The 56,571-nt window shown below is 65.2% G+C and carries 53 protein-coding genes and 1 tRNA gene (1 of these 54 running past the window's edge); 36 read left to right on the forward strand and 18 right to left on the reverse strand.

From position 1 onward, the window contains the following. Positions 1-1,282, reverse strand: partial view of a bifunctional 2',3'-cyclic-nucleotide 2'-phosphodiesterase/3'-nucleotidase gene (locus KM031_RS12730; protein ID WP_215506018.1) — the 5' portion only. Its footprint begins 605 nt before the window's first position; the window shows 1,282 of its 1,887 coding nt (coding positions 1-1,282); the start codon lies at positions 1,280-1,282; its stop codon lies beyond the left edge, outside the window. A 270-nt stretch (positions 1,283-1,552) separates the two neighbouring features. Between KM031_RS12730 and nudC the strand changes: the two genes are divergently transcribed. After that, a complete protein-coding gene (nudC, locus tag KM031_RS12735) occupies positions 1,553-2,506 on the forward strand; it encodes an NAD(+) diphosphatase (RefSeq protein ID WP_215506019.1) in 954 nt (317 codons plus the stop codon). A gap of 69 nt (positions 2,507-2,575) precedes the next feature. Then, positions 2,576-3,049 carry an SRPBCC family protein gene (locus KM031_RS12740; protein WP_215506020.1) on the forward strand — a complete coding sequence of 158 codons (474 nt, stop codon included), beginning with the start codon at positions 2,576-2,578 and terminating at the stop codon, positions 3,047-3,049. A gap of 42 nt (positions 3,050-3,091) precedes the next feature. Here the strand turns inward: KM031_RS12740 and KM031_RS12745 are convergent, their stop codons facing one another. Next, positions 3,092-3,925: a prephenate dehydratase gene (locus tag KM031_RS12745; protein WP_215506021.1), complete on the reverse strand. Its 834-nt coding sequence runs from the start codon at positions 3,923-3,925 to the stop codon at positions 3,092-3,094. Positions 3,926-4,046: 121 nt separating this feature from the next. On the opposite strand from KM031_RS12745, the gene KM031_RS12750 reads away from it, so the two are divergent. The 6 genes from KM031_RS12750 (at position 4,047) to KM031_RS12775 (ending at position 11,745) form a co-directional block, all read left to right on the forward strand. Then, complete coding sequence (locus KM031_RS12750) at positions 4,047-4,562, forward strand: c-type cytochrome (RefSeq protein ID WP_215506022.1); 516 nt, start codon at positions 4,047-4,049, stop codon at positions 4,560-4,562. A gap of 196 nt (positions 4,563-4,758) precedes the next feature. Next, on the forward strand, positions 4,759-6,657 hold the full coding sequence (locus tag KM031_RS12755) for an extracellular solute-binding protein (protein ID WP_215506023.1): 1,899 nt from the start codon (positions 4,759-4,761) through the stop codon (positions 6,655-6,657). After that, positions 6,658-7,815: a microcin C ABC transporter permease YejB gene (locus KM031_RS12760; protein WP_215506024.1), complete on the forward strand. Its 1,158-nt coding sequence runs from the start codon at positions 6,658-6,660 to the stop codon at positions 7,813-7,815. It begins immediately after the preceding gene. A 2-nt stretch (positions 7,816-7,817) separates the two neighbouring features. Next, positions 7,818-8,924: an ABC transporter permease gene (locus tag KM031_RS12765; protein ID WP_215506025.1), complete on the forward strand. Its 1,107-nt coding sequence runs from the start codon at positions 7,818-7,820 to the stop codon at positions 8,922-8,924. Further along, positions 8,921-10,519: an ABC transporter ATP-binding protein gene (locus tag KM031_RS12770; protein WP_215506026.1), complete on the forward strand. Its 1,599-nt coding sequence runs from the start codon at positions 8,921-8,923 to the stop codon at positions 10,517-10,519. The genes KM031_RS12765 and KM031_RS12770 overlap by 4 nt, the downstream gene beginning before the upstream one ends. Next, on the forward strand, positions 10,516-11,745 hold the full coding sequence (locus tag KM031_RS12775) for a glycosyltransferase family 4 protein (RefSeq protein ID WP_215506027.1): 1,230 nt from the start codon (positions 10,516-10,518) through the stop codon (positions 11,743-11,745). Before KM031_RS12770 ends, KM031_RS12775 begins: the two co-directional genes overlap by 4 nt. A 14-nt stretch (positions 11,746-11,759) precedes the next feature. Here KM031_RS12775 and hemN read toward each other — a convergent pair whose 3' ends face one another. Continuing rightward, positions 11,760-13,115, reverse strand: coding sequence for an oxygen-independent coproporphyrinogen III oxidase (gene hemN / locus KM031_RS12780; RefSeq protein ID WP_215506028.1), 1,356 nt, complete (start codon positions 13,113-13,115; stop codon positions 11,760-11,762). Between the two features lie 72 nt (positions 13,116-13,187). On the opposite strand from hemN, the gene fnrL reads away from it, so the two are divergent. After that, a complete protein-coding gene (gene fnrL / locus KM031_RS12785) occupies positions 13,188-13,928 on the forward strand; it encodes a transcriptional regulator FnrL (RefSeq protein ID WP_246567147.1) in 741 nt (246 codons plus the stop codon). 131 nt (positions 13,929-14,059) lie between these two features. On the opposite strand, the gene KM031_RS12790 is transcribed toward fnrL, so the two are convergent. Continuing rightward, positions 14,060-14,908, reverse strand: coding sequence for a universal stress protein (locus KM031_RS12790; protein WP_215506029.1), 849 nt, complete (start codon positions 14,906-14,908; stop codon positions 14,060-14,062). A 207-nt stretch (positions 14,909-15,115) separates the two neighbouring features. Here KM031_RS12790 and ccoN point away from each other — a divergent pair, with 207 nt between their 5' ends. The 4 genes from ccoN to ccoP are packed head-to-tail and all read left to right on the forward strand — an operon-like array spanning position 15,116 to position 18,567. After that, positions 15,116-16,714 (forward strand): cytochrome-c oxidase, cbb3-type subunit I, encoded by a 1,599-nt coding sequence (gene ccoN / locus KM031_RS12795; RefSeq protein ID WP_215506030.1) that lies wholly within the window; start codon positions 15,116-15,118, stop codon positions 16,712-16,714. Between the two features lie 14 nt (positions 16,715-16,728). Continuing rightward, a complete protein-coding gene (ccoO, locus tag KM031_RS12800) occupies positions 16,729-17,454 on the forward strand; it encodes a cytochrome-c oxidase, cbb3-type subunit II (protein WP_215506031.1) in 726 nt (241 codons plus the stop codon). Positions 17,455-17,466: 12 nt separating this feature from the next. Then, positions 17,467-17,676, forward strand: a complete 210-nt coding sequence (locus KM031_RS12805; protein ID WP_215506032.1) for a cbb3-type cytochrome c oxidase subunit 3 — start codon at positions 17,467-17,469, stop codon at positions 17,674-17,676. 3 nt (positions 17,677-17,679) lie between these two features. Continuing rightward, a complete protein-coding gene (gene ccoP / locus KM031_RS12810) occupies positions 17,680-18,567 on the forward strand; it encodes a cytochrome-c oxidase, cbb3-type subunit III (protein WP_215506033.1) in 888 nt (295 codons plus the stop codon). 67 nt (positions 18,568-18,634) lie between these two features. On the opposite strand, the gene KM031_RS12815 is transcribed toward ccoP, so the two are convergent. Beyond that, entirely contained in the window at positions 18,635-18,784 is a 150-nt protein-coding gene (locus tag KM031_RS12815; protein WP_215506034.1) for a hypothetical protein, read from the reverse strand. Positions 18,785-18,883: 99 nt separating this feature from the next. On the opposite strand from KM031_RS12815, the gene KM031_RS12820 reads away from it, so the two are divergent. The 5 genes from KM031_RS12820 to ccoS all read left to right on the forward strand — a co-directional run bounded on the left by KM031_RS12820 (position 18,884) and on the right by ccoS (position 24,417). Beyond that, complete coding sequence (locus KM031_RS12820) at positions 18,884-19,771, forward strand: LysR family transcriptional regulator (RefSeq protein WP_215506035.1); 888 nt, start codon at positions 18,884-18,886, stop codon at positions 19,769-19,771. Positions 19,772-20,128: 357 nt separating this feature from the next. Beyond that, positions 20,129-21,559: a cytochrome c oxidase accessory protein CcoG gene (gene ccoG, locus KM031_RS12825; RefSeq protein ID WP_215506036.1), complete on the forward strand. Its 1,431-nt coding sequence runs from the start codon at positions 20,129-20,131 to the stop codon at positions 21,557-21,559. 1 nt (position 21,560) lies between these two features. After that, positions 21,561-22,016: a FixH family protein gene (locus tag KM031_RS12830; RefSeq protein WP_215506037.1), complete on the forward strand. Its 456-nt coding sequence runs from the start codon at positions 21,561-21,563 to the stop codon at positions 22,014-22,016. 4 nt (positions 22,017-22,020) lie between these two features. Beyond that, positions 22,021-24,237, forward strand: coding sequence for a heavy metal translocating P-type ATPase (locus KM031_RS12835; RefSeq protein WP_215506038.1), 2,217 nt, complete (start codon positions 22,021-22,023; stop codon positions 24,235-24,237). A gap of 21 nt (positions 24,238-24,258) precedes the next feature. After that, positions 24,259-24,417, forward strand: coding sequence for a cbb3-type cytochrome oxidase assembly protein CcoS (gene ccoS, locus KM031_RS12840; protein WP_215506039.1), 159 nt, complete (start codon positions 24,259-24,261; stop codon positions 24,415-24,417). Between the two features lie 86 nt (positions 24,418-24,503). Here ccoS and hemC read toward each other — a convergent pair whose 3' ends face one another. Continuing rightward, complete coding sequence (hemC, locus tag KM031_RS12845) at positions 24,504-25,448, reverse strand: hydroxymethylbilane synthase (protein WP_215506040.1); 945 nt, start codon at positions 25,446-25,448, stop codon at positions 24,504-24,506. Between the two features lie 146 nt (positions 25,449-25,594). Here hemC and hemE point away from each other — a divergent pair, with 146 nt between their 5' ends. Continuing rightward, positions 25,595-26,626 (forward strand): uroporphyrinogen decarboxylase, encoded by a 1,032-nt coding sequence (gene hemE / locus KM031_RS12850; RefSeq protein WP_215506202.1) that lies wholly within the window; start codon positions 25,595-25,597, stop codon positions 26,624-26,626. A gap of 42 nt (positions 26,627-26,668) precedes the next feature. Here hemE and KM031_RS12855 read toward each other — a convergent pair whose 3' ends face one another. Together KM031_RS12855 and hemF are read right to left on the reverse strand one after the other, a co-directional pair. Continuing rightward, entirely contained in the window at positions 26,669-27,016 is a 348-nt protein-coding gene (locus KM031_RS12855) for a hypothetical protein (protein WP_215506041.1), read from the reverse strand. A gap of 3 nt (positions 27,017-27,019) precedes the next feature. Further along, positions 27,020-27,883, reverse strand: a complete 864-nt coding sequence (gene hemF, locus KM031_RS12860; protein WP_215506042.1) for an oxygen-dependent coproporphyrinogen oxidase — start codon at positions 27,881-27,883, stop codon at positions 27,020-27,022. A gap of 117 nt (positions 27,884-28,000) precedes the next feature. Here hemF and KM031_RS12865 point away from each other — a divergent pair, with 117 nt between their 5' ends. Beyond that, complete coding sequence (locus KM031_RS12865) at positions 28,001-28,390, forward strand: hypothetical protein (RefSeq protein WP_215506043.1); 390 nt, start codon at positions 28,001-28,003, stop codon at positions 28,388-28,390. A 4-nt stretch (positions 28,391-28,394) separates the two neighbouring features. Here KM031_RS12865 and KM031_RS12870 read toward each other — a convergent pair whose 3' ends face one another. From KM031_RS12870 to clpS, 3 genes are read right to left on the reverse strand one after another with little or no spacing between them, the layout of a single operon-like run. Further along, on the reverse strand, positions 28,395-29,201 hold the full coding sequence (locus KM031_RS12870) for an SDR family NAD(P)-dependent oxidoreductase (RefSeq protein ID WP_215506044.1): 807 nt from the start codon (positions 29,199-29,201) through the stop codon (positions 28,395-28,397). Positions 29,202-29,219: 18 nt separating this feature from the next. Then, positions 29,220-30,206: a class I SAM-dependent methyltransferase gene (locus tag KM031_RS12875; protein WP_215506045.1), complete on the reverse strand. Its 987-nt coding sequence runs from the start codon at positions 30,204-30,206 to the stop codon at positions 29,220-29,222. 41 nt (positions 30,207-30,247) lie between these two features. Next, positions 30,248-30,568 (reverse strand): ATP-dependent Clp protease adapter ClpS, encoded by a 321-nt coding sequence (gene clpS, locus KM031_RS12880; protein WP_215506203.1) that lies wholly within the window; start codon positions 30,566-30,568, stop codon positions 30,248-30,250. Positions 30,569-30,733: 165 nt separating this feature from the next. On the opposite strand from clpS, the gene KM031_RS12885 reads away from it, so the two are divergent. From KM031_RS12885 to KM031_RS12895, 3 genes are all read left to right on the forward strand, one after another. Further along, on the forward strand, positions 30,734-31,435 hold the full coding sequence (locus tag KM031_RS12885) for an HAD family hydrolase (protein WP_215506046.1): 702 nt from the start codon (positions 30,734-30,736) through the stop codon (positions 31,433-31,435). Between the two features lie 178 nt (positions 31,436-31,613). Then, positions 31,614-33,218 (forward strand): serine hydrolase, encoded by a 1,605-nt coding sequence (locus KM031_RS12890; protein ID WP_260691953.1) that lies wholly within the window; start codon positions 31,614-31,616, stop codon positions 33,216-33,218. Positions 33,219-33,292: 74 nt separating this feature from the next. Beyond that, the gene (locus KM031_RS12895; protein ID WP_215506048.1) at positions 33,293-33,973 is read left to right on the forward strand and encodes a fumarylacetoacetate hydrolase family protein; all 681 of its coding nucleotides are present in this window, start codon (positions 33,293-33,295) and stop codon (positions 33,971-33,973) included. 136 nt (positions 33,974-34,109) lie between these two features. Here KM031_RS12895 and KM031_RS12900 read toward each other — a convergent pair whose 3' ends face one another. Then, entirely contained in the window at positions 34,110-35,522 is a 1,413-nt protein-coding gene (locus KM031_RS12900; RefSeq protein WP_215506049.1) for an FAD-binding oxidoreductase, read from the reverse strand. Positions 35,523-35,588: 66 nt separating this feature from the next. Next, a complete protein-coding gene (locus tag KM031_RS12905; protein ID WP_215506050.1) occupies positions 35,589-36,275 on the reverse strand; it encodes an arylesterase in 687 nt (228 codons plus the stop codon). Between KM031_RS12905 and KM031_RS12910 the strand changes: the two genes are divergently transcribed. Continuing rightward, positions 36,274-36,945 (forward strand): ABC transporter ATP-binding protein, encoded by a 672-nt coding sequence (locus KM031_RS12910; RefSeq protein WP_215506051.1) that lies wholly within the window; start codon positions 36,274-36,276, stop codon positions 36,943-36,945. The genes KM031_RS12905 and KM031_RS12910 overlap by 2 nt on opposite strands. Beyond that, positions 36,942-39,452, forward strand: coding sequence for an ABC transporter permease (locus tag KM031_RS12915; RefSeq protein ID WP_215506052.1), 2,511 nt, complete (start codon positions 36,942-36,944; stop codon positions 39,450-39,452). The genes KM031_RS12910 and KM031_RS12915 overlap by 4 nt, the downstream gene beginning before the upstream one ends. Positions 39,453-39,528: 76 nt before the next feature. On the opposite strand, the gene KM031_RS12920 is transcribed toward KM031_RS12915, so the two are convergent. The 3 genes from KM031_RS12920 to KM031_RS12930 are packed head-to-tail and all read right to left on the reverse strand — an operon-like array spanning position 39,529 to position 41,777. Next, positions 39,529-40,329: a 3-methyl-2-oxobutanoate hydroxymethyltransferase gene (locus KM031_RS12920; protein ID WP_215506053.1), complete on the reverse strand. Its 801-nt coding sequence runs from the start codon at positions 40,327-40,329 to the stop codon at positions 39,529-39,531. A 12-nt stretch (positions 40,330-40,341) separates the two neighbouring features. Beyond that, positions 40,342-40,656, reverse strand: coding sequence for a MocE family 2Fe-2S type ferredoxin (locus KM031_RS12925; protein WP_215506054.1), 315 nt, complete (start codon positions 40,654-40,656; stop codon positions 40,342-40,344). Positions 40,657-40,685: 29 nt separating this feature from the next. After that, positions 40,686-41,777 carry a fatty acid desaturase family protein gene (locus tag KM031_RS12930; RefSeq protein WP_215506055.1) on the reverse strand — a complete coding sequence of 364 codons (1,092 nt, stop codon included), beginning with the start codon at positions 41,775-41,777 and terminating at the stop codon, positions 40,686-40,688. 155 nt (positions 41,778-41,932) lie between these two features. Between KM031_RS12930 and KM031_RS12935 the strand changes: the two genes are divergently transcribed. The 7 genes from KM031_RS12935 (at position 41,933) to iolG (ending at position 48,719) form a co-directional block, all read left to right on the forward strand. Next, positions 41,933-42,958 (forward strand): LacI family DNA-binding transcriptional regulator, encoded by a 1,026-nt coding sequence (locus tag KM031_RS12935; RefSeq protein ID WP_215506056.1) that lies wholly within the window; start codon positions 41,933-41,935, stop codon positions 42,956-42,958. A gap of 132 nt (positions 42,959-43,090) precedes the next feature. After that, complete coding sequence (locus KM031_RS12940) at positions 43,091-43,900, forward strand: TIM barrel protein (RefSeq protein WP_215506057.1); 810 nt, start codon at positions 43,091-43,093, stop codon at positions 43,898-43,900. 87 nt (positions 43,901-43,987) lie between these two features. Further along, on the forward strand, positions 43,988-44,929 hold the full coding sequence (locus KM031_RS12945) for a substrate-binding domain-containing protein (protein WP_215506058.1): 942 nt from the start codon (positions 43,988-43,990) through the stop codon (positions 44,927-44,929). A 111-nt stretch (positions 44,930-45,040) separates the two neighbouring features. Beyond that, positions 45,041-46,117 (forward strand): ABC transporter permease, encoded by a 1,077-nt coding sequence (locus KM031_RS12950; protein ID WP_215506059.1) that lies wholly within the window; start codon positions 45,041-45,043, stop codon positions 46,115-46,117. 3 nt (positions 46,118-46,120) lie between these two features. Beyond that, on the forward strand, positions 46,121-46,891 hold the full coding sequence (locus KM031_RS12955; protein ID WP_215506060.1) for an ATP-binding cassette domain-containing protein: 771 nt from the start codon (positions 46,121-46,123) through the stop codon (positions 46,889-46,891). Then, complete coding sequence (locus tag KM031_RS12960; RefSeq protein WP_215506061.1) at positions 46,884-47,666, forward strand: SDR family oxidoreductase; 783 nt, start codon at positions 46,884-46,886, stop codon at positions 47,664-47,666. The genes KM031_RS12955 and KM031_RS12960 overlap by 8 nt, the downstream gene beginning before the upstream one ends. Before the next feature lie 51 nt (positions 47,667-47,717). Next, positions 47,718-48,719 carry an inositol 2-dehydrogenase gene (iolG, locus tag KM031_RS12965; protein ID WP_215506062.1) on the forward strand — a complete coding sequence of 334 codons (1,002 nt, stop codon included), beginning with the start codon at positions 47,718-47,720 and terminating at the stop codon, positions 48,717-48,719. 39 nt (positions 48,720-48,758) lie between these two features. On the opposite strand, the gene KM031_RS12970 is transcribed toward iolG, so the two are convergent. Further along, a complete protein-coding gene (locus tag KM031_RS12970) occupies positions 48,759-49,388 on the reverse strand; it encodes a hypothetical protein (protein ID WP_215506063.1) in 630 nt (209 codons plus the stop codon). A 135-nt stretch (positions 49,389-49,523) separates the two neighbouring features. On the opposite strand from KM031_RS12970, the gene argE reads away from it, so the two are divergent. Both argE and mnmH read left to right on the forward strand, forming a co-directional pair. After that, the gene (argE, locus tag KM031_RS12975; protein ID WP_215506064.1) at positions 49,524-50,687 is read left to right on the forward strand and encodes an acetylornithine deacetylase; all 1,164 of its coding nucleotides are present in this window, start codon (positions 49,524-49,526) and stop codon (positions 50,685-50,687) included. A 53-nt stretch (positions 50,688-50,740) separates the two neighbouring features. Beyond that, positions 50,741-51,790: a tRNA 2-selenouridine(34) synthase MnmH gene (gene mnmH, locus KM031_RS12980; protein WP_215506065.1), complete on the forward strand. Its 1,050-nt coding sequence runs from the start codon at positions 50,741-50,743 to the stop codon at positions 51,788-51,790. A gap of 102 nt (positions 51,791-51,892) precedes the next feature. Here the strand turns inward: mnmH and selD are convergent, their stop codons facing one another. Next, complete coding sequence (gene selD / locus KM031_RS12985) at positions 51,893-54,094, reverse strand: selenide, water dikinase SelD (RefSeq protein ID WP_215506066.1); 2,202 nt, start codon at positions 54,092-54,094, stop codon at positions 51,893-51,895. 159 nt (positions 54,095-54,253) lie between these two features. Between selD and KM031_RS12990 the strand changes: the two genes are divergently transcribed. Together KM031_RS12990 and KM031_RS12995 are read left to right on the forward strand one after the other, a co-directional pair. Further along, complete coding sequence (locus tag KM031_RS12990; RefSeq protein ID WP_215506067.1) at positions 54,254-56,269, forward strand: hydantoinase/oxoprolinase family protein; 2,016 nt, start codon at positions 54,254-54,256, stop codon at positions 56,267-56,269. 58 nt (positions 56,270-56,327) lie between these two features. Further along, positions 56,328-56,404 (forward strand) — tRNA-Met (locus KM031_RS12995). Positions 56,405-56,571: the final 167 nt, after the last annotated feature.

The following is a 56,571-nucleotide window of genomic DNA, read 5'->3' on the forward strand; positions in this document are numbered from 1 at the left end:
CGGCATGGCGCAGCGCCATCTTGCCCGCCGGAATTTCGGTATAATTCTGCGGCCCGCCGCGCCCACCCGCCTTGAACGGCGAGACGGCGGATAGGATCGGCAAGGCCGCCTCGGGCCGCCCGGCCACCTGTTGCGCCACATGCTGTGCCTGCGCCTGCGCCACCAGCGCCAGCGCGGGGCTGGGGGCGATGGTGGCAAAAAAGCTGTGCAGGGCCATGGTGGTGTTGCCGATGGCGCGGCGGGTATAGGCGACGGTGGCCGCGTGATCCTCGCGCATGTCGGCCAGAATTTCGGGCACGGCATCCGGGTTCGCGGCGAGAACCGAACGCGCTTCGACCTGAAACCCCTCAACCTGCCACCCTTGTGCCGAATGGCGCAGATTTAGGTCGATCACCCCCAGATGCGAGCCGTTGAACCCCGGCATCACCACCGGCGTGCCGCAGATCATGCCGCGCGTGGCGTCGATCAGTTGCATCCCTGCAAAGGCAGCGGACGGAAAAATCAGATGGCTGTGCCCGGCGATGATCGCATCAATGCCGGGCACCTGCGCCAGGGCCGTGGTGGCGTTTTCGGCGCAGGGGCCGGCCTCGGCCACACCGATCCCCGAATGGGACAGGGCCACCACGATGTCGGCCCCGGCCTGCCGCAGCCGGGGCACAAGGGCGGTCGCCACCTCCACGATGCCGCGCGTCTGCAGCCGCCCGTCCAGCCACTGCCTGTCCCATTGCACGATCTGCGGCGGCGCAAAGCCGATGACGCCGATGCATAGCGGGAGGCTTTGGCCGCGGTCATCGGTGATCTGGCGGCGGATCAGGCAATAGGGCGGCAGCAGCGTGTCATCTGCCTCCGGGCTGGCGCCCAGCCGCCGTGCGATATTGGCCGAGACCACGGGAAACTGCGCCCCCGCGAGGGCCTGCATCAGCGCCTCAAGCCCGTAGTTGAATTCGTGATTGCCCAGAGTCGCCGCGTCATAGCCGATGCGGTTCATCACGCGAATCGCCGGGTGCAGATGCCCTTGCCCCAGAACGCCGGGCTGCATGACATAATCGCCCATCGGATTGCCCTGCAGGAAATCGCCATTGTCGAGCAGAACACAGCAGTCCACCTCGCGCCGGGCGGCAGCCACCAGCGCCGCCGTATGCGCAAGCCCGGTGCCGGGGCAGGGTCTGTCGGCATAGTAATCATAGCCCAGCAGATGCACATGCAGATCCGAAGTGCCCAATATGCGCAACCGGGCATGGCTGCTGTGTCCGGTCGCATCGGGAAGGGCGGTGGCGGTCAAGGGAAATCCAGTCGTTCAATCTCAGGCCGCAAAAGGCGGATCAAAAAGCTTGAGGCAACAAAAAAATCGTAACGCGCACAAGGGACTGGACTTTGAAATCGATTGCGCTGTCAACGCGCATTTTGTGCCAGTGGAACATCTTGCGGTTGCGCGTTGCGGCAATGTCACCGTGGTCGTGGGGCCACCTTGGCATCGGGATGGCGCTGTGGATTTACAGCGCGGGCTGGCCTGTGCCACATCACGCAGGGCAACGGCAGAAGGAATGGGCGGATGCGTCTGGCAGAAACGGTGACATTCGGCGGCTCTGGCCTCGACCGGGCAGCGCATCTGCGCGGCGATAAGACCGAGATGGCCCGCCGCCTTGCGACCGGGCGTGTCCTGCCGCTGTGGCGCGGCAAGCCGCTACTGGCAGATGCGGGCACGCTGGGCTGGCTTGAGGCCGGTCATCCGGCGCTGGCGCATGGGCGCGCGCCGGTGTTTCTGGGCTGCGACGCCGGGCAGGATTGTTTCGCGCAGGATATTTCCGACTGGACGCCCGAAGCCGGGGCCGAGGCGGTGGAGCACGGGTTCTTCGATGCGTCAGAGCAGCGCCACCCGGCCCTGCCCGCCACATGGGTCTTTGCCGAATTGCGCGGTGTGATGGCCGCGCTGACGCCCCGCGCGGCAGAACTGGCGGCCACGGCGCGGGCGATCCTGCACTGGCACCGCAGTCACGGCTTCTGTGCCACCTGTGGGGCCGCGTCCGACATGGCGATGGCGGGCTGGCAGCGCAGTTGCCCGGCCTGCGGCGCGCAGCATTTTCCGCGCACCGATCCGGTGGTCATCATGCTGGTGACGCATGGCAACCGCGTGTTGCTCGGGCGCTCCGGTGGGTGGCCCGAGGGCATGTATTCCTGCCTTGCCGGCTTTGTGGAGCCGGGCGAGACGATCGAGGCCGCCGTGCGGCGCGAAGTGCTGGAAGAGGCGGGCGTCCGCATCGGGCCTGTGCGCTATCTGGCCAGCCAGCCCTGGCCCTTCCCCGCCTCGCTGATGATCGGCTGTGCCGCCGAGGCGCTGAGCACCGACATCACGCTGGATCCAGCGGAACTGGAGGATGCGCTCTGGCTTGGACGCGAAGAGGTGTTGCAGTCCTTCAACGGCGAGCATCCGCAGATCCGCCCGGCAAGAAAGGGGTCGATTGCCCATTTCCTGCTGTGGAACTGGCTTGCAGATCGGCTCGATTGAGTCGAAAAAAGACAAGGTCAGCATCTGGGCCGAACCTGCGGGTTCAAGGTCGGAACAGCAGGAAGCAGTATGAAACTCAGCACCCGTGAAGATATCGAAGCGCCGCTTGACTATGTGTTTGGCGCCTTTGCCGATACCGAAGGGTGGGAACGCGCGGCGATGCGGCGCGGGGCCGAGGTGACGCGAGCCGACCGTCTGCGCACGCCCGGCCCGGGCATGGCGTGGAATGTGGGCTTCGATTACCGGGGCAAACCCCGGCGTCTGAACATCAAGCTGGCCAGCATCGACGCGCCGAATGCGCTGGGGTTCCAGCTGAGCGCCAGTTCGGTCGATGGCAATGTGTCGATTGAATTCGTTGAACTTTCTGCGCGGCGTACAAGGGTCAGCTTTGGCACCGAATTCAAGGCGCGCAGTCTGGCGGCGCGGGTGTTCCTGCAATCGCTGAAACTGGCCAAGGGCAAGATCGAACGCAAGTTCGAAACCCGCGTCGCGCAACTGTGCAACGAAATCGAAGACCGCTATCGCACCAGCCAGAAGCGCTGACGCCGGACGCGCAGGCCGGGCCATCGGCCCGGCGCACGGCCCTCAGGCGCGGCTGGGATCGGCCGGATAGACGCCCAGAATATCGCAGGCGCTGGTGAAATACCGCAGTTCGTCCAGCGCGCGCGCCACATTCGCATCGTCGGGATGGCCCTCGATGTCGGCGTAGAACTCGGTCGCGGTGAAGCTGCCGCCCACCATGTAGCTTTCCAGCTTGGTCATGTTGACGCCATTGGTGGCAAAGCCGCCCATAGCCTTGTAAAGCGCCGCCGGAATGTTGCGCACCCGGAAGGTGAAGGTGGTCATCATCGGCCCGGGCCCGCGCCGCGCGCTGTCCAGCGCCCGCGACATCACCAGAAAGCGGGTGGTGTTGTTCGACTGATCCTCGATCTGCCGCGCCACCACATCCAGCCCGTAGATTTCGCCCGCCAGTTCCGACGCCAGCGCGCCGATGGCCGGATCACCCTTTTCTGCCACGATCTTGGCCGAACCTGCGGTATCGGCCCCGGTCAGGGCGCGCAGGTTGTGCTGTTTCAGGAACGACCGGCACTGGCCCAGCAGCACGGTATGGCTCATCGCGGCGGTGATCTTGTCCAGCGGTGTGCCCGGCAGCGCCAGCAGGTTGATGTGGACGCGCACAAAGGCCTCGTCGATGATCCGCAGCCCCGAGCCGGGCAGCAGCGAGTGGATGTCGGCCACGCGGCCATAGGTGGAATTCTCCACCGGCAGCATCGCCAGATCCACGTCGCCGGTGCGGCACAGCTCGATTGCGTCCTCGAAGGTGCGGCAGGGCACCGCCTCCATGCCGGGGCGGGCCTGACGGCACGCCTCGTGGGAATAGGCCCCGAGTTCGCCCTGAAACGAGATCCGCCCTGCCATAGTGTCACACTCCGTGGTCAATTCGCCGCATTTGCGCATTTGGTCGCGCTACTACACCTTGAAACCAGAGGGGGGAAGCGGATAGAAGCCCCATCAGCGATAAGCCAAGGTAGGACGCGACATGTTCGACACGATGACTTCAACCAAGGTGCTGGGCGCGGTCTGCGGGTCGCTTCTGGTCTTTCTTCTGGGCAACTGGGCGGCGGATTCGCTCTATTCCATGGAGGGTGGCCATGGCGGCGAGGAAACTCAAAGCTATGTGATCGCCGTCGAGGACAGCGGTGCCGCTGCTGCCGTCGAAGAAGGCCCGGCCTTTGCCGATCTTTATGCCGCAGCCGATGTGGCCGCGGGCGAGAAAGCCTTTGCCAAATGCAAGGCCTGCCACAAGGTCGACGGGACCGATGGCACCGGCCCGCATCTGAACGGGGTTGTGGGGCGCGCCAAGGCCGCTGCCGCAGGGTTTGGTTATTCCGACGTGCTGAAGGGCATGGCCGCCGACAGCTGGACCCCGGAAAATCTGGATGCCTTCCTCGAAAACCCCAAAGGCTATGCGCCGGGCACCAAGATGTCCTTCGCCGGTCTGCCCAAGGTGCAGGACCGTGCCAACCTGATCGCATGGCTGGCAACGCAGCCCTGATCGTTGCTCTAGACCGATGTCGTCTCTGGGCCACCCCTTGCGGGTGGCCTTTTGCTTTTTGGGGCGGGCAGGCGGGTTTGGGTGGGCAGGCGGGCACAATCGCGGCGAATTCACGCAATCGCGCCTTGAGGGGGCGGGATTTTCCGTTACTCTCTGGCGTCAAAGCCGCGGAGCCGGCCGAACCGAGGAGAGCCGCATGACCAGACCCCGCAGTGTCGCCATTTCCCGCCAGCCGCAGCCTGCGCTGTGGCACTGGCTTGGCGGCGGACTGGCCGTGGTTTCTGTCGGGCTGTTCGCCACTCTGGCGCGGGCCGAGGCGCCGACCATCGTGGCGCATGGCATCTCCACCTTCGGGGATCTGAAATATCCGGCGGATTTCAAACATTTCGATCTGGTCAATCCCGATGCGCCCAAGGGCGGGCGGATGACCTTCCGGGGCACCGGGGCCAGTTCCACCTTTGACAGCCTCAACCCGTTCATCCTGAAGGGCGAGGCGGCGCAGGGGCTGGGTATGCTGTACGACAGCCTGCTGAGCGGATCGCCCGACGAGCCGGATGCGGGTTATGGCCTGATTGCCGAAAGTCTGGAATATCCCGAGGACCGCAGCTGGGTCACCTTCACCATGCGGCCCGAGGCGCGCTTTTCCGATGGCGCACCGATCACCGCCGATGATGTGGTCTTCACCTATGAGGTGCTGCGCGACAAGGGCGAGCCGTCTTACAAGGTGATCCTGAAAGACATCGAAAAGGTCGAGGCGCTGGGGCCGCACAAGGTGAAGTTCACCTTCAGGCCGGGCGTCGCCACCCGCGATCTGCCCGCGCTGGCCGGGGGGCTGAGCATCCTGCCGCGCCATTATTACGAGACGGTGGATTTCGCGGAATCGACGCTGACCCCACCAGTCGGCTCCGGTCAGTTTCTGGTAAAGAACGTGCAGCCGGGCCGGTCGATCGAATATTGCCGCAATCCCGATTACTGGGGCAAAGCGCTGCCGGTGAATATCGGATCGGCCAATTTCGATTGTTATGTCTATGAATATTACTCGGATACCACCGCCGCGTTCGAGGCGTTCAAATCCGGCGGCTATCTGTTCCAGCAAGAGTTTTCGTCGCTGATCTGGGCCACCGCCTATGACTTTCCGGCGCTGACCAAAGGCTGGGTCAAGCGCGAGGAACTGGCCGACAACAACCCGTCGGGCACGCAAGGCTACTGGTTCAACCTGCGGCGCGAGAAGTTTCAGGACGAGCGCGTGCGTCAGGCCCTGGGCATGATGTTCAACTTCGAATGGTCGAACGAGACGCTGTTCTTTGGCCTCTACAAACGTACCGACAGCTTCTTTGAAAACTCGCCGCTTCAGGCCGAAGGGCTGCCCGAGGGCGAGGAACTGGCCCTGCTGGAGGAATTCCGCGACCAGTTGCCACCCGAGATCTTCACCGAACCCGCCTTCTCGCCCGAGATCAGCAGCACACGGCAGCTGGATCGCGGCGCGCTGCGCAAGGCCTCGGCGCTGATGGATGCGGCAGGCTGGGCCGTGGGCAGCGACGGGATGCGCCGCAATGCCAAGGGCGAGAAGTTCACGCTGGAATTCATCGAAGACCAGCCCTCGATGGACCGGGTGCTGAACCCCTATATCGCCAACCTGCGGGCGCTGGGCATTGATGCCCGGCTGACCCGGGTGGATTCGGCGCAGATCCAGCAGCGGCAGGAAGATTTCAACTATGACATCATGGCGGGCCGCTTCGTGATGTCGCTGACCCCGTCGATGGAGCTGCGCCAGATTTTCGCCTCGGAATCGGCCAATGCTAAAGGCTCGGCCAATCTGTCGGGGCTGGCGGATCCGGTGGTGGATGCGCTGATCGAAAAGCTGGTTCAGGCCAAAAGCCGCGACGAGGTGCAGGTGCGCGCGCGGGCGCTGGACCGGGTGATGCGGGCCAAGCATATCTGGGTGCCCAACTGGTACAGCGGCAAATATCTGGTCGCCTATTGGGATATTTTCGGCAAACCCGACCAGCAGCCGCCCTATTCGCGCGGTGACGGGCTGTGGTGGTCGGATGCCGACAAGCTGGGCAAGCTGAAAGCCGAAGGGGCGCTCCGCTAAATGGGCGCCTATATCCTTCGACGGTTTCTGCTGATCATCCCGACGCTGTTCGGGATCATGCTGATCAACTTCGCGCTGACGCAATTTGTGCCGGGGGGGCCGGTGGAGCAGGTTCTGGCCCGACTCGACGGGGCAGGGGATGCGTTCCAGAGCATTTCCGGCAGCGGCGATGCGGGTATCGAAGCTTCGGGCGGCGGCTCGGGCGACAATGGTTATATCGGCGCGCGGGGCCTGCCGCCCGAATTCATTGACGAGCTGGAAACCCAGTTCGGCTTTGCGCGCATCCTGTGCGAGGAAGGTTATACCGGCAAACCCAGCACCGCCGCGCCGGAATGTCGCAAGGAAATGATTCCGCTGCTGGAACGCTTTGGCATCATGATGGGCAATTACCTGCGCTTCGATTTCGGCGAAAGTTACTTCCGCTCCATCGGGGTGGTTGACCTGGTGCTGGAAAAGATGCCGGTCTCGATCAGCCTTGGCCTGTGGTCGACGCTGATCGCCTATCTGATCTCGATTCCGCTGGGCATCCGCAAGGCGATGCGTGACGGATCCAGCTTTGATACCTGGACATCGGGGGTGATCATCGTCGGCTATGCCATCCCCGGTTTTCTGTTCGCCATCCTGCTCTTGGTGCTGTTCGCCGGGGGTTCTTACTGGCAATGGTTCCCGCTGCGCGGCCTCACCTCGGACAATTGGGAGGGGCTGAGCCTCTGGGGCAAGATCGTCGATTACGCCTGGCATATGGTGCTGCCGGTCACCGCCTCGACGATTTCCAGCTTTGCCACGCTGACGTTGCTGACCAAGAACAGCTTTCTCGATGAAATCCGCAAGCAATATGTGATGACGGCGCGCGCCAAGGGCCTGTCAGAGGCGCGGGTGCTCTATGGTCATGTGTTCCGCAATGCCATGCTGATCGTGATTGCCAGCTTTCCGTCAATCTTCATCAGCGTGTTCTTTGGCGGCTCGCTCATCATCGAAACCATCTTTTCGCTGGATGGGCTGGGGCGGCTGGGCTTCGAGGCGGCGGTGAACCGGGATTATCCGGTGCTGTTCGGTACGCTGTTCATCTTTGGCCTGATGGGGCTGGTGGTCGGCATCCTGTCGGATCTGATGTATGTCTGGGTCGATCCCCGCATTGATTTCGAGCGGAGGGGCTGATCATGGTGTTATCCCCGCTCAATCAGCGCCGCTGGCGCAATTTCAAGGCCAATCGCCGCGCCTTCTGGTCGCTGTGGATCTTTGCTGTGCTGTTCGGGCTGACGCTCTGCGCCGAACTGCTGGCGAATGACCGGCCTTTGCTGGTCAGCCACAAGGGCGAATATTACACGCCCTTCCTGAAGTTTTACCCCGAAACCGCTTTTGGTGGTGATTTTCAGACCGAGGCAACCTACCGCGATGTCGAGGTGCAATGCCTGATCGTGTCGCAGGGGGCCGAGGCCTGCTGGGATGACCCCGAGGGGATTCTGGCCGAGGCCAAAGGCGGCACGGTGGAAGGGGCGGCGATCACGCCGGGCTGGATGCTCTGGGCGCCGATCCCCTACAGCTACAACACCATCAACGACATCGGCGGCGCAGCGCCATCGTCCCCTGACAGCCGTCACTGGCTGGGCACCGATGACACCGCCCGCGATGTGCTGGCGCGGGTGATCTACGGCTTCCGCCTGTCGGTGGCCTTCGCGCTGATCGTCACGGCGCTGACCTCGCTGATCGGTGTCGCCGCAGGCGCGGTGCAGGGGTATTTCGGCGGCTGGGTCGATCTGGTGTTCCAGCGCGTGATCGAGATATGGGGGGCCACGCCGACGCTTTACGTCATCATCATCGTCGCTGCGATCTGGCAGATGAACTTCTGGCTGCTGGTCGGGCTGATGGTGCTGTTCGGCTGGACCTCGCTGATCGGCGTGGTGCGGGCCGAATTCCTCAGGGCGCGCAATTTTGAATATGTGCGCGCCGCGCGGGCGCTGGGGGTGAAGGACCGGGTGATCATGTTCCGCCATGTGCTGCCCAATGCCATGGTCGCCACGCTGACCATGCTGCCCTTTCTGGTCACCGGCACCATCGGCAGTCTGGCCGCGCTGGACTTTCTGGGCTTCGGCCTGCCCGCCTCGGCCCCGAGTCTGGGCGAGATGACACAGCAGGCCAAGCAGAACCTGCAAGCGCCCTGGCTGGCCTTTACCGCCTTTTTCACCTTCGCGCTGATGCTGTCGTTGCTGGTCTTTATCTTCGAAGGCGTGCGCGATGCCTTTGACCCAAGGAAAACCTTCAGATGAGCGTCCTTGACGTCAAAAACCTCAACATCCGCTTCCGGCAGGATGGTCGGGTGATCCATGCGGTGCGCGGGGTCAGCTTTACCGTCGGCAAGGGCGAAACCGTGGCGCTGGTGGGCGAAAGCGGCTCCGGCAAATCGGTGACAGCACTGTCCACCGTGGCGCTGCTGCCCGATTCCGCGCAGCTGGATGGCTCTATCACCTATAATGGCACGCAGATGCTGGGCGCGGCAGAACCCGATCTGCGCCGCATCCGCGGCAATGACATCAGCTTTATCTTTCAGGAGCCGATGACCAGCCTGAACCCGCTGCACACGATCGAGCGGCAGTTGGGCGAAAGCCTTGCCCTGCATCAGGGGCTGACCGGAGCCGCCGCCCGCGCGCGTATTCTTGAGTTGCTGAACAAGGTCGGTATCCGCGACGCGGAAAGCCGGTTGTCCGCCTATCCGCATCAGCTTTCGGGCGGGCAGCGGCAGCGGGTGATGATCGCGATGGCGTTGGCCAATGGGCCGGAGCTGCTGATTGCCGATGAACCGACCACCGCCCTTGATGTGACGATCCAGGCGCAGATCCTGGATCTGCTGGCCGATCTGAAAGCGCGCGAAGGGCTGAGCCTGCTGTTCATCACCCATGACCTTGGCATCGTGCGCCGCATCGCCGACCGGGTCTGCGTGATGAAGGATGGTGAAATCGTCGAACAGGGCCTGGCTGCCGAGCTCTTCGCCAATCCGCAGCACCCCTATACGCAAAAGCTTCTGGCTGCCGAACCGCAGGGCCGCCCGGATCCGGTGCCCGCCACCGCCGCCGAAATCGTCAGCACCGAACATCTGAAAGTGTGGTTCCCGATCCATTCGGGCTTTCTGCGCAAGGTCACCGGCCATGTGAAGGCGGTGAATGACGCCTCGCTGTCGGTGCGGGCGGGGGAAACGCTGGGCATCGTGGGCGAAAGCGGGTCGGGCAAGACCACGCTGGCGCTGGCCATCATGCGGCTGATCGCGTCGGAAGGGCGGATCCGCTTTCTGGGGCAGGACATTCACAGCTGGCGCCCCGGCCAGATGCGCGCCCTGCGCCGCGACATGCAGATCGTGTTTCAGGATCCTTACGGCAGTCTCAGCCCGCGCATGACGGTGGAACAGATCATTGCCGAAGGGCTTGGCGTGCATGGGCTGGAACCCGGGCGCAACCGGCGCGATATGGTGGCCGAAATCATGGCCGAGGTCGGTCTGGATCCCGCCGCCATGCAGCGCTATCCGCACGAATTTTCGGGTGGACAGCGGCAACGCATCGCCATTGCGCGCGCCATGATCCTGCGCCCCAGGCTGGTGGTGCTGGACGAGCCGACCTCGGCCCTTGATATGACGGTGCAGGTGCAGATCGTGGATCTGCTGCGCGATCTGCAACGCAAATGGGGGCTGGCCTATCTGTTCATCAGCCACGATCTGCGGGTGGTGCGGGCGCTGTCGCACAAGGTCATCGTCATGCGCAACGGCGATGTGGTCGAGGCGGGGGCGGGCGATGCCGTGTTTGAGACGCCGCAAAGTGATTACACCAGAACCCTGATGGCAGCGGCCTTTGGCGCTGCACGAGGCTTGTCATGAAGATCCTGTTTGTTCACCAGAATTTCCCCGGCCAGTTCCTGCATCTGGCCCCGGCGCTTCAGGCGCGCGGCCATGAGTGCCTGGCGTTGACCGATTCCGGCAATACCCGCGCCTCCTCCATCCCGGTGATGAAATACCGCCATGCCGGCCCCACCCCCGATCCGCAGGCCTGTCGGCTGGGCCGTAACTACACTCAGATGAGCGACCGTGGCGTGACGGTCGCCCGCGCCGCCCTGCAATTGCGCGAAAAGGGCTATGTGCCCGATGTGATCTTCGGCCATTCCGGCTGGGGCGAAACGCTGTTTCTGAAAGAGGTCTGGCCCGAAGCCAAGCTGCTGGTCTATGCCGAGTTCTATTACAAGGGGCGGGGGGCCGATGTCGGCTTTGATCCCGAATTCGATACGCCCAGCTTTGATCAGGTGATGATCGCGCAGGGGCGCACCGCGCATCTGGGGCAGGCGCTGCTGCATGCCGATGCCGGATTGTCGCCGACGCGCTGGCAGGCCTGCACCTATCCGCCGATCCTGCGCGACCGGATAGAAGTGATCTTCGACGGCGTGGACACCGATGTGATGCGGCCCGATGCCACCGCCAGTGTCAGCCTGCCCAATGGCAGGGTGCTCAAGGCCGGGGACGAGGTGCTGACCTTCGTGAACCGCAATCTGGAACCCTATCGCGGTTATCACACCTTCATGCGGGCGCTGCCCGCGATCATGGCGGCCCGCCCCGAGGCGCAGGTCGTCGTCGTCGGGGGCGACGAGGTGAGTTATGGCCGCGCCCCGGCGGATGGCAAAAGCTGGAAACAGATCTTTCTGGCCGAGGTGGAGGGTCAGATCGACCCGAACCGCCTGCATTTCCTCGGCAAGGTGCCTTATCCGACCTTCGTGTCACTGATGCAGGTCAGCCGCGTCCACGCTTATCTGACTTATCCTTTCGTGCTGTCCTGGTCGATGCTGGAGGCGATGAGTGCGGGCTGCCTCGTGATCGGCTCGCGCACGGCACCGGTGGCCGAACTGATCGAAGATGGCGTGAACGGGCGGCTGGTCGATTTCTTCGATGCGCCCGGCTGGGCGCGTCTGGTCACCCGCGCGCTCAGCAATCCGGGCCGGTTCGACCATCTGCGGCGCAAGGCCCGCGAAACGATCCTGACCGGCTATGATCTGAAGACCGTCTGCCTGCCGCGCATGATCGACTGGGTGGAACGGCACGGCCCCGCGCGGGGCTGAGCCGCCCGGCCCGCTCAGACCGCTGCGGAATGCTGCGCTTTCGAGGCGTCATAGCCATCAAAGGCGCGGGCCACCATGCGGGTCAGGGGCCTTGCCTGCATGGGTAGCGAAAGCCCCTCGGAGTCGATGCTGACCATCTCGCCGAACTGCACTTTCGCCTTGGCGAACAGCGCGTCCAGCAGGGCGGCACTGGCCCCATATTGCGCCATCAGCTCTGCCCGGCTGACCCGGAAATCACACATCAGCGCCTCGATGATGCGCCCGCGCAGCAGATCCTCGCCCGCAAAGGCGTGGCCGCGATGGGTGGTGAACCGGCCCGCCCGCACCGCCTTGGTATAATCCGAGGTGCCCGAGACATTCTGCGCATAGCCCTGCGGAAAGCGCGAGATGCTGGAGGCTCCAAGCCCGATCAGCACCTCTGCCGTGTCATCGGTATACCCCTGGAAATTCCGCCGCAGCCTGCCTTGACGCGCCGCCACTGCCAGACCATCGTCGGGGCGGGCAAAATGGTCGATGCCGATGGCCTGATAGCCGTCCCATTCGAACAGCCGCGCCGCAGTCTCTGACAGGCGCAGACGTTCCTGCGGGGTCGGGATGGTGTCTGACGGGATCATCTGTTGGCGGCGGCTCATCCACGGCACATGGGCATAGCCATAGAGTGCTACCCGATCCGGCGCGAGGCTCAGCAGTTTCTGCACCGAATCCGCAATGCGCGCCTGCGTCTGATGCGGCAGGCCATACAGGATATCGGCGTTCAGGCTGCGCACCCCGCGCGCGCGGATCATATCGGCAACCTGCCGGGTCAGCTCGTAGGACTGGATCCGCCCGATGCTGCGCTGAATATCCGGGTCGAAATCCTGCACCCCGATCGAGGCACGGTTCATGCCACAGGCCGCCAGCGCATCCAGACGCGGCCCATCCACCTCATCGGGGTCGATCTCCACCGAAAATTCGGCATCCGGCCCCAGCGGCACCGCATCAAAAATGGTGTCGGCCAGATCGCGGATCATGTCGGGCTGCAACAGGGTCGGCGTGCCACCGCCCCAGTGCAACCGGCTCAGCATGATGCCGGGGGCCAGACGCGCCTTCAGCAACGCAATCTCGGCCTTCAGCGTCTCGACATAGGCGCGCACCGGCGCATCGGTCGAGGTGCCCTGAGTGCGGCAGGCGCAAAACCAGCACAGCCTGCGGCAGAAGGGCACATGCAGATAAAGCGAAATGGCGGTGCCTGCCGGGATCTCTTCGATCCAGCGGGTGAAGAGGTCGGGGGTGACGGCACTGCCGAATTGCGGGGCCGTGGGGTAACTTGTGTACCTCGGCACCCGCGCATCAAAAAGCCCGAGCCGTGTGAGTTGCGATTCCGTGTCCATGCGGCTAGAGTTAGCAGGGCAGGGCCGCTGTCAGCCTTGATGCAGATCAACTTCAGGAAGGCCGGGATCCCGATGCAAGACATGCACCCTGTGCATCACGATTGCGGGGATTGCCCGATCCGCCACCGGGCCGTCTGCGCACGATGTGATGCCGATGAATTGCTTCGGCTGGAGCAGATCAAATATTACCGCAGCTATCAGGCTGGTCAGACGGTGATCTGGTCCGGCGACCGGATGGATTTCGTGGCCTCGGTCGTGACCGGCATCGCTACGCTGACCCAGACGATGGAAGATGGCCGCCGTCAGATGGTGGGGCTGTTGCTGCCGTCGGATTTTGTCGGCCGTCCGGGCCGCGCGACCGCCGCCTATGATGTGACGGCGACAACCGATCTTGTGATGTGCTGCTTCCGGAAGAAACCCTTCGAAGACATGATGCTGTCGACACCGCATATCGGCCAGCGCCTGCTGGAGATGACGCTGGACGAGCTGGACGCCGCCCGCGAATGGATGCTGTTGCTGGGCCGCAAGACCGCGCGCGAAAAGATCGCCTCGCTGCTGGCGATCATCGCGCGGCGCGATGCCACGCTGCGGGTCAAGACCGCCAAGGGCGCTTTGGTGTTCGATCTGCCGCTGACGCGCGAGGAAATGGCGGATTATCTGGGCCTGACCTTGGAAACCGTCAGCCGTCAGATGTCGGCCCTCAAACGCGACGGGGTGATCGTGCTGGATGGCAAACGCCATGTCACCATCCCCGATCTCGATCTCCTGCTGGAAGAAGCCGGCGATGACAGCGATGGCGGGATGCCCGAATAAGGCAGCACCACCCCTGCAACTTGCATTTTGCAAAAATATTTAAAAAAACACCGAGGCTTTCGCGTCCTGCGCGAAGGCCGAGAGATGGCAGCGCGGGGCCCGGCAGGGCCCCGCACCGCTGGATGACCGGGTCAATGCGCCATCAGCACCGGCAGTTCGGCCTGTTCCAGCATGTTGCGGGTGGCCCCGCCCAGAATGGCCTCGCGGAACCGGCTGTGGCCATAGGCCCCCATCACCAGCAGATCGGCATTCATGTCGCGCAGATGCCGGGTCAGCACATCGGCGATGCGCGGCATGGTGCGCGCCAGCACCGAAACCTCGGCCTTCACGCCATGGCGCACCAGCATCTGACACAGCGCTCCGCCGGGGTCAGAGCGTTCGGGGCCGTGCTGCGGCGGATCAATCACGGTGATATTCACCGTCTGCGCACGTTTCAGCAGCGGCAGGGCGCGGCGCACCGCCACCATGGCCTCGCGGCTCTGGTTCCAGCCGATCACGATCCGGCGGGGCAGCTCTACGCTGGCAGGGCTGTCGGGCAGCACCAGGACCGGGGCCTGCCCTTCGAACAGCGCGGCCTCCAGCGCCGCCTCGGCTTCCGAGCCACGCCCCTTGCCATAGGGTTTCGGCAAGACCACCAGATCGGCAAAGCGGGCGCGCAGCGCCACCAGATCACCCAGCCCGCCGGTCTGGGCCACCACGGTTTCCACCGACCAGCGCAGATTGACGGGTTGCAGGGTGGCCGCGGCACGCGCCGCCGTCTCGGCGCTGCGGGCATCGGCTTCGGCGCGGTCCATGGCGATCTGCAACAGAACCCCGCCGCCTGTCCCGACATAGGAATAGCCGATCTGCGTGCGGTCGATCCCCAGACACAGGATATCCAGATGTGCATCCAGCGCCAGGGCAAGCTGTGCGGCGGCCCCCACGGTGGTGGCGGCTTCCTCGGCGGATGTCACGATGGTTGTCAGCGTTTTGTAAGCCATGGCCAGATCTCCTCGGCGGATCGTTATATCTCCAGCATAGTCATCGGGGCAGAGTGCCGCATTGACCTCGATCAAGCGACAGGCTCCATAGGTTGACATGGATCAAGGCCACTGGCGGCTGCATCTGCGAAAGCGGGACGGTCAAAAAGTGCCCGGCTGGCTCGCCTCTCCCCTGAGTCGGACCGGGACAAGACGAAGGGACGCAAAATGTGGGATTACGTTAAACTGGTCGTGCTTGGCCTTGTCGCGGTCTTTGCCGCGATTGCGGCCAATTATGCACTCGACCCCGCCTATATGGTGAACGCGATCGTTGTCATGCTTGCGGCTGGCATCACCTTTCTCTGGGTGCTGCGCCGTATGGGTGAGCCGGTCTTCGCCTCCGCCAATGAATATAATGACGGCGTTGTGCGCGCCGGGGTCATCGCCACCTCATTCTGGGGTGTGGTGGGCTTTCTGGTGGGCGTGGTCATCGCCTTTCAGCTCGCCTTCCCGTCGCTGAACATTCCGGGGATCGAAGGCGTTCTGAACTTCGGCCGGTTGCGGCCGCTGCACACCAGTGCCGTGATTTTCGCCTTTGGCGGCAATGCCCTGATCATGTCGGCCTTCTACATCGTGCAGCGCACCTGCGCCACGCGGCTGTGGGGCGGCAATCTGGGCTGGTTCGTGTTCTGGGGCTGGCAGCTGATGATCGTGCTGGCCGCCACCTCTTATGTGCTGGGCGGCACCCAGTCCAAGGAATATGCTGAAACCGTCTGGTATATCGACTGGTGGATCGTGGTTGTCTGGGTCAGCTTCCTGCTGGTGTTCATGGGCACACTGATCAACCGCAAGGAGCCGCATATCTATGTGGCCAACTGGTTCCTGCTGTCGATGATCATCACCGTGGCCATGCTGCATGTGGTGAACAACCTCGCCGTTCCGGTGAACATGTTCAGCTCCAAATCCGTGTCTCTGTTCGGCGGCGTGCAGGATGCCATGACGCAATGGTGGTATGGCCACAATGCCGTGGGCTTCTTCCTGACCGCGGGCTTCCTGGGCATGATGTATTATTTCGTGCCGAAACAGGCCGAACGCCCGGTGTTCAGCTACAAGCTGTCGATCATCCACTTCTGGGCGCTGATCTTCCTGTATATCTGGGCCGGTCCGCACCACCTGCACTATACCGCGCTGCCGGAATGGGCCGCGACGCTGGGCATGGTGTTCTCGATCATGCTGTGGATGCCGTCCTGGGGGGGCATGATCAACGGTCTGATGACGCTGTCGGGCGCCTGGGACAAGCTGCGCACCGATCCGATCATCCGCATGATGGTGGTCTCCATCGGCTTTTACGGCATGTCGACCTTCGAAGGCCCGATGATGTCGATCAAGGCGGTGAACTCGCTGTCGCATTACACTGACTGGACCATCGGCCACGTCCATTCCGGCGCGCTCGGCTGGAACGGCATGATCACCTTCGGCGCGCTGTATTTCCTGACGCCGCGCCTGTGGAACCGCGAAGGGCTGTATAGCCTCAAGCTGGTCAGCTGGCACTTCTGGCTCGCCACCATCGGCATCGTTCTCTACGCCTCGGCCATGTGGGTCACCGGCATCATGGAGGGCCTGATGTGGCGCGAAGTGGATGCAAACGGCTTCCTCGTGAACGCCTTCGCCGATACCGTTGCCGCCAAGTTCCCGATGTATGTGGTGCGCGGACTGGGTGGGGTCATGTTCCTCGCCGGGGCCATGATCATGTGCTACAACCTGTGGATGACCGTGCGTGCCGTGCCTGCAAAGGCACCGCAGGCATCGGCTGTCCCCGCTGAATAAGGGAGGGAACAGTCATGGCTTTTCTCGACAAACACAAAGTCATCGAAACCCACGCCACGCTGCTGCTGGTGCTGTCGTTCCTGGTGGTGACCATCGGCGGGCTGGTGCAGATCGTGCCGCTGTTCTACCTGGAAAACACCATCGAAAAGGTTGAAGGGGTGCGCCCCTACAGCCCGATGGAACTGGCAGGCCGCGAGATCTATGTGCGCGAAGGCTGCTATGTCTGCCACAGCCAGATGATCCGCCCGATGCGCGACGAGGTGGAGCGGTATGGCCATTACAGCCTTGCTGCGGAATCGATGTATGACCATCCGTTCCAATGGGGTTCCAAACGCACCGGGCCGGATCTGGCACGGGTCGGCGGGCGCTATTCGGATGAATGGCATGTCGATCACCTGATGGATCCGCAATCGGTGGTGCCGGAATCGGTGATGCCCAAATACGAATACCTGATGGGCAACAAGTTGGATGGCGCGCATGTCGCGGATTCCATGTGGGCCAATCAGGTGGTGGGCGTGCCCTATACCGACGAGATGATGCAGAATGCGGTGGCGGATTTCGCGGCGCAGGCCGATCCCAATGCCGACAGTGAAGGCCTTCTGGCCCGCTATCCCGGCGCGCAGGTGCGTAACTTTGACGGGCAGGCGGCTGTGACGGAAATGGATGCGCTGATCGCCTATCTGCAAGTTCTGGGCACGATGGTCGATTTCTCGACCTTCCAGCCCGATCCGAACCGCTGAGGAGGGGAAGTGATGGATACCTATTCTTTCCTGCGGCATTTTGCCGACAGCTGGATGCTCTTGCTGATGACCGCGCTGTTCGTGGGCATCGTGGTGTTTGCCTTCCGCCCCGGCAGCCGCAGCGTGCAGGATGATGCCGCCAACTCGATCTTCCGCAACGAAAAGCGCCCGGCGCGCGATCCTGCGGAAGCCCCGGTCCGCCGCAATAGCAAGGAGGCGTGAGACATGTGCGCCAAGCAAGTGAAGAAACCCGGCGAGGTTGAAACCACCGGCCATGAATGGGACGGCATCCGGGAACTCGACAATCCGATGCCGCGCTGGTGGCTGTATACCTTCTACCTGACCATCATCTGGGCCATCGGTTATACCTTCTTTTACCCGGCTTGGCCGCTGGTCACCTCGGCCACGCAGGGGCTGTGGGGCGGCACGGCGGCGGGCAATCCGCGTCTGGCCGTGGTCGAAGAGATCAAGCGCTTCGATGATGCCAATGCGCCGATCAAGGCCAAACTGGTGGCAGCAGATCTGAACGCCATTGCCACCGACCCGGAGCTGGAGGGCTATGCCAAATCCGCCGGGGCGGCAGTGTTCAAGACCTGGTGCGCCCAGTGCCATGGCGCCGGGGCTGCGGGTGTGCAGGCGGGGGGCTACCCCAACCTGCTCGACGATGACTGGCTTTGGGGCGGGGATATGGAATCGATCCATCTGACCGTGACCCATGGCATCCGCAACACCACCGATGCCGATGCGCGCTATTCGGAAATGCCGAAGTTCGGGGTCGATGGCCTGCTGGAGAAACCGCAGATTGCCGAGGTCGTGGAATATGTTCTGCAGATTTCGGGCCAAGAGCATGATGCGGCACTGGCAACCGCAGGGGCGACGGTGTTTGCCGACAATTGCGCCGCCTGCCATATGGAAGACGGCTCTGGCGACCGGGCGCAGGGGGCCCCCAAGCTGACCGATGCGGTCTGGCTTTACGGTGGCGACCGCGATAAGCTGATCGAGACGGTCACCTATGCCCGTTTCGGGGTGATGCCGAACTGGAACACGCGCCTGTCGGAAGACGAGATCCGGGCCGTGTCGACCTATGTTCACAGCCTTGGTGGCGGCGAATAAGCTTCCGTCCCACAGAATCGAAAAGGCCCCCGGCGTGCCGGGGGCCTTTTTGCTTTGCCCGCCATGCTTAACGTCCGAACCAGCATTGCGGATGCGTGATGCGGCCCTGCCAGAAATATTCATCCTCCAGCCGCCGCTGTTCGGCCAGACGTTCGCGGCTGTTGCGCGGCTCCAGCCGGGTGGCGATCATCAGGCTTTGTGCAAGAATACCTAACATTTTTCTCTCCTTCATCTCTGCGTCCTTCTTGATTGATGCCATTTTAAAGCTGAACATGCGACTCAGCGTTTTTTGCAATATGTAAGGCAGGCTTTCACGATGGAATGGCGCGGCTTCCCTCCGCTTTCAGCGCTGCGCGCCTTTGCGGCCTTTGCACAGGCGCCGACGCTGGATCAGGCGGGCGCGTTGATCGGCGTGACTCATGCCGCCATCAGCCAGCAGATCCGCGCGCTGGAAACGCAGATGGGGGTGGCGCTGGTGGATCGGGGCGGGCGCAGGCTGGCGCTGACCGACGAGGGGCGGCGGCTGGCCGAGGCGCTGGAGGCGGGCTTTGGCCAGATCGCCACGGTGGTTGCCGAACTGACCGGCAGCGATGGCAGCCGCCCGCTGCGCATCACCACAACGCCGTCTTTTGCCAGCGGCTGGTTGCTGCCACGGCTGCCCGAATTCCGGGCGCAGCATCCGGGCATTGATCTGGTGATCGACCCCGCGCCGGAACAACGTGACATCGGGCGCGAGGCCGATGTGGGCCTGCGCTACGGCAATGGCGACTGGCCGGGGCTGGAGGCGCGGCTGGTGCTGCGCTCGTCGGTGGTGGTGGTGGCCTCGCCCGGTCTGGTTCCCGCAGACGGGCCGCAGGATGCCGCGCATCTGGCAAAGCTGCCCTGGTTGCAGGAGCCGGGCACCAATGAGGTGACAGGCTTTCTGCAACAATACGGCCTGACACGCGAAAAACGTGCGGGCATGATTTCCCTGCCCGGCAACATGATGCTGGATGCGGCGCGCGACGGGCAGGGGGTTGCGGTGGTGGCGCGGGCCTTCGTGCTGGCCGATCTGGCGGCGGGGCGGTTGCGGCTGCTGCACGAGGACAAGGAGCATGAAGGCTATTTTCTGGTCACCCGTCCCGGTGTTCTGCGCCCGCCGCTCAAGGCCTTTGCGCAATGGGTGCTGCGGCAAGCGGACGCAGGGCCGGGGCAGGCCATTTGACACAGGTCAAGGCGCGCAGGCCCGGCGCATGACAGAAGAAGGGCGTCAGGCCGCAACGCTTGGCATCGGCACCGCCGCCCCATCCTGTTCGCGCGTTTCCTAGGGGTGGCGGTGCCGTTTCATGCCTTTGCCAGTGGCATGACCTCAATCGCCCCCCCTTTACCCGATGATGCGGCCATTCGGCACAGGCAGGCAGGATCCGCCCGGAATTGCAGGCTTTATTGGTCTGCACCCGGGGCTGCGCGCAATATGCCGCATCGCTTAGGTGTATCGGGGATGCGATTTTTGATACAGGTCAAGGCAGCCAAAGGCGCGCGGCCCCATACCAATGCAGAAGTCGCCAGTCGGAGCCATTCCGTGACAAGCCCAGATACCGAACCACATTCCCTTTACGCCGCGCGCGAACCCATTTTCCCCCGTCGGGTGAAGGGGACGTTCCGCACCCTGAAATGGTGGCTGTTGGCGCTCATGCTTGGGGCCTATTACCTCGCCCCATGGATCCGCTGGGATCGCGGGCCTGCCTTGCCGGATCAGGCAGTGTTGCTGGATCTGGCGAACCGGCGCTTTTTCTTTTTCATGATCGAGATCTGGCCGCATGAATTCTATTTCGTGGCGGGGCTGCTGATCATGGCCGGGCTGGGGTTGTTTCTGTTCACCTCGGCGGCGGGGCGGGTCTGGTGCGGCTATGCCTGCCCGCAGACAGTCTGGACCGATCTGATGATCTTGGTCGAACGCTGGGTGGAGGGCGACCGCAACGCCCGGCTGCGGCTGCACCGGCAGAAATGGAATGCCGAAAAGGTCCGCAAGCGGGCAGTGAAATGGACGCTGTGGTTTCTGATCGGCCTCGCCACGGGTGGGGCCTGGGTGTTCTATTTCACCGATGCGCCGACCTTGCTGAAGGATCTGGTCACTGGCCAGGCGCATCCGATTGCCTATACGACGATCTTCGTGCTGACAGCGACGACCTTCCTGTTCGGCGGCTTTTTCCGCGAACAGGTCTGTATCTATGCCTGCCCCTGGCCGCGCATTCAGGCCGCGATGATGGACGAAGATACCATCACGGTGGCTTACCGCGACTGGCGGGGCGAGCCGCGCGGCAAGCTGCACAAGGGCGAACCTACGGCCGGGCAGGGCGATTGCATTGATTGCATGGCCTGCGTGAACGTCTGCCCGATGGGCATCGACATCCGGGATGGCCAGCAACTCGCCTGCATCACCTGCGGCCTGTGCATCGACGCCTGCAATGACACGATGGACAAGATCGGCAAGCCGCGCGGCCTGATCGACTATCTGGCCCTGACCGACGAGACGCGCGAGCGTGCAGGTGCCGCGCCGAAATCGGTGTGGAAACATGTGTTCCGCCCGCGCACCATTCTTTACACTGTGCTGTGGGCCGGGGTGGGCATCGCGCTGGTGGTGGCGCTGTTCCTGCGTTCGGACATCGACGTGAACGTGACGCCGGTGCGCAACCCCACCTTTGTCACCCTGTCGGATGGCACGATCCGCAACACCTATGACGTGCGCCTGCGCAACAAGCTGGGCGAAGATCACAGCTATGCAATCACCATTACCTCGGCGGCGGATCTGGCGCTGCGGATCGAGGGGCGCGATGACAATATCGTCACGGTGCCCGCGAACGAGACCTTCTCGACCCGCGTGTATCTTGAGGCCGCACCGGGCAGCGCGGCGGCAGAGGCCGAACGCAGCGATGTGCGGATCTGGGTCGGCGCGGATGTCGGCAATGCCCGTGTGCATCATGACACGGTGTTCAACGGGAAGGGGCAGTAACATGGGCGAAATCACCGGACGGCAGGTTTTCGCGGTGACGGCAGGGGCCTTTGCCGTGATCATCGGGGTGAATGTGCTGATGGCCTACAAGGCGATCAGCACCTTTCCGGGGGTCGAGGTGAAGAACTCCTACGTCGCCTCGCAACAGTTCGAGGCGAACCGGACGGCGCAGGACGCGCTGGGCTGGACCCTGACGCCCAGCTATGCGCCCGAGGACGGGCTGCGCCTGACCTTTACCGATGCCGAAGGGCTGCCGGTGCCGGTGCGTGAGCTGACGGTTCTGGTCGGGCGCACAACCTCGACCACGGCGGATCAGAAACCGCAATTCGTGCGCGAGGCCGGGGCCTATCTTGCCCCGGTGACGCTGGCGCCCGGCAAATGGATGTTGCAGGTCACGGCCGAGGCCGAAGACGGCACGCCGTTCCAGCAACGGCTGGACCTGTTGGTGAAAGGCTGATGCCATGACGCTGGCGGAACGGATCACGGCGGCTGATGATTACGGCCATGTCTCGCCTTCGGCTTGCCCGGCCTGCGCGGTCGCCCCTTCGGCCGAGCGGCTGGCAGAGCTGACCGCACCGCAGGACGCCCGGCTGATGCTGTCGATACCGACCGCGCATTGCGCCACCTGCATCTCGACGGTGGAAAGCGGGCTGGCCGGGGTGCCGGGCGTACGCTCGGCCCGGGTCAACCTGACGATGCGCCGGGTGTCGGTGGAGGCCGAACCGCAGGTCGATGCCGAAACGCTGATCGCCGCGCTGAAAGGCGTGGGCTATGAGGCGCATGAACTGGACGCAGGCCTGCTGTCGGCCACCGAAACCGATCGGCAGGGGCGCGACCTGCTGATGCGGCTGGGCGTGGCCGGCTTTTCCATGATGAATGTGATGCTGCTGTCGGTGGCGGTCTGGTCGGGGGCCGAGGATGCGACCCGCGATCTGTTCCACTGGATTTCCGGGGCCATTGCGCTGCCGACCGTGGTCTTTGCGGGCCAGCCTTTCTTCAAATCGGCCTGGGCCGCGCTCAGGGTCGGGCGGCTGGGCATGGATGTGCCGATCTCGCTGGCGCTGATCCTCGCCTCGGCCATTTCGGTGTTCGAGACGATGAATTCCGGCCATCACGCCTATTTCGACGCGGCGGTGATGCTCAGCTTCTTTCTGCTGGCGGGGCGCTATCTTGACCATCGCACCCGCGCGGTGGCGCGGTCCGCCGCCGAGGAACTGGCGGCGCTGGAGGTGCCGCGCGCAACTGTGATCCGCGCGGGCACAGAGCAGGTGGTGGCGATTTCCGATCTTGCGGTGGGGGAACTGGTGCGGGTGCGCCCCGGCGGCCGGATGCCGGTGGACGGGGTGGTGATCGAAGGCACCTCCGAAATCGACCGTTCCTTGCTGACCGGCGAAAGCCTGCCCGCCTGGGCCGGGCCGGACACGGCGGTTTCGGCGGGCGAGGTGAACCTGACCGGGCCGCTGACGCTTCGCGTGACGGCGGCGGGCAAGGACAGCAGCCTGCACCGCATGGCCGATCTGGTCGCCGTGGCCGAAAGCGCCAAGACGCGTTATACCAGCCTCGCGGAACGCGCCGCGCGTGCCTATTCGCCGCTGGTGCATCTGCTGTCTTTCAGCGCCTTTGGTTTCTGGATGTGGAAAACCGGCGGCGATCTGCGCTTTGCCATCAATATTTCCGCCGCCGTGCTGATCATCACCTGCCCCTGTGCGCTGGGGCTGGCGGTGCCTGCGGTGGTGACGGCGGCCAGTGGGCGGCTGTTCCGCAAGGGGTTGCTGATCAAACACGGCACCGCGCTGGAGCGGCTGGCCGAGGTCGATACCGTGGTGTTCGACAAAACCGGCACGCTGACGTTGGGCGCACCCGAGCTCACCAATCTGGCGGCACAGCCCCGGCAGGTGGCCGAAGTGGCGCTGGCGCTGGCCGAAGCCTCGTCGCATCCGCTGGCGCAGGCTTTGGTGCAGGGCGCGCGGGCGGCGGGGCTGCATCCGGCACAGATCCGCGATCTGCGCGAAGTGCCGGGCTATGGCATCGAAGGCCAGTGGAACGGGCGGATCGTGCGGCTGGGCCGGGCGGGCTGGTGCCAGGCCGAGGCGCTGCCGATGACGGCCACCTATCTGTCTCTGGGCGATGGGCAGACCCATGGCTTCACCTTCACCGACCGGCTGCGCCCCGGGGCCGAGGCGGCGGTGGCCGCGCTCAAGGCGCAGGGCATGGCGGTGCGGCTGATTTCGGGCGATGCCGAAGGGCCGGTGGCGGAACTTGCGGCGCGGCTGGGCATCGCCGATTGGGTTGCCGGGGCCTTGCCCGCCGAAAAGGCCGCATTGGTCGGCGATCTGACGGCGGCGGGCCATCATGTGCTGATGGTGGGGGATGGGCTGAACGACACGGCGGCGCTGGCGCGGGCGCATGTGTCGATCTCACCCGCCTCGGCGCTGGATGCGGCGCGGGTGGCCTCTGACATCGTGTTGCTGGGGCAGGATATGGCCCCGATTGCCGATGCCCTGCGCATCGCCGGGCAATCCACGCGCCGGATCAAGGAAAACTTTGCGATTTCGGCCCTTTACAACGTGGTGGCGGTGCCGCTGGCGCTGGTCGGTCTGGCCACGCCCCTGGCGGCGGCCTTGGCAATGTCGCTCTCGTCGATTACCGTTTCGCTGAATGCGCTGCGATTGAAGTGAGCGGATGAGGAGGCTGCGTCGATGGAAATCCTGACAATCCTGATTCCGGTGTCGTTGTTTCTGGGCGGTGTGGGGCTTGTGGCGTTTTTCTGGGCGCTGAAGGCGCGGCAGTTCGAGGATCCGCAAGGGGATGCGGCGCGCATCCTGACCACGGATTACGACGACCATCCGAAACCCTGATGCAGCCCGCAGTCTGAAACAGGCCCGACCCACGGGGCCATCGAGGCCCCGCGTGTCGGCTGCCGCGGAGGGTGGCGGGGGCGGCGTCAGCGCCAGTCGAAGAAACCCTTGGGGGCCTGTGCCAGCAGCCGCGCCGCCAGATCCCGGCCCAGATCGGCCCCTGCGGCGATGGTGCCGCGCGCCTCGCCGGTGATGACCTCGGACCCGTCGGGTCGCAGGATTTCGCCGCGGAGCCAGATCTGATCGCCTTCCAACAGTGCCAGACCGGCAATCGGGGTTTCGCAAGAGCCATCCAGCGCCGCCAGATAGGCCCGTTCGGCGGCGAGCCGCTGCCCGGTCGGGCCATCATGGATGGCGGCCAGCAGCGCCTCGGCCCGCGCATCCGCTGCGCGGCGCTCGATGCCGATGGCCCCCTGTGCCACGGCGGGCAGCATCTCGTCAGGCGCGATGGCCGAGCGGGCGACGGCGGCCATGCCCAGCCGGTTCAGCCCCGCCATGGCAAGGAAGGTCGCAACCGCCACGCCATCTTGCAGCTTTTTCATGCGTGTCTGCACATTGCCGCGAAATTCCACCAGCGTCAGATCGGGGCGGCGCGCGGCCAGCTGCGCTCGGCGGCGCAGGCTGGACGAGCCGACGGTGGCCCCCTGCGGCAGATCTGCAAGGCGCTGGATCGTCGGGCTGACAAAGGCATCACGCACATCTTCGCGCGGCAGATAACAGTCCAGCAGCAGCCCTTCGGGCTGGGCCACCGGCATGTCTTTCATCGAATGCACCGCGATGTCGATGCCGCCATCCAGCAGAGCATCCTCGATTTCGCGCGTGAACAGGCCCTTGCCGCCGATCTCTTTCAACGGGCGGTCCAGCACCCGGTCGCCGGTGGTCTTGATCGCCACGATCTGAAACGCGGCCTCTGGCAGATCAAAGGCCGCCATCAGCCGGTCGCGGGTTTCATGCGCCTGCGCCAAAGCTAGCGGCGAGCCACGGGTGCCGATCTTCAGCGGTTCAGCGGGGGAGGGGAGCGCATATGTCATGGCAGAGCCATAGCGCCCCGCGCGTAGCGTTTCAACTGCGACGGAGGCGCGCGGGCCGGCCTGAGGCACCCTGCCGCGCTTGACTTCCGGGCGTGGCCAGTCAAGTCAGGGGCAACAGAAAAGGGATGCCGCCGATGGCCGAGACCATGACCGACAAGCTGATCCTGCGTGCGCTGAAGGGCGAAACCCTGCCGGTGCCGCCGATCTGGATGATGCGACAGGCCGGGCGCTATCTGCCGGAATATCGTGCCACCCGCGCGCAGGCCGGGGATTTCCTTTCGTTGTGTTACAACCCGGAACTTGCCGCCGAAGTCACGCTGCAACCGATCCGGCGCTATGGCTTTGACGCGGCCATCCTGTTTGCCGACATCCTGTTGATCTGTCAGGCGCTGGGGGCGGATCTGTGGTTCGAGACGGGCGAGGGGCCGCGTCTGTCGACCATCACCACGCCCGCCGAACTGGCCGCCCTGAAACCCGCCCATGCGATTCATGACCGCCTGTCACCGGTCTATGAAACCGTGCGTCGCCTGTCGCGCGACCTGCCGGCCCAGACCACGCTGATCGGCTTTGCCGGTGCGCCCTGGACGGTGGCGACCTATATGATCGCCGGGCGCGGCACCAAGGATCAGGGGCCTGCCCATGCGCTGAAAGCCGCAGATCGCGCCACCTTCGCTGCGCTGATCGACCTGATCACCGAAGCGACCATCGACTATCTGTCGGAACAGGTGAAGGCCGGGGCCGAGGTGGTCAAGCTGTTCGACAGTTGGGCCGGCAGCCTGAAAGGGCAGGACTTTACCGATTTCGCGGTGAAACCCGTGGCCCATATCATTGCCGAACTCAAACGCCGCCATCCGGGGCTGCCGATCATCGCCTTCCCGCGTGAGGCGGGGCAGGGCTATATCGGTTTTGCCAAGGCGACCGGCGCGGATTGCGTGGCGATCGACAATTCGGTCAGCCCGGACTGGGCGGCGGCGCATGTGCAGCGGGATGGCTGCGTGCAGGGCAATCTTGCGCCGCATCACATGGTCAGCGGCGGGCCTGCGCTGGTGGAGGCCACGCGCGCGGTTGTGCAGGCCTTCCGCAAGGGGCCGCATATCTTCAACCTTGGGCATGGCATCACGCCGGACGCCGATCCCGAAAACGTGGCGCTGATGATTGAAACTGTGCGCAAGGGCTGACGCCCGCGCGCGGCCCGTCGCGGGGCCGCGCCAGCCTGCCGCTTATGCGGCGATGAACACCGGCCCGAGCATTGCCCGCAGAGCCACCAGCGCCGCCTCGGCCCCGTCACAGGCCTTCAGACGCACGGCGATCTGCCGGGCATAGCCGAACCGCGCCGCCAGGGCGGGGTACAGGACCAGCTCCAGCCCACCGGGGCCGATGCTGGCCTGCGCCACCGCATCGTCAGCCCCGAAATCCTCGTCATTCAATTCGAACCAGACCGGGCCGCCCGCCAGATCCTGACGGAACATCGCATAGCTTTCTTCGGTCGCATCGACAAAGCCGATGAACCGCGCGCCATCCTCGTCCGTGACCGTCGCATAGACGGCTTTCACCACCACATCGGTCATCGCTTAATACCACTTTGCCACGGGGGGCAGGCTCATCAGCACGGCATCCGGATTATGCCCGGTTTCCAGCCCGAATTTGGTGCCCCGGTCATAGACCAGATTGTATTCGGCATAGAGGCCGCGATGTAGTAGCTGCGTTTCGCGGTCGGCTGCCGAGGCGGTGGTGCCAAGGCGGCGTTCAGTCACCGGCAGGAAGGCGCGCAGGAAGGCGCGGCCCACATCCTGGGTAAAGGCGAAATCGGCGGCCCAGTCGCCGGTGTTCAGATCGTCATAGAAGATACCGCCGACGCCGCGCGCGCGGCCCCGGTGCGGAATGAAGAAATACTCATCCGCCCAAGCTTTGAATTTGCCATAATAGTCAGGGTGATGCGCATCACAGGCCGCTTGCAGTTCGGCATGGAAATGGGCGGTGTCATCGGCATATTCGATACAGGGGTTCAGATCGGCCCCGCCACCGAACCACCAGGCATGTGGGGTCCAGAACATGCGGGTGTTCATGTGGACGGCGGGCGTATGCGGGTTCTGCATATGGGCGACAAGGCTGATGCCCGCAGCCCAGAAGCGCGGATCCTCGGCCATGCCGGGCACGCCACGCGCGGCCATCGCCTTTTGCGCCGGGGCGCCAAGCGTGCCGAACACGGTGGAGATATTGACGCCGACCTTTTCAAACACGCGGCCATTGCGCATCACGCTCATCTCGCCGCCCCCGCCGCTGTCGCGGGTGGTGGGCGTCACCTCGAACCGGCCGGGCGGGGTGGCGGCGGCAAACCCATCCTCAAGCGCCTCGAATGCCGTGGTGATCTGGTCGCGCAAGCTGCGGAACCAGGCGGCGGCCTGCGCTTTTTCGGTGTCATAGCCGGTGGTCATGCTGTCATTCCTCTGCGAACGCAGGCCCTTCCTATCAACTTCGCGGCAGGGCTGCCAGAATGGGTTTGGCAAGCCCGATGCGGCGGATTAGCCTGCCCAAAACCCCGGAGGGATTCCATGAGACGTCTGATCCTGCTTCTTCCGCTGCTGGCGGCCTGCGGCACACCGCAGGAACAGTGCATTTCCTCGGTGACGCGGGATCAGCGGGTGGTGGAAAAGCTGATCGCCGAGACTCAGGGCAATCTGGATCGCGGCTATGCGATGGAACGCTATACGACCTATGAAATGGATTGGCGCAATTGCGGCCGCCCGCATCACAAGCCCGGCACAAAACCGGCACCGCCGCGCATGTGCTGGGAGGAAATTCCGGTGACGCGGACCCGGCCAAAGGCAATTGATCTGGCGGCAGAGGCCAGCAAGCTGCGGCAATTGCAGGACAAACGCGCGCAGCTGAGCCGGTCGGCGCAGCCTGCCATCGCGCAGTGCCGCGCCCAGCACCCGGAGTAAGGCGTCAGTGCGCCGGGGCGGCGACGGCATCCAGAATGCTGCGACCGCCATCCAGCGTGATGATCTGCCCGGTCAGAAAGCTTGAGGCATCCGAGGCGAGGTATTGCACCGTTTCCACCAGTTCGGCGGGCGAGGCGATGCGGCCCATCGGGGTTGCGGCAATGATCGTGTCGCGGAACTCGGGCGTTTCCTTCAACTGCGCCTGAAGGCTCGCGCTCATCACCGACCCGATCGAGACGGCATTGACGCGGATCCCCTTGGGCGCCAGCGCCACAGCCATGGCGCGGGTCATCTGATCGAGCGCGGCGCAGGCGATGGAATAGCCTAGCAACTCGGGCCGGGTGCGGGTGGCGGCGATGGAGGAGAGGTTGATGATCGTGCCCGCAGCGCCCTGGATGCCATCGCGTTCCGCCTGCGCAATCATGCGCTTGGCGGTCAGCTGGCTCAGCCGCAGGCTGGTCAGCATGTTCTGTTGCAACATCGCCTCGACCGCATCCTCCTCGATGCAGAGCGGGTCCGACAGGGTGATCTGGCGGCTGGCATTGACCAGAATATCCACCCGCTCGAACGCATCCATCGTGGCCGACAGCAGGTTGGTGATCGCCAGCTTTTGCCGCAGATCGCCGGCAAACATGCGGATCGGCCCTTCGGTGCGGGCCTCCTCGCCGATTTCGGACTCCAGCCGGGTTTCGTCCATATCTGCGAACATGACATTCGCGCCCTTGTCGATGAAATGGCGGGCAATGGCGAGCCCGATGCCATTGGCGGCGCCGGTGACGATGGCGGTCTTGCCGGAAATAGAGAGCGACATGGGAACGCCCTTTCTGCCTTAGCGGCGGTTCGGGTAACTGGCGCGGATGATGCGGAAGGCGCGGTCGCTGCCGATATCTTCCACTTCGCGGAAGGCGGCCTTCAGCACGGGATCATAGGGCAGGTGCCGGTTCGCCACCAGCCAGAGCGTGCCGTCGGGCGCGAGCATCTTTGCCGCAGCCTTCAGAAACGCCACGCCCAGCATCGGATCGGCATCGCGTGTGGTGTGGAAGGGCGGGTTGCAGACAACCGCCCCCGCCAGATGCGGCACCTGCCAGCTTGTGGCATCGGCCCAATGGAACTGCGCGCGGGCATCGGTGATATTCTGGCGGGCGCAATCCAGCGCCGCCGCCTCGGCCTCGACCAGATGCAGTTCCTTCACCCCGTCACGGGTCAGGATATGCTGCGACAGATACCCCCAACCGGCCCCGAGATCGACCACCCGTGCCGGCAGTTTGGCGGGCAGGGCTTCGGCCAGCAGGGCCGAGCCGCGATCCGGCGCATCGGCAGAAAACACCCCCGGCGCGGTCAGAAAACCACCTTCGATCCGGCGCGGGGCGGCGGCCCAGCCTTGCAGGGCGGCACTGGCCGGAAAGGTGAAGATCTTGCCATGCGCCTTTGACAGCGCCTCGCTGACCGGGCCGAGCGCGCGCAATTCCTTGTAAAGCGCGTCCACGCCATCGGTCTTTTGCCCGTCGACGATCACCGGCGCCCCAAGGGGCAGGGCGGCACAGGCATCGGCCAGCAGGGCGCGCGCCTCGGCCTTGGCGCGGGGCAGGCAGACCAGGGCCGCCGCATGGCCGGTGCCCGGCGTCAGCGCGGTGCGATAGCCTTTGGCGGCGAAATGATCGTGATCGGGTTTGAAGCCCTGCACGATCAGCAGTCGCTCCTTCGGCAGGGCCGACAGGTCATCGCCCAGACGCGGGCGGAACACGACAATGCTGCCCGCATCGGGCAGGGGGAGGGCGCCGGTTTCCAGCGCGAGGTCAAGGCGGGTTGAACGCATGAGCGGCCTGAGCGGCCTGTTCCTTCAGCAACGGGCGGGGGTCATTCCTTTTCCATCGTGCATTGCAGCGGATGCTGATGCCGACGGGCGAAATCCATGACCTGCGCCACTTTGGTTTCCGCCACTTCGAACGAGAACACGCCAACGACGGCAAGCCCCTTCTTGTGGACGGTCAACATGATCTCGAAGGCCTGCGCGTGATTGAGGCCGAAAAACCGCTCCAGAATATGCACCACGAATTCCATCGGGGTGTAATCGTCATTCAGCAGCAGCACCTTGTACATCGGCGGGCGCTGCGTGCGGGTGCGCGTCTTCGTCAGGATCGAAGCGTCCGATCCATTCCCGTTGTCATCGGCAGACATGAGGACAGGGCGAAGGGTCAATGCGTCACTCCGGCTGGGCTGGGGGCGGGTTGCAGGTGGATTCGGGATCTGGTTCAGGGACAACAGTATAGCGCAATCCGGCGGCGGGAAAAGGGGGGCGGCTTTTTGCTTGCAGCCGCCCGCGCGCTCGGCAAGATTGCGCGGATGACACAGCCCCTTCTGATCGGCTTCGATGCCGATGACACCCTCTGGCAGAACGAGACATTCTTCCGGCTCACCCAGGCCCGGTTCGAAGCCCTGCTGGCCGATTACGCCGAGGCCGATCACCTGCACGAGCGGCTGCTGGCGGCAGAGCGTCGCAATGTCGGCCATTACGGCTTTGGCGTGAAGGGATTCGTTCTGTCGATGATCGAGACCGCCATCGAAGTGACTGAGGGGCGTGTGCCCGCCTCGGTCATTGCCGAGCTGATGGCTGCGGGGCGCGACATGCTGGCTCATCCGATTGAACTGCTGCCGCATGCCCGCGCCGCCGTCGAGGCGGTGGCGGCGGATTTTCGGGTGCTGCTGATCACCAAGGGCGATCTGCTGGATCAGGAGCGCAAGCTGGCGCAGTCGGGGTTGGGCGATCTGTTCCACGGGGTCGAGATCGTGTCACACAAGACGCCCGAAACCTATGCGCGTCTGTTTGCCCGGCATGGCGTCGCACCAGAGGCGGCGATGATGGTGGGCAATTCGCTGAAATCCGATGTCCTGCCGGTGATCGAAACCGGCGGCATCGGTGTGCATGTGCCCCATGACCTGATCTGGGCGCTGGAACAGGCCGACGCCCCGCAGGGCCATCCGCGGTTTTTTGAAATGCCCGACCTGTCAGGCTTGCAGGCGCTTTTGGCCCGGCTTGCCGCATGATGTTGTGTGGCAATTCGGCCTTGCCCACCACATCTGCCTATTGCAAATGAAACACGCCATAAAACCCCTTGAATTTAGGGGGTTTTCGCTATGCCCCCCCTGTGCTAGCCTTTTTGCAAGGCCCCGAAAAACAGGGGTATCCGAGGCAGAAATCAATAACAAGGCAAGGGGCAGCGACGTGGCTTCGCGTTTTGGGCAGTTCGTCCGCAATTTCACTTTGCTGGTCACATTCGTTGTTGTGGCCGCTTGTTCGACGCCGAAACCTTCGGGGGCGGCGCCGTATGCAGCTTATGTGATGGATGCCCGAACGGGCGAAACCATCTATGCGAAGAACGCGGACACGCGGCTTCACCCGGCATCTCTGACCAAGATGATGACCCTCTATATCGCGTTCGAGGCGATCGAGCGGGGCGAGATCAGCCTTGATACCATGGTCAAGATCACCAAGAACGCTGCGGCAGAACCGCCGTCGCGTCTGGGCCTGAAGGCCGGGCAGAAAGTGGCCCTGCGCCACCTGATCCGGGCGGCGGCGATCAAATCTGCCAATGATGCGGCCACCGCCATCGGCGAGGCCATCGGCGGATCCGAGGCGGAATTTGCACAGCGCATGAACCGCACGGCCAAGGCCATCGGCATGAAGAACACCACCTTTGCCAATGCCAACGGGCTGACCGCGAAGGGCCATTTGTCCACCGCCAGCGACATGTCGACGCTGGGCCGGCGGCTGTTCTACGATTTCCCGCAATATTACAACATCTTCTCGCGCCGCGAGACGGATGCGGGTCTGGCCGATGTGGCCAATACCAACCGCCGCTTTCTGGACAGCTACAAGGGTGCCGATGGCATCAAGACCGGCTTCACCAACCCGGCGGGCTTCAACCTGACCGCCTCGGCAGAGCGCAATGGCGTGCGAATCATCGCGACGGTGTTCGGCGGAACCTCCACGGCACAGCGCAATGCCAAGATGGCGGAGCTGCTGGATCTGGGCTTTGCGTCGGTCAAACCCGGCGGCAAGGCCGTGCCGCCCGCCCCGCCGGTCTACGAGCCGCAAGCCGCGCCCGAAGCCGCTTTGGTGGCCGAGACCGGAACCGAGGGCAATCGGGTGATGGGCGCGAAAACCCTGCGTGTCAGCACGGTCATCAGCGCCTCTCCCCGCCCGCGCGCCCGGCCCGGCTCTGCCCCGGCAGAGGCGCAGACGCTGCTGGCCGCAGCGCCCGCCGCCGATCCCGGCGTGGATCCGATTGCCGAAATGATCGCCGCCGAAGTGGCCGTGGCCGCGATGCAGAATGACATTGCCGGGGCCTTGGCCGAAGCCGCAGGCACGCCCGGGGTGGCGATGGCCGCAGCGCCCATGGCGCAGGTGGATGATGGCAGCGTGATGTCGCTGGCCGCCGCGATGGTCACGCCGACGCCGCCCGTGCCGATGGCGGAACCGGAGCATGTCCCGACCGTGATCCATACCGCGACGCCGCTGGACGGTACGCAGATGGCCGCAATCGAGCCGGTGCCGACAGCAGCCGAGGTGGTGACGCGGATTTCCACCTCGGGCGGGCGGCACTGGGGCGTGAATATCGGCCGGTTCAACAGCCGCACCTCTGCCGAACGGGCGCTGATGAAAACCATGCTGGCCGAAAGCGCCACGCTGAACGAAGGTCTGCGCAAGGTCGTGCAGAAAAGCGGCGGTTACGATGCGAATTTCATGGGACTGAGCCAGGATCAGGCCGATCTGGCCTGCCGCAGATTGCAGGCGCGCGGCACCCAGTGCTTTACCATCGGGCCGTAAGCGCTGAGCGCTGAGACATGCTCTTGCGGCGACCCACAGCTCCGGGCAGGGTAACCTGACCCGGAGGTTTTTTTATGCCAAGCTATGTCTTTCCACCGATCCCGCAGCCGAGTGTTGCGATAGAGGGCCAGAGCGCCCGCTTTCCCGTGCGCCGCATCTTTTGTGTCGGGCGCAACTATGCCGAACATGCGCGCGAGATGGGCCATGATCCGCAGGCCGAACCACCGTTCTTTTTCACCAAACCCGCCGATGCGCTGGTGGTGCATGGCGCGAGCATCGCTTATCCGCCCGCCACCGCCGATCTGCACCACGAGGCAGAGCTGGTGGTAGCCATCGGAACTGGTGGGGCGGAAATCCCCGAGACGGCGGCGCTGGACCATGTGTTTGGTTATGCGGCGGGCAATGATCTGACACGGCGCGATCTGCAAGCGGCGGCCAAGGCTGCCCGCAGGCCGTGGGACATGGCGAAGGGCTTTGATGCCTCAGCGGTGATCGGCGCGATCCGGCCGGGGCAGGCGGTGCCGCAAGGGGCGATCCGCTGTCGGGTGGACGGTGCGCTACGGCAAAGCGCCGATCTGGCCGAGATGATCTGGCCGGTGCCCGCGATCATCGCTCATCTGTCGCGGCTGGTGTGCCTAGCCCCTGGGGATCTGATCATGACCGGCACGCCCGCCGGGGTGGCGGCGATCCAGCGCGGCGAGACCTGTGCGGTGGAGATTGACGGGCTGGCCCCCGCTGCCGTGACGCTGATCTGAGCGGAGGGGGGCCTTGCAAGGGGCATCGAGCCCCCGGCAAGGCCATTGCATGGACTGCGGCGGCGGTGTGCACGGGCCGAAGGTCTGTGCGGGCGGTGTGGCAGAAGATGGATATTTTTGCCAAGATGAAAGGCCGTCAGGGCAGGATCTTGCCGGGATTCATCAGGTTGAGCGGATCCAGCGCCTGTTTGATCTGCGCCATCACCGCCAGCGCCACCGGATCCTTGTGCCGGGCCATCGAGGGTTTCTTGGACAGACCGACCCCATGCTCTGCCGAGAAGGTGCCGCCCAGGCGTTGCACCTCATCCTCCACCGCTTGCAGCAGGGTGTCGGCGAGAGCGGGGGCGTCGCGGCTGGGGAAGATGGTGAAATGCACATTGCCATCGCCCAGATGTGCGACCGACAGGGTTTCTGCCGCGGCATCCAATGCGGGCAAGCGGTTGTGGATCGCAGTCAGGAACGGGGCGACCGCGTCGAGTGGCAGGGCGACATCGGTGTCGATGGCCGGGCTGCGGGCAAAGGTGACTTCGGCGGCCAACTCGCGCCGGTGCCACATTGCGCGGCGCTGGGCCTCGGATTGTGCGACCTGTGCATCGAGCACCATGCCCTCGTCCATCATCGTGGCGAGGGTGTCTTCCAGCAGGGTGGCAATCGGCAGGCTGCCATCGGGGCCGGGGTCGGCATCGCGTGGGGTGATCGCCCCGACCTCGACCAGAATGGTGACGGCATGGCGCGGGGTGAAGGGTTCGCCCACATCGGGGCGGGCTTCGGTCAGCCGCCGCAGATAGGTGTCGGGCATGAATTCGAACGCCTCGACCGCGCCGCCGGTGACGGCCTGGAGCCGGTTGAGCAGCACCAGCGCGTCTGGCAGGCTGCGGGCGGCCAGCGTGGCCGTGGCATAGGCGCGGGGGCGCGGCACCAGTTTCATCACGGCGGCGGTGATCACCCCCAGCGTGCCTTCGGCGCCGATGAACAGATCCCGCAGATCATAGCCGGAGTTGTCCTTGTGCAGGGCGGACATCAGGTTCAGCACCCGTCCATCCGCCAGAACCACCTCCAGCCCGAGGCAGAGCGCGCGGGTGGAGCCATAGCGCAGCACATTGGAGCCGCCCGCATTGGTGGACAGCACCCCACCGATCATCGCGGAGCCACGCGCGCCGAACCAGAGCGGGAAATAGAGGCCCTTCGCCTCGGCTGCATCATGCAGTGTCGACAGGATCACCCCGGCCTCGGCCACCGCGATGCGCGACTCCGGGCGGATCTCGCGGATGCGGTTCAGCCGTTCGACCGAGAGCATCAACCCGCCTTCGGTCATCGCGCCGCCGACAAGGCCGGTGCGACCCGAGACCGGCACCACTGGCACCCGATGCGTCTGGGCAAGGCGCAGGATCGCGGCCACCTGCGCCGTATCGGCGGGGCGGACCACCGCCAGCGGATCGGCGGTGTAGTTGCCGGTCCAGTCGGACATATAGGGGGCGCGGTCAGGGCCGCGCAGCACATGCGCGGGGCCAAGAAGCTCGGTCAGGGCGGTCAGCAGGGTATCGGTCATGGCATCTCCAGTCACAGACAGAATGGTCTGACCGGCGGCAGGATACCAGAGGGGAGGTGCTGGATTTCAGGGTTGGGCGCGGGCCAGCAGATCCAGCACGGCAGGCCCGAGTTGGGCCACGATGCGCGCCACGCCCTCGCGGTTGGGGTGGATGCCATCGGCCTGCATCAGCGACCGCAGCGCTGCGGGATCTGTCGCGCCGAGGCCTGCCATGAAATTCGGCTGCATCAAGGTGCCATACCGGGTGGCGAGATCGGGGAAGATCGCATCGAATTGCGTCTTGTATTCGGGGCCGAAATTGCCGGGGCCGGGCAGGCCGATCAGCAGCACCGGCAGGTCGCGCTCGGCGGCCTCGCCGAGGATCGCGTCCAGATTGGCGCGGGTCACCGCCGGATCCAGCCCGCGCAGCAGGTCATTGCCGCCCAGTGCGACGATCAGCGCATCGGTTTCCGGTGTGAGTGACCAGTCGAGCCGCGCCAGTCCGCCGGCCGATGTATCGCCCGAGACGCCTGCGTTGATCAGGGTTGCGTCCGATCCCTTGGCCGCGAGCCAGGCCTGCAATTGCGGCACAAAGCCATCGCCTTCGGGCAGGCCATATCCGGCTGTCAGACTGTCGCCCAAGGCGACGACGGTCAGCGGCTCGGCCTGCGCTATCGCGGCGGAAAGACAGAGCGCAAGTGTTGCAAGGGCTTTGCCTATGGCGGCGCGCGCCCCATATGCGACAGGTGAGATGAGGCGAAGGGCAAAAAACATGGGTGAACCGATTCTGGCGTTGGACAATGCGCAGCTGACATTGGCGGGAAATGCCGGTCCGGTCGAGATTTTGCGGGGCATCACACTGACAGTTGAACGGGGCGAGACAGTGGGGCTGGTCGGGCCGTCCGGGTCCGGCAAATCGTCGCTGCTGATGTTGATGGGTGGGTTGGAGCGGGCGACGGCAGGGCAGGTGCGGGCGCTGGGGCAGGATCTGGGTGCGATGAACGAGGATGCGCTGGCGCGGTTTCGGCGCGGCAACATGGGCGTGGTGTTCCAGAGCTTTCACCTGATCCCGACGATGACGGCGCTGGAGAATGTGGCGGTGCCGCTGGAACTGGCCGGGGTGAAAGAGGCCTTTTCACTGGCCGAGGCGGAACTGGCTTCGGTCGGGCTGGGCAAGCGGCTGCATCACTATCCGGCGCAGATGTCGGGCGGCGAGCAGCAGCGCGTGGCGCTGGCCCGTGCGGCGGCCCCGCGTCCGGCGATCCTGCTGGCGGATGAGCCGACCGGTAATCTGGATGGCGTCAATGGTGCGGCGATCATGGACATGCTGTTCGGGTTGCGCGACCGGCATGGCGCGACGCTGGTTCTTGTCACCCATGCGGCAGAACTGGCGGCGCGTTGTGACCGGGTGGTGCGGCTGGTCGACGGGCAGGTGGCAGCATGAGCTGGACACTGGCGGCGCGGCTGGCGCGCCGGGAACTGCGCGGCGGGGTGCAGGGCTTTCGCATCTTTCTGGCCTGTCTGGCACTGGGTGTGGCGGCGATTGCCGCTGTGGGCATGGTGCGCGGCGCAATCGAGGCGGGGCTGCGCGATCAGGGCGCGGTCTTGCTGGGCGGCGATGCGCAGATGGAATTCACCTATCGCTTCGCCGATGCGGATGAGCGGGCCTATATGGAGGGCCTTGCCAGCCGGGTGTCCGAGGTGGTCGATTTCCGCTCCATGATCGTGGTGGGCGAGGAACGGGCGCTGACTCAGGTCAAGGCGGTGGATGATCTTTACCCGCTGGTGGGCGCGGTGGTGCTGGATCCGCCGTTGCCCCTGCCCGAGGCGCTGGCTGGGGGCGAGGGCCTGCCCGGCGCGGTGATCGACAAGGTGCTGATGGATCGTCTGGGGCTGGCCCCCGGCGACCGTTTCCGCCTTGGCGCGCAGGAATTCCGGCTGGGGGCGGCGCTGCTGCGCATGCCCGACAGCGCGGCGGGCGGCTTCAGCCTTGGCCCGCCGATGATCGTGTTGACCCGTGATCTGGGCAAGTCGGGGCTGATCGTGCCGGGATCGCTTTATGAAACCGAATACCGGCTGGATCTGCCGGAGGCCAGTGATCTGGCACAGCTGGAAAGTGCCGCCGAGGCCCGGTTTGCCGACAAGGGCATGCGCTGGAGCGACAGCCGCCGCGCGGCACCGGGGGTGGAACGCTTCGTGGATCGGATGGGGTCGTTTCTGGTGCTGGTCGGTCTGGCCGGTCTGGCCGTGGGCGGTGTGGGCGTGTCCAGCGCGGTGCGCGCCTATCTGGAGGGCAAGGTGCCGGTGATCGCCACCCTGAAAACGCTGGGGGCCGAGGGCGGGCTGATCTTCCGAGTCTACCTGTTGCAGATCGGGGCCTTGGCTCTGGTGGGGATCGGGCTGGGGCTCATGCTGGGCGTGCTGGTGCCGCTGCTGGCGGGGCCGTTGATTGCGGCGGCCTTGCCGTTTCCGGTGGCCTTTGCCGTCTATCCGATGCCGTTGATCGAAGCCGCGTTTTATGGCGCGACCACGGCGCTTCTGTTCACGCTCTGGCCTTTGGCGCGGGTCGAGGCGGTGCGGGCGGCGGCGCTGTATCGCGGAGGCGGTGCGGCGGGCCTGCCGCGCCCGCTGCTGATGCTGGCGATGCTGGCCCTTGCGGCGCTGCTGATCGGCGGCGCGGTGCTGCTGTCGGGTATGTGGGGGCTGGCCCTTGGCGCGGCGGCGGGTGTGGTCGCCGCGCTGCTGGTGCTGGCGGCGGCGGGTCTGGCCACCCGGCGTCTGGCGCGGATCGGTGCGCGGCGGGTGCGCGGGGCAGTGGCCCTGCGCGCGGCGCTGGGCGCCATTGCCGCGCAGCGGGGCGAGGCAATGTCGGTCATCCTGTCGCTGGGGCTGGGGCTGTCGGTGCTGGCCGCCGTCGGGCAGATCGACGCCAATCTGCGCGCCTCGATCGACCGCGATCTGCCCAGCCGAGCCCCGAGCTATTTCTTTGTCGACATCCAGAATGACCAGATCGCCGGGTTTCTGGACCGGGTGAAATCGGATCCCGCCATCACACGCGTCGACAGCGCGCCGATGCTGCGTGCGGTGGTCAGCCAGATCAATGGCCGCCCGGCGCGCGATGTGGCGGGCGAACATTGGGTGGTGCGTGGCGACCGGGGCATCACCTATGCCGCCACCCCGCCCGAAAATACCAATGTGGTGGCGGGCAAATGGTGGCCTGCCGATTATACTGGCGCGCCGCAGGTCAGCTTTGCGGCGGACGAGGCCGAAGAGATCGGCCTGAAACTGGGCGATACCGTCACCATCAATGTGCTGGGCCGCGACATCACGGCCACGGTCACCAGCTTCCGGCAGGTCGATTTTTCCTCTGCCGGGATGGGCTTTGTGATGACGCTGAACCCATCGGCGCTGGCCGGGGCACCGCATACCCATATCGCCACGATCTATGCCGCACCGGAGGCAGAGGCGAAGATTCTGCGCGATCTGGCGGGGGCCTGGCCGAATATCACCGCGATCCGGGTGCGCGACGCGATTGACCGCGTGACCGAGGCGCTGGACGCCATCGCCACGGCAACGGCCTGGGCGGCGGCGGCGGTGCTGTTGACCGGCTTTGTGGTGCTGATCGGCGCGGCGGCGGCGGGGGAACGCGCGCGGGTCTATGAGGCGGCGGTGCTGAAGGTGCTGGGGGCCACGCGAGGCCGCATCCTGGCCAGTTTCGCGCTGCGCTCGGTCTTGACCGGGGCTGCGGCGGGGCTGGTGGCGATTGTGGCCGGGGGCATTGCCGGTTGGGCGGTGATGGTCTTTGTGATGGAGGCCGACTATCAGTTCGAGCCGGTGTCGGCGCTGGCCATTGTGCTGGGTGGCATCCTGATCACCTTGCTGGCGGGGCTGGTCTTTGCGCTGCGCCCGCTGGCGGTGCGGCCTGCCCGCGTGCTGCGCACGCAAGACTGAAACACCGTGCTGCGCAGGCAAGACTGACTGACAAGCCCCGCCGGGATCCGGCGGGGCCAGTCTTTTGGCGGAAGGCTCAGGCCTCCTCTGACAGCCAGTGCCGGAAGGCCGCCGTCACCTCTGCATCGCCCGCCACCAGGTATTGCGGCGCGGGATAGCTGCCGGAATGAACATCCGCGACAAACTCGCCATAGGCCGCGATGCGGTCGCGGTGCAGCCGCGCATATTCTGCGGCGAAATCGCGATAGCGCTTGGCATGGCGCGGCACTTTGCCGGTGGTCTGGCCCAGCACGTCATCGCTGAACAGATACTGGGCATGGCCGCCCGGACCGGCCCCCATGGAGATCAGGAACAGGTCGGTATGCTCGGCAATCGCATCGGTGATCGACTGCGGCACCACCTCGATTTCCACTGCAAAGGCCCCGGCCTCTTCCAGTGCCTTACACTGGCGATAGATCATCTGCGCCTGATCCAGTGTCTTGCCCACCGCCTTGAAGCCGCCCGTCCATGTGGCCTTGGAGGGGATCAGCCCGACATGGCCACAGACCGGCACCGCATGGTCCGCCAGCAAACGGATGGCCGCAACGCTGCCCGAACAATAGACAGCATCCGCGCCGTGCCGGACCATGGTCAGCGCCCAGTCCAGCATCTTTTCAGGGCCGCCGATATTGTAGAAATTGTCGCCGGGGCAGGCAAAGGCGGAAGGGGCGGCATCGCGAAAGCGCGGATCCATCAGCAGCGCGGGCGGCACGGACAGCAGCTCCACCCCGGCACGTTCGGCGGCTTCGGCTTCGTCCAGCGTTTCCACGCGCAGCATGGCATATTGGTGTGTGCCACGATTGGCGCGCAGGTCTTGAATTGTCGGGCGTCTGGCCATCTGGAAGGTGCCTTATGATAGCTGGATAAAGACGCGACCGCCTTCAACCTTGGTGGGATAGGTCTTGAGATTGACGCAGACCGGCGCACGCTTCGCCTCGCCGGTGCGGTAATCGAACTGGCCATTGTGCTTGGGGCATTCGATCCGATGCTCCATCACCAGACCATCGGCCAGATGCACCTGTTCATGGCTGCACAGGCCATCGGTGCAGTAGAATGCGCCCTCGGGTGCGTGGTAGATGGCAAACGTGGCGCTGCCATGATCGAAGCGGATCACATCCTCTTCGTCGATGTCATCCGTGGCGCAGGCGTCGATCCATTGGGTCATGTGCGTGGCTCCTTTGCTGTGCAGGTCAGTCATTCGGCGGCGGTGCCAAGGGCTGCGCCAAGGGCCGCCATGTGAAAATCGTCGCGGTAGGGTTTGGCGGTGGGCGGCAGATCGCGTTTGAGGAAATGATCCTCATTCGCCAGCTGGCGGCGCAGCACCGGCCACATTTCGCGGAACGCCTCGGCGATCGAGCGGTTGGGCGCGGGCAGATCGTGCCGGATCAGGGCGTGCAGCTTGGGCAGCGCGTGATAGGGCACCATCGGGAACATGTGGTGTTCCACATGGTAGTTCATGTTCCAGTACACAAAGCGCGAGAAACGGTTCATCAGCACGGTGCGCGAGTTCAGCCGGTGATCGTTCACATTGTCGGCCAATCCGCCATGTTGCAGCAGGCCGGTCATCACATGATGCCATGCGCCATAGAGCCGGGGCAGGCCGATCACCATCAGCGGCAGGATCGAGCCCAGCCACAGCGCCAGTGCCAGCGTGGCGGCATAGATCAGGCACCACAGCCGCGCCACGCGGATCACCTTGTGATGTTCGGATTGCGGGATATAGGTCTGCTCTTCGGGGGCCAGCCGCCCGGTTGCGTTCAGCAGCATCCGGCCCCAGCCGGACCAGGCATCAAAGATGCCGAAAAAATTGCCGATCAGCTTGAAAAACACCGGCGGGCGCATGATCGCGATTTCGGGGTCACGGCCCACGATATAGGTATCGGTATGGTGGCGGGCATGGCTCCAGCGCCAGCTGTGCGGGTTTCGGATCATGCAGAAACAGGCAATGTTGTAGACGAGATTGTTCATCCACGGCGTCTTGAACGCGGTGCCATGGCTGCATTCATGCCAGCGGCTGTCCATGGCCGAGCCGTAAAACACGCCATAGACCGCCCAGAACGGCAGCGACCAGAACGAGGGCCAGAGCAGCCATCCCGCTGTCGCGCAGACCAGCATGGTGCCGAACAAAAGGAAGGTGTCGCGGATCGCGGGTTGGTCGGACCGCTGCATCAGGGCCTTCATTTCCTTGCGCGGCACCTCGGTGTGATACCATTCGGCTGTGGCCAGCCCGGTTTCAACCGCGCGTCGGGCATCAGGCCCCAGAAGGCTGTAATCGCGTTTTGTCATTGTGATCTCCCGCCGGGGCCGTGGCAGCTCTGGCCTGCCCCTCTTGCTGCCAAGGATAGGCCAACTGCGGCGTCGCGCAATCTGGGCGCTGGTAGTTTTCGTCAAAATGCATCATCATGCCTGCGGTGAATGATGAAAAACCATCGGGGATGGCTATGGCAAGACGACCGGGAATGGCAGAGCTGGCACAGGCGGCTGGGGTATCGGTGGCAACGGTGGACCGGGTGCTGAACGGGCGGGAGCAGGTGAAACCCGATACCGTGGCGCGCGTGCATGAGGCGGCGCTGCGCATCGGTCATCCGGCGGCGCGGCGCATTGCCCCGCTGGCGGCAGATCTGCCCGAGTTGCGATTCGGCGTGGTGCTGCACAAGCAGGGGCAGGATTTCTACAAGGCCTTTGCCGAGGCCCTGCACCGCGCGGTTGCGGCAGCGCCCGGTGTGCGTGGCAAGCTGGTGCTGGAGTTTTCGGCCTCGCAATCGCCCTCCGACATGGCGGGGCTGCTGCGCAGCATGGCTGGGCGCTGCGATGTGCTGGCGGCAACGGCGGTCAACCACCCCGAGGTGACTGCCGCCGTTGAGGAGCTGAAGGCGCAGGGGCTGGCGGTGTTTTCGTTGCTGTCGGATTTCGCGCAGGGGGTGCGGGCGGGGTATGTCGGGCTGAACAACCTCAAGGTCGGGCGCACCGCGGGCTGGCTGATCGGCATGGCTGGGCGCACGCCGGGCAAGGTGGCGGTGTTTGTCGGCGGCCATCGCTGGCACGGCCATGAACTGCGCGAGGCGGGGTTTCGCAGCTATCTGCGCGAATGTGCGCCGCAGTTGGCCGTGCTGGACACGGTGGTGAACCTGGAAACCCGGCAATTGACCTATGAGGCGACGCTGGGCCTGCTGGCGCGCCAGCCCGATCTGCGTGGCATCTATGTGGCGGGCGGCGGCATGGAGGGGGCGATTGCGGCGCTGCGCGAGGCCCGGCCCGCCGGGGTGGCGCTGGTCGTCTCGGCGCTGACCCCCGATTCGCGCGCCGGTCTGGCTGAAGGCGTGGTGACGCTGGTCACCGATACGCCGCTGGACACGCTGTGCCGTGATCTGCTGGCCATCATGGTGGCTGCGGCGCGCGATGGGGTGGGGCCAAACGGCATCCAGCATTTTCTGCCCCCCGATATTCACGTGGCGGAATCGCTTTAGGGGGGGCGGCGCAGCGGTGGCAGTGCCCGGGAATCCGGTTTTGGAATTTTTCAGTTGAAATGATCCAAAAATAGAATATCAATTCCACGACTGCCGCGCCATCGTGGCGGTCTCTTGGGGGGAATCACGGATATGCTGCCTTTCGCGTTGAACCACATGACCACGCCGCGTCTGGGCTGGGAGGCGTTTCTGGACCTTTCGGCCAGACTGGGCTGCGTCGGGGTGGAGTTTCGCAATGATCTGCCCGGCGCGCTGTTCGACGGGGCCGATCCGGCCGTGGTCGGGGCGGCGGTGCAGGCGCGGGGCCTGCGCTTTCTGGCGCTGGCCGAAGTGAAGATGTTCAACGACTGGTCGGATGCCAAACAGGCCGAAGCGGCGGCGCTGATGGCGATTGCCAAACAGGCCGGGGCCGAGACGATCAGCCTGATCCCGCGCAATGATGGCGTGGCGACGGATCGGGCCGACAGCCGCAGGGTCACTGAAACGGCGCTGCGCGCGCTGTTGCCGATGCTGCGCGACGCGGGGCTGAAGGCGATGGTCGAGCCGCTGGGCTTCGAGGTCTGCTCGCTGCGCTACAAGGATGTGCTGGCCGATGCGATTGATGCAGTGGGCGGTGCCGGCACCTATTTCATGGTGCATGATACCTTCCACCATCACCTTGCCGGGGGCGGGGCGATCTTTCCCGAACTGACCGGCATCGTGCATGTGTCGGGCGTGGTCGATCCGGCGGTGGCTGTCGCGGACATGCGCGACCCGCACCGGGTTCTGGTCGATGATGCAGACCGGCTGGGCAATGTGGCGCAGATCCGTGCCTTGCGCGCCGCAGGTTATGACGGCCCGATCAGCTTTGAGCCCTTTGCGCCCGAGGTGCATGCGCTGGGCGATGCCTATGCGCCGTTGCGCGCCTCGATGACGTTTATTGACGCGGGTGTCGCGGCCTGACCGCCACCCGCCTCAAAACAGCCGCTCCGGGGAGGGGCGGTCCGGCTGGAGCATGGTGCGCCGGACACCGATAGTGGAGGAACGAGAATGAAAAAGACCCTTCTGGCTGCCGGTTTTGCCTCGCTGATGGCAACCACCGCAATGGCGCAAGACATTGGCGTGTCGATGGCGCTGTTTGACGACAACTTTCTGACGGTTCTGCGCAACGGGCTGGATGCCAAGGGCAAGGAACTGGGCGTCGGCCTGCAGATCGAAGATGCGCAGAACGATGTGGCCAAGCAGCTTGACCAGATCAACAACTTCATCGCCTCGGGCGTGTCGGCCATCATCGTGAACCCGGTCGATACCTCGGCCACGCAGGCCATGTCGGATGCCGCCGCTGCCGCGAACATCCCGCTGGTCTATGTGAACCGCGAGCCGGTGAACGTCGACACCATGCCCGACAATCAGGCCTTCGTCGCCTCGAACGAACTGGATTCGGGCACGCTGCAAACCAAGGAAGTCTGCCGCCTGTTCAAGGACGCGGGCAAGACCGAGGCGAACATCTATGTGATCATGGGCGAGCTGTCGAACCAGGCTGCCGTGATGCGCACCAAGGACATTCACGATGTCATCGCCGGGCCGGATTGCGGCGTGAAGGTCAATATCCTGGACGAGCAGACCTCGAACTGGTCGCGCGATCTGGCACAGAACCTGATGACCAACTGGCTGTCCACCGGCGCGGCGTTTGATGGCGTGATTGCCAACAATGACGAATCCGCCATCGGCGCCATTCAGGCGATGAAGGCATCGGGCGTGGATATGGCCACCGTCGTGGTGGCAGGTATCGACGCCACGCAGGACGCACTGGCGGCGATGCAGGCGGGCGATCTGGATGTGACGGTGTTCCAGGATGCTGCCGGTCAGGGCGCAGGCGCGCTGGATGCGGCGATCAAGCTGAGCAAAGGCGAAGCCGTGGAGCAGAAGGTCTACATTCCGTTCCAGCTGGTGACCCCGGCCAATATCGGCGATTTCCTCGCCAAGAACTGATCCCGTTGCGGATCGGGGCGGCGCAGAGGTGCCGCCCCTCTTTGATCTCTGACCGGACGTGACGCGTCAGCAGAGTTTATTTCAGCAGTTAATCCGGGGGAGGGTGCAGCCGTGTCACAAACGACGCATGGGCTGGGCGGCCTGAAATATGATCCGACAAAGAAAGCACGCGCGCCAGAATGGAACGTCTTCTTTGCTCTGGTCGGCATCATCATCGTGTTCGAACTGATCGGTCGGCTGTTCATGGGCGACAGCTTTCTGTTCAACACACGCGACAATGTGGACACGCTGTTCAATCAGGCGCGGTTGCAGATCATCATCCTTCAGGTGTCCATCGTCGGCATCATCGCCATCGGTGTGACGCAGGTTATCATCACCGGCGGGATTGATCTGTCGTCTGGCTCCATCGTCGGGGCCACGGCGATGATCGCCATGAGTTTTGCACAGGTTGCCATGGTGAACGGCAACCCCAACCCCAAGGCGATTTTCGGGGATCTGGGCTGGATGGACCTGCCGGTGATCGTGCCGGTGCTGGTCGGGCTGAGCTGCGGTGTGGTGGCGGGCCTGATCAACGGATCCTTGGTGGCCTATACCAAGATCCCGCCGTTCATCGCCACGCTGGGCATGATGGTCACGGCGCGCGGCATTGCGAAATGGTGGTCCAAGGGCAACCCGATCTCTTTCCCGACCGACAGCTATGCGCTGATCGGCAAGGGCATGACGCCGGTGTTCCTGTTCGTGGTGCTGGCGGTGCTGTTCCACTGTATCATGACCTACACGAAATATGGCAAACATTGCTACGCCATCGGCTCGAACGAAGCGGCGACGCGCATGTCGGGCATCAATGTCGACCGTCACAAGGTGCTGGTCTATGTCATCGCCTCGGGTCTGGCTGCCTTTGCTGCCATCGTGCTGTCGTCCAAGAACCTGACCGCACAGGCCGGCATGGGGGTGATGTATGAACTCGACGCCATCGCCATGGCCGTGATCGGCGGGGTGTCGCTGCAAGGCGGGCGCGGCTCGATCCTCGGCACCGTGCTGGGCGCGCTGATCTTCGGCGTGATCATCTCGGGCTTCACCTTCCTGAAGCTCGACGCGTATTATCAGGAAATGGTCAAGGGCGTGATCATCGTCGGTGCCGTGGTTCTGGATCAATGGCGGCAGCAAAGCCGGTCGCGGGGGAAATAAGCCATGAGCGATATCATTCTGGAAACCCGTGGCCTGACCAAACGCTATGGCGGTGTGCATGCGCTGGAGGATGCCAATTTCGTGCTGCGCAAGGGCGAACATATCGCTGTGGTGGGCGACAATGGCGCGGGCAAATCGACCTTCGTGCGCCAGATCACGGCGGTAGAGCAGAAGTCCGGCGGGCAGGTGTTTTTCGATGGCCGCGAGGTGAACTTCTCGGGGCCGCTGGAGGCGCGCGAATCCGGGATCGAAACCGTGTTTCAGACGCTGGCGCTGGCCGATGATCTGGACGTGCCGTCGAACCTGTTTCTGGGGCGCGAGCTGTTCAAGTTCCGCCTTGGGCCGTTTTCGGTGCTGGATCGCAAGACGATGCGCGAACGCACGCTGGAGGCGCTGAAAACCACGGCGGTCAAGATCCCCAATGTCGACAACCCTATCCGCAACATGAGCGGCGGGCAGCGGCAATGTGTGTCCATCGCGCGCACGGCGGCCTTTGCGTCGAAACTGGTGATCATGGATGAACCGACGGCGGCGCTGGGGGTGCAGGAAACCGCGCAGGTGGAAAACATCATTCGCGGCCTGAAGGAGCGCGGCGTGCCACTGATTCTGGTCAGCCACAATCTGCGGCAGGTGTTTGATCTGGTCGACCGGATCGTGGTGTTCCGGCGCGGGCGCATCGTGGCGAGCCTGAACAAGGACGAAACCGACGGCAATGACATCGTGAGTTATATCACCGGCGTCAAAGGCATCGGGGCCGAGGCAAGCCATGCGTGACCACGCCGAAACGGTGGCCGTGATCACCGGCGGATCGCAGGGCCTTGGCCTTGCGATTGCCGAGCGGCTGCTGGCCGAAGGCTGCGGGCGCATGATCCTGGCAGGCCGGGGTGTTGCCAAGGGCGAGGCGGTAGCGGCGCAGCTCAGGGCAGGCGGGGCCGACGTGCGCTTCCTGCCCGCCGATATGGGCCGCCCGGACGAGGCGATTGCCCTGATCGACCGCGCGGCATCGCGGTTTGGCCGGGTGACGGCGCTGGTCAATGCGGCGGCGGCCACCGACCGCGGCTCGATCCTTGATACAACGCCCGAGGCCTGGGACAACCTGATGGCCGTCAATGCCCGCGGGCCGTTCTTTGCGCTGCAACGTTTTGCGCAGCTGGCGGCGCAACACGGCCATCCGGCGCAGGCGGTCAATATCCTGTCGATGGTGGTGCATTGCGGCCAAAGCTTTCTGGCGCCCTATTCGGCCAGCAAGGCCGCGCTGGCCAATGTGACGCGCAACGCGGCGCAGGCACTGCGCGGCCATCGCATCCGGGTCAATGCCATCAACTGCGGCTGGATGGACACGCCGGGCGAGGATGAGACCCAGCGCAAATACCATGGGGCCACCGATGGCTGGCTGGCGGCGGCAGAGGCGGCGCAGCCGATGGGCATGTTGGTCAAACCCGCGCATGTGGCGGGGCTGGCCAGTTTCATGCTATCGCCCGCCTCTGGCGTGATGACCGGGGCTGTGGTGGATTTCGATCAGAATGTTTCCGGCGCCTATCCCGAATAACCGGGCGCGGAGCGAACAACCGGCCCAAGCGGCCAACCGTAAGAGGACAAGATGACTGTCAAATTCGCGCTTCTGGGCGCTGGCCGGATCGGCAAGGTTCACGCCAAGGCGATCACGGGCGATGCCAATGCCACGCTGGTGGCCGTGGCCGATGCGTTTCCCACGGCGGCACAGGCGATTGCCGATCACTATGGCTGTCAGGTGCGCAGCATCGAGGAAATCGCGGCGGCCAAGGATATTGACGCCGTGGTGATCTGCACCCCCACCGATACCCATGCCGACCTGATCGAGATGTTCGCCACGGCGGGCAAGGCGATCTTCTGCGAAAAGCCGATCGACCTGAGCCTTGACCGCGTGAAGGCCTGCCTGTCGGTGGTGCGCGCCACCAAGGCCACGCTGATGGTGGGTTTCAACCGCCGCTTCGACCCGCATTTCGCCGCCGTCCGTGCCGAGATCGACAAGGGCACGATCGGCGATGTGGAAATGGCCGTCATCACCTCGCGCGATCCGGGCGCGCCGCCGATTGACTATATCGGGCGGTCGGGCGGGATCTTCCGCGACATGACCATCCATGATTTCGACATGGCGCGCTTCCTGCTGGGCGAAGAGATTGCCGAAGTGGCCGCCACCGCCGCAGTGCTGGTGGATCCGGCGATTGGCACGGCAGGCGATTTCGACAGCGTTCAGGTGCTGCTGAAAACCGCCAGCGGCAAACAGGCGATGATTTCGAACTCGCGCCGCGCCACCTATGGCTATGATCAGCGCATCGAGGTGCATGGCTCCAAAGGCGCGGCCTCGGCGGAAAACCAGCGCCCGGTGTCCATCGAGGTGGCGACGTCGGCCGGCTATACCCGGCCGCCGCTGCATGACTTCTTCATGACCCGCTATACCGAGGCCTATGCCGCCGAAATCGCGAGCTTCATCACCGCAGTTTCGGGCAAGGGCGCTGCCGAACCTTCGGGCGAGGATGGGCTGATCGCACTGGCGCTGGCCAATGCGGCGCTGCTGTCTGTGGCCGAAGGCCGCACTGTGAAAATGTCGGAAATCCTGTAACCGATCTGGCCGCGCGGGGGCAGGGCCGTCGCGCGGCGCTCAGTTGCTGATCAGCCAATAGCTGGTCACACCCGGCCCGGAATTGACCACGCGCACCGCCAGAAAGCCGCTGTCGGGCAGGGTGACGGCGCAGGCGGGCACAAGCGGTGCCAGGCAGGCGGGGCCTGCCTCTGTCTCCACACTCAGGGCCAGCACACTGTCACCATCACCGATCACCCCGATTTCCACCGGCACCGCACCATCGGCGGCAATCCGGTAGCCATGGCTTTGCCCGGGGTTCAGCGTGGCCACGCTGGCCCTGACCACGCTCTTCGGCAGCACCTCGGCGGTGGCGATGGCACTGCCCAGCAGGATGGCCAGCGTCTCGTCGGCCTCGGCGGCGGCGGTCGCAGCGGCAAGCAGGCTTGCAGCGTCGCGCGGTGCGTCGGCAGCATCCGGCCCCTTGCCTGCGGTGCCGCTGAGCTCTGGCGCGCGCTCGACCATCTGCACCGTGACCCCAGCCGCCAGCCGCGCGGCGGCGATCTGCGCCAGCGCATCCCGATTGGCCGTCCCTTGGGCAAACAGCTGATGCGCCAGCGCCAGTTGGCTGACGGATCCCGCCGGTTCGGCATGGGCGGGCAGGGCAAGAACGGACAATACAAGAACGGGCAGGGCAATCAGGGCGCGCATATCACTCTCGGGGCTGGGTGCGGCCAGACTGCCCGCGCGGCCCGGCAAAGGAAAGCCCGAAGCCGCGCTTTGGCGGATCGGCTCTTCCGTTTGCACTGATTTCGCGTATTTGTATGCGCAAAACGGAGGGCGGCGATGCGCGCGATTTTCGACAGGCTGATGGCATTTGATACGGTGAGCGCAAAGCCCAACATGGATCTGATGCTCTATGTGCAGGGGCTGCTGGCCGAGGCCGGCATTGCGGCGCAGCTGATCCCCGATGCGACAGGCGGCAAGGCCAATCTGTTTGCCACCGTCGGCCCTGCGAGCGTGCCGGGGGTGATGCTGTCTGGCCATACCGATGTCGTGCCGGTCGAGGGGCAAAGCTGGACCAAACCGCCCTTCGCGCTGACCGAGGAGGATGGCCGCTTTTATGGCCGGGGCGCCACCGACATGAAGGGTTTCTGCGCTTTGGCCATCGACGCGATGCTGAAGGCCGCTGCCCTGGAGCAGGCGGGGCGCCCGATTGCCGTGCCGCTGCATCTGGCGCTGTCCTATGACGAAGAAATCGGCTGCATGGGTGTGCGCTCGCTTGTCGACATGCTGGCGCAGGCCCCGGTCAAGCCGCGCTTCTGCATCGTGGGCGAGCCGACGGGGATGCAGGTGGCCACCGGGCACAAGGGCAAGGTGGCGCTGCGGGCCACCTGCACCGGGCGCGAGGGCCATTCGGCGCTGGCGCCGCTGGCGCTGAACGCGCTGCATCTGGCGGCGGATTTCCTGAATGCCGTGCGGGCCTTGCAGGCGCGGGTGGCCGCCGAGGGCGTGCGCGATGGCGATTACGATGTGCCCTATACCACGCTGCATGTCGGCAAGATGCAGGGCGGGGTGCAGGTGAACATCGTGCCCAATACTGCCACGCTGGATTTCGAGATCCGCTCGCTGGCCGAGGATGACCCCGAGACCCTGATCGCCGATCTGCGGACGGCGGCCGAGGCCATCGTCGCGCCGCTGCGCGCCGAATACCCCGAGGCGGCGATCCGTGTCGACCGGCTGTGGGATTACCCCGGCCTCGGCACCCCATCCGAAGCGGCGGTGGTGAATTTCGTCAAGGGTCTGACCGGGGCCAATGGCACGATGAAAGTGGCCTTCGGCACCGAGGGCGGGCTGTTTTCCGAACGCCTTGGCATCCCCACCGTGATCTGTGGGCCGGGCAGCATGGCGCAGGGCCACAAGCCAGACGAATATGTCAGCGTGGAGCAGATGGCACGCTGTGCGGCGATGCTGGATGCGCTGATCCTGCAGCTTGAGCAGGGGATCTGATCGCGCGCGCGAGGGCACTTTCCGGCGCAGGTTGGCTGGGTTAGGGTGGCGACATGGCTGTGACCCTGACCACCCTTCCGCAGATCTTCGCCCTTGGCTTTGACAGCATCATCGACGTGCGCTCGCCCGCCGAATGGGCCGAGGATCATATTCCGGGTGCCATCAACCTTCCGGTGCTGAATGATGCGGAGCGCGCCGAGGTGGGCACGATCTACAAACAGGTCAGCCCGTTCACCGCGCGCAAGATCGGCGGGGCGCTGGTGGCGAAGAATGCCGCCGCCCATCTGCAGGGGCCACTGGCCGACAAGACGGGCGGCTGGAAACCGCTGGTCTATTGCTGGCGCGGCGGGCAGCGTTCCGGCTCTTTCACCTCGATCCTGCAACAGGTGGGCTGGCGGGCCGATGTGATCGCGGGCGGTTACAAGGCCTGGCGCAAGCTGGTGGTGGATCAGGTGCATGAGCGCCCGGTGCCCAGCCCGGTGGTGCTGCTGGATGGCAATACCGGCTCTGCCAAGACCGAGGTGCTGGCTTTGCTGGCCGCACAGGGCGTGCAGGTGATCGACCTTGAGGGCATGGCGCGGCACCGGGGATCGCTGTTCGGGGCGCTGCCGGGTGGGCAGCCGTCGCAAAAGACATTCGAGGGGGCCCTGGCACTGGCGCTGGCCCGGCTCGACCCCGCCCGCCCGGTGGTGGTGGAGGCGGAAAGCTCCAAGGTTGGTAATTGCCGGATCCCGGCGCCCCTGTGGAAGGCGATGGTCGCGGCCCCGAGGATCGAGATCGTGGCGCCGCTGGCCGCACGGGCTGCGTATCTGACGCGGGCCTATGCCGATCTTCTGGCCGATCCGGCGCGGCTGGTGCAGGTGATCGCCTTGCTGCGCCCGCTGCACCCCGCTGTGGTGATCGAGGCATGGCAGGCGCAGGCCGGGGCCGGGGCCTTCACCGATCTGGCCGAAGGGCTGATGGCGCGGCACTATGATCCGCGCTACGCCAAACATCGCGGGCGTCTGGCAGTGCCGGTGCAGCGGGTCGCGGTGGACAGCCTGGCCCCGGCGGCGCTGCCGGAACTGGCGGCCCGTATCGCGGCGCGGTTGCACGACAGGTAATCTTGCGGAGCGCGCGATGCGCGCAAGACTTTGAGCGCGCCTGCACCGCCTGTGGCGGTTTGGCTTGTGGCCTGCGGCGCGAGTATTTTTACAAATTGCAAATCAGCGTGCGGTGATATGGGCCGGGCCTTCGGTCAACTGGCCGATGCGGGCGGCGGTGATGCCCTTTGCGTGGAGCGCCGCGAGGGTGGAGGTGGCCTTGGCTGCGGGCAGGGCGGCGAGAAAGCCGCCCGCGGTCTGGGGATCGAACAGCAGGGCGGTCTCGGGCGTGTCTGGTGCATCGAGTTGGCCGTGCAGGGCGGCGCGATTGGCAGGGGCGAGGCTGGAGGCCATGCCCTGCGCCGCCAGATCGCGGGCGCCGGGCAGCAGCGGCAGGGCGGCCAGATCCAGAATGGCGCCGGTGCCGGAGGCCGTGCAGATCTCCAGCAGGTGCCCGGCGAGGCCGAAGCCGGTGACATCAGTCAGCGCATGGGCGACCGGGGTCAGCAGGGCGGCGGCCTCGGCGGGGGATTGGCACATTGACGCGAAGGCCGCCGCGACAGCCTCGCCCAGCAAGAGGTCTTGCGGCGCAAGGCGCGCCATTTCTGCGGCAAGAATAATGCCGGTTCCCAGCGGTTTGGTGAGGATCAGCGCATCGCCGGGGGTGCCGCCGCCTTTGGTCAGGATCCGTTCGGCGCGGCCTGTCACGGTGAAGCCCAGCGTCAGTTCGGCCCCGATGCTGGTATGGCCGCCGACGATGTCGGCCCCCGCCGCGCGGAAGGTTTTAGTGGCGGTGGCCATGATTTCGCGCAGGGTTTCGGCCTGAAGCCGGGGCGAGAGGCGGGGCAGGGTAATCTGCGCCAGCGCGCTGTGCGGCTGTGCCCCCATGGCCCAGACATCGCCCATCGCATGCAGGGCGGTGATCCGGGCCATCAGCGCAGGATCGGCGGTGAAGGCGCGCAGGTGATCGGTGGTCAGAACCTGAAAGCCGGGACCATGGCGCAGCACGGCGGCATCATCGCCGGGGCCGCTGAGCACATCGGGGTTTTGCGGCGCGGGCAGCGGGGCCAGCGCCGTCGCCAGATCCCGCGCCCCGACCTTGGCGCCGCAGCCGCCGCAAAGTGGTTTTGGCCCCAGCGCCTCGGCCAGACCGGCGGCGGCGGGAGTGGGCAGGCGGCGGGCAGGCATCGCCGGCAGGGTGGTGAATTTTGCCATGAAGGCACGGTCGATCTGGTCTTTCCAGCGCCAGAGCCAGGGGTGCGACAGGCGCAGGCCGAGTTTGTCGGCCACGGCATTGCGCCGCCCTGTCGACACGAGTTTCAGGTAATCGCGCTGCGGCTGGTATGGGCGCATCCGGCCCTGTTCGGCCAGGGCCACGCGCAGATTGTGCAAAAGTATGGGGGCCTCGCGCACCGCAAAGACACCGGCCTTGGGGCGGGGGGCATGGGTCAGATGGGCGCAATCGCCCGCCGCGAAGATCGCGGGATCGGAGCTTTGCAGCGTGGGGGTGACGCAGACATATCCGTCCTGTAGATCCAGCCCTGTCGCGGCCAGCCAGTCGTGTGGCCGTGCGCCCGCGACCGAGAGGATGAAATCGGCGGCAATCTGTCGGCCATCCTGAAGCGTGACGCCGTCTGCGGTCAGCCCTGCGGCCTTTGTGCCGGTCAGCAGGTGCACATCGGCGGCTGCCAGCTCTGCCAGCAGCGCCCGGCGTGCGCCGTTGCCGATATGGGGCAGCGCGGTCTGTGCCTGTTCCAGCAGCGTCAGCTGCGGTCTGGCCCCGGTGCTGCGCAGCCGATGTGCGGTGGCCAGCGCCAGCTCCACACCGCCGATGCCGGCCCCGAGGATCACCACGCGCGGCGCGGCCAGCCCGCGCGCCAGAAACGCCTGCCAGCGCGCGGCATAGCCCGCCAGCGGCTTGGCCGATACCGCATGGTCAGCAAAGCCCGGCAGGCGCGGCAGATCCGAGGTGATGCCGATGTCGAGGCTGGCCACATCATAGGCCACCGGCGGCCGACCCGAGGACAGATGCACCCGCCGCGTGCTGCGGTCCAGCCCGCATGCGTGATCGAGAATCAGCCGCGCCCCGGCAAACCGTGCCAGCGGCACAAGGTCGATCATCATTTCGGCCCGCTGGTAATGGCCTGCGATGAAACCGGGCAACATGCCGGTATAGGGGGTGACCGGATCGGGGTTGATCACGGTCAGCCGCACCCCCGGCAAGGGCGTCATGCCCCACATGCGCAAGAGCAGGGCATGGGCATGGCCGCCGCCGATCAGCACCAGATCGCGGGTCAGTGGCAGATCCCTGTCAGCGTGCTGCATTGCGGCCCTTTCCCTGATCCACCGTCCGATCCGCCACCCTACCGCCTTGTCCGGGCGAGGGCGAGAGGCGGGCAGCGACAGAATAGGTCGCACAAGGGGGTGACCCCTGTCCGGCTTCGGCCTATTTCGGAGGGAACAGGAACAGGGACGGCAAACGCGATGGCATATTTCCTCGGGGTGGATACGGGCGGCACCTATACCGATGCGGTGATCGTGGATGAGGCCGCGACGCAGGTGATCGGCAAGGCAAAATCGCTGACCACGCGCGGCGATCTGGCGCTGGGCATCGGGCGGGCGGTGGATGCCGCACTGGCCGGGGCCGGGGTGGCGGCCGCCGACATCTCGATGGTGTCGCTGTCCACCACACTGGCCACCAATGCGCTGGTCGAGGGGCAGGGCGGGCGGGTTGCGCTGATCTTCATCGGCTTCGATGCGGGCGATCTGGAGCGTGGCGGTCTGACCGAGGCGCTGGGCGGCGATCCGGTGCTGCGGCTGGCCGGGGGGCACGAACATTCCGGCAGCGAAACTGCGCCGCTGGATCTGGCGGCGCTGGAGGCCGAGGCGGCGCGGCTTGGGCCGGAGGTGATGGGGTTTGCCGTGGCCAGCCGGTTTGCCACCCGCAACCCGGCGCATGAGGTGGCGGCGCGCGATCTGATCCGCCGGGTGACGGGGCGGCCCGTCACCTGTTCGCACGAGCTTTCGGCCAATCTCAACGGGCCGAAGCGGGCGCTGACAGCGGTGCTGAATGCGCGGCTGATCGGCATGATCGACCGGCTGGTTGCGGCCTGCGAACGGCATCTGGCGGCTTTGGGCATTGCTGCGCCGCTGATGGTGGTGCGCGGCGACGGCGCGCTGATTTCGGCGGCCATGGTGCGCGAGCGTCCGATTGAAACCATCCTGTCGGGCCCGGCTGCCTCGATCGTGGGGGCGCGCTGGCTGACCGGGGCGCCCGATGCGCTGGTGTCTGACATCGGCGGCACCACCACCGATGTGGCGCTGCTGCGCGATGGGTTGCCCGAGATCGACCCTGAGGGCGCGCGGGTCGGTGGCTTCCGCACCATGGTCGAGGCGGTGGCAATGCGCACCACCGGGCTGGGCGGCGATTCCGAGGTGCATCTGATCACGTCGGGGCTGGAGGGCGGGCTGCGGCTTGGCCCGCGCCGCCTGATCCCGGTGGCGCTGCTGGCGGTGGACCATCCCGACATGGTGCATATGGCGCTGGACCGCGCATTGTCGACCGAGGTGGCGGGCGAATTTGACGGGCGGTTTGTCATTCCGATGGGCGGCAATCCGGGGGGGCTGTCGGCGCGCGAAGCGGCGCTGCTGGCGCGGATCACCACGCCGATGCCGCTGGCCCAGCCGATCACCTCGCGGCTGGAAGTGGCAGCGATGGAGCGGCTGGTGGCGCGCGGGCTGGTGATGATCGCGGGGGTGACGCCTTCGGATGCCAGCCATGTGCTCGGGCGGCTGGGCGATTGGGATGCGCAGGCGGCGGAAAAGGCGGTGCGCCTGCTGGGGCGGCGGCGCACCGGCAAGGGCGAGCGGTTTGCGACCGATCCATTGGTGCTGGCGCAAAAGGTGGTGGACCAGCTGACCACGCAGACGGTGGATTGCCTGCTGGAGGCCGCCTTTGCCGAAGATCCGGCCTTTGCAGGCGAGCCGCCCGAGGTGCTGGCCCGGCATGTTCTGGCGCAGCGCGGCATCGCCGGGCATCGCGGCGTGGTGCAGGCCACGCTGCGGCTCGGGGTGCCGGTGATCGGGCTGGGGGCTTCGGCTCCCGCCTATTACGGCGCGGTAGGTGATCGGCTGGGGGCAGAGATGATCCTGCCCGAACATGCGGGCGTCGCCAATGCCATCGGCGCGGTGGTAGGGCAGGTCAGCCAGCGCGCGCGCGGCATCGTCACCAGCCCCGGCGAGGGGCGCTTTGTGGCGCATCTGGCCACGGGCAACCAGATGTTTGCCAGCCGCGATGCCGCACTGGACGCGCTGGAGGCCGCTCTGACCGAGGAGGCGACAGAGCGCGCCCGCCGCGCCGGGGCCGCCGATCTGCGCATAACGCCCGAGCGCAACATCCGCGAAGCCGAGATCGAAGGCCGCGTGATGTTTGTCGAGGCGAGTATCAGCGTGACGGCCACCGGGCGCCCGCGCATTGCCCATGATCGCGGGGTTGCGTGAAAAAAATGGCGAAGGCCGCTTGACCTTGCCGAGAACGTCGCCTAATTAGCGCGGCAGTGGCTAGGTAGCTCAGTTGGTTAGAGCACGCGACTCATAATCGCGGGGTCGGGAGTTCAAATCTCCCCCTCGCCACCACTACTTCCCCTTGACAATCAACGTCTTGACATCGCCCGGTTCGCGCAGCGGCTCGGGCCGTTTTATAGAGCCGTTTACACTTGGCCTTGCGCCCAGCCGCATGCCGCAGCTGCACGGCAGCGCGTTCTTCATACCATTCAGGCACTTGCGCGAAAATGTGCGAAATC

Origin of the sequence: Gemmobacter fulvus (genome assembly GCF_018798885.1) — a bacterium.
GTDB classification, from domain to species: domain Bacteria; phylum Pseudomonadota; class Alphaproteobacteria; order Rhodobacterales; family Rhodobacteraceae; genus Gemmobacter; species Gemmobacter fulvus.

Coding starts and splice junctions, on each gene's coding strand:
- nudC (WP_215506019.1), top strand. CDS start 1,553: ATGCGTCTGGCAGAAACGGTGACATTCGGCGGCTCTGGCCTCGACCGG.
- KM031_RS12740 (WP_215506020.1), top strand. CDS start 2,576: ATGAAACTCAGCACCCGTGAAGATATCGAAGCGCCGCTTGACTATGTG.
- KM031_RS12745 (WP_215506021.1), bottom strand. CDS start 3,925: ATGGCAGGGCGGATCTCGTTTCAGGGCGAACTCGGGGCCTATTCCCAC.
- KM031_RS12750 (WP_215506022.1), top strand. CDS start 4,047: ATGTTCGACACGATGACTTCAACCAAGGTGCTGGGCGCGGTCTGCGGG.
- KM031_RS12755 (WP_215506023.1), top strand. CDS start 4,759: ATGACCAGACCCCGCAGTGTCGCCATTTCCCGCCAGCCGCAGCCTGCG.
- KM031_RS12760 (WP_215506024.1), top strand. CDS start 6,658: ATGGGCGCCTATATCCTTCGACGGTTTCTGCTGATCATCCCGACGCTG.
- KM031_RS12765 (WP_215506025.1), top strand. CDS start 7,818: ATGGTGTTATCCCCGCTCAATCAGCGCCGCTGGCGCAATTTCAAGGCC.
- KM031_RS12770 (WP_215506026.1), top strand. CDS start 8,921: ATGAGCGTCCTTGACGTCAAAAACCTCAACATCCGCTTCCGGCAGGAT.
- KM031_RS12775 (WP_215506027.1), top strand. CDS start 10,516: ATGAAGATCCTGTTTGTTCACCAGAATTTCCCCGGCCAGTTCCTGCAT.
- hemN (WP_215506028.1), bottom strand. CDS start 13,115: ATGGACACGGAATCGCAACTCACACGGCTCGGGCTTTTTGATGCGCGG.
- fnrL (WP_246567147.1), top strand. CDS start 13,188: ATGCAAGACATGCACCCTGTGCATCACGATTGCGGGGATTGCCCGATC.
- KM031_RS12790 (WP_215506029.1), bottom strand. CDS start 14,908: ATGGCTTACAAAACGCTGACAACCATCGTGACATCCGCCGAGGAAGCC.
- ccoN (WP_215506030.1), top strand. CDS start 15,116: ATGTGGGATTACGTTAAACTGGTCGTGCTTGGCCTTGTCGCGGTCTTT.
- ccoO (WP_215506031.1), top strand. CDS start 16,729: ATGGCTTTTCTCGACAAACACAAAGTCATCGAAACCCACGCCACGCTG.
- KM031_RS12805 (WP_215506032.1), top strand. CDS start 17,467: ATGGATACCTATTCTTTCCTGCGGCATTTTGCCGACAGCTGGATGCTC.
- ccoP (WP_215506033.1), top strand. CDS start 17,680: ATGTGCGCCAAGCAAGTGAAGAAACCCGGCGAGGTTGAAACCACCGGC.
- KM031_RS12815 (WP_215506034.1), bottom strand. CDS start 18,784: ATGTTAGGTATTCTTGCACAAAGCCTGATGATCGCCACCCGGCTGGAG.
- KM031_RS12820 (WP_215506035.1), top strand. CDS start 18,884: ATGGAATGGCGCGGCTTCCCTCCGCTTTCAGCGCTGCGCGCCTTTGCG.
- KM031_RS12830 (WP_215506037.1), top strand. CDS start 21,561: ATGGGCGAAATCACCGGACGGCAGGTTTTCGCGGTGACGGCAGGGGCC.
- KM031_RS12835 (WP_215506038.1), top strand. CDS start 22,021: ATGACGCTGGCGGAACGGATCACGGCGGCTGATGATTACGGCCATGTC.
- ccoS (WP_215506039.1), top strand. CDS start 24,259: ATGGAAATCCTGACAATCCTGATTCCGGTGTCGTTGTTTCTGGGCGGT.
- hemC (WP_215506040.1), bottom strand. CDS start 25,448: ATGACATATGCGCTCCCCTCCCCCGCTGAACCGCTGAAGATCGGCACC.
- hemE (WP_215506202.1), top strand. CDS start 25,595: ATGACCGACAAGCTGATCCTGCGTGCGCTGAAGGGCGAAACCCTGCCG.
- KM031_RS12855 (WP_215506041.1), bottom strand. CDS start 27,016: ATGACCGATGTGGTGGTGAAAGCCGTCTATGCGACGGTCACGGACGAG.
- hemF (WP_215506042.1), bottom strand. CDS start 27,883: ATGACCACCGGCTATGACACCGAAAAAGCGCAGGCCGCCGCCTGGTTC.
- KM031_RS12865 (WP_215506043.1), top strand. CDS start 28,001: ATGAGACGTCTGATCCTGCTTCTTCCGCTGCTGGCGGCCTGCGGCACA.
- KM031_RS12870 (WP_215506044.1), bottom strand. CDS start 29,201: ATGTCGCTCTCTATTTCCGGCAAGACCGCCATCGTCACCGGCGCCGCC.
- KM031_RS12875 (WP_215506045.1), bottom strand. CDS start 30,206: ATGCGTTCAACCCGCCTTGACCTCGCGCTGGAAACCGGCGCCCTCCCC.
- clpS (WP_215506203.1), bottom strand. CDS start 30,568: ATGTCTGCCGATGACAACGGGAATGGATCGGACGCTTCGATCCTGACG.
- KM031_RS12885 (WP_215506046.1), top strand. CDS start 30,734: ATGACACAGCCCCTTCTGATCGGCTTCGATGCCGATGACACCCTCTGG.
- KM031_RS12895 (WP_215506048.1), top strand. CDS start 33,293: ATGCCAAGCTATGTCTTTCCACCGATCCCGCAGCCGAGTGTTGCGATA.
- KM031_RS12900 (WP_215506049.1), bottom strand. CDS start 35,522: ATGACCGATACCCTGCTGACCGCCCTGACCGAGCTTCTTGGCCCCGCG.
- KM031_RS12910 (WP_215506051.1), top strand. CDS start 36,274: ATGGGTGAACCGATTCTGGCGTTGGACAATGCGCAGCTGACATTGGCG.
- KM031_RS12905 (WP_215506050.1), bottom strand. CDS start 36,275: ATGTTTTTTGCCCTTCGCCTCATCTCACCTGTCGCATATGGGGCGCGC.
- KM031_RS12915 (WP_215506052.1), top strand. CDS start 36,942: ATGAGCTGGACACTGGCGGCGCGGCTGGCGCGCCGGGAACTGCGCGGC.
- KM031_RS12920 (WP_215506053.1), bottom strand. CDS start 40,329: ATGGCCAGACGCCCGACAATTCAAGACCTGCGCGCCAATCGTGGCACA.
- KM031_RS12925 (WP_215506054.1), bottom strand. CDS start 40,656: ATGACCCAATGGATCGACGCCTGCGCCACGGATGACATCGACGAAGAG.
- KM031_RS12930 (WP_215506055.1), bottom strand. CDS start 41,777: ATGACAAAACGCGATTACAGCCTTCTGGGGCCTGATGCCCGACGCGCG.
- KM031_RS12935 (WP_215506056.1), top strand. CDS start 41,933: ATGGCAAGACGACCGGGAATGGCAGAGCTGGCACAGGCGGCTGGGGTA.
- KM031_RS12940 (WP_215506057.1), top strand. CDS start 43,091: ATGCTGCCTTTCGCGTTGAACCACATGACCACGCCGCGTCTGGGCTGG.
- KM031_RS12945 (WP_215506058.1), top strand. CDS start 43,988: ATGAAAAAGACCCTTCTGGCTGCCGGTTTTGCCTCGCTGATGGCAACC.
- KM031_RS12955 (WP_215506060.1), top strand. CDS start 46,121: ATGAGCGATATCATTCTGGAAACCCGTGGCCTGACCAAACGCTATGGC.
- KM031_RS12960 (WP_215506061.1), top strand. CDS start 46,884: ATGCGTGACCACGCCGAAACGGTGGCCGTGATCACCGGCGGATCGCAG.
- iolG (WP_215506062.1), top strand. CDS start 47,718: ATGACTGTCAAATTCGCGCTTCTGGGCGCTGGCCGGATCGGCAAGGTT.
- KM031_RS12970 (WP_215506063.1), bottom strand. CDS start 49,388: ATGCGCGCCCTGATTGCCCTGCCCGTTCTTGTATTGTCCGTTCTTGCC.
- argE (WP_215506064.1), top strand. CDS start 49,524: ATGCGCGCGATTTTCGACAGGCTGATGGCATTTGATACGGTGAGCGCA.
- mnmH (WP_215506065.1), top strand. CDS start 50,741: ATGGCTGTGACCCTGACCACCCTTCCGCAGATCTTCGCCCTTGGCTTT.
- selD (WP_215506066.1), bottom strand. CDS start 54,094: ATGCAGCACGCTGACAGGGATCTGCCACTGACCCGCGATCTGGTGCTG.
- KM031_RS12990 (WP_215506067.1), top strand. CDS start 54,254: ATGGCATATTTCCTCGGGGTGGATACGGGCGGCACCTATACCGATGCG.